The sequence below is a fragment of the Eubacterium sp. AF19-12LB genome, from assembly GCF_003479125.1.
GTDB classification, from domain to species: domain Bacteria; phylum Bacillota; class Clostridia; order Lachnospirales; family Lachnospiraceae; genus Eubacterium_U; species Eubacterium_U album.
In genome coordinates this window covers 229709-287379 of record NZ_QUGP01000004.1, presented here as the reverse complement: position 1 = coordinate 287379, position 57671 = coordinate 229709, and the positions used below count along the sequence as shown (strand labels likewise).

Here is a 57671-nt window from a genome sequence, read left to right as displayed (position 1 = left end):
TTTATTATAGCCTGGTATAAGCTTGCTATGAAAATCTCTATATTTTAAATCCTGTAATTCAAATAATTGTTTTTGTAGTGTATTCATATAAATCTCCACTTGAAAATATAAAAAAGTTTTATTTAAATATTGCTATCTATATTGCAGGAACTATTTCTACGGATATCTGGTCGAATTTGTTTTCCAAATCTTTAGTAATATGTTCCTGTATTGTTTTAAATTCTTTAATTTTTAAAGTATCAGATTTGCTTTTAACATATACTTCAATCCATGTTTTTCTTCCGGTTTGTGTTACATCAAGAAAATCTAAACTATAATCATAATTTTGAATATCTTCTTTAACAACATCTCTTATTTCATCCATGACTTCCTTATCAGGGGAAAATAATACAAGTTCCTTTAATGTCTTTATAATTTGAACTACGGGTTCTTTTACAAGGAATAAAGAAACTAAGATAGCTACAGTAGAATCGATGTAAGGAATAATAAATTTCAAAGTTGTGTTAGTAAGGAAAATCTGTAACAAAAATGCAACGGAAATTCCAAGAGTGCTTACAATATCTACTTTCCATAAATATAATTCAGACTGAATCATCATAGAAGAATAACTTCTGCTTAAGTGCTTTAATACCAAAAAAGTAAGCATACAGAAAAAACAAAGTGAAGATTCGTATGCTAAAACGCTGATAGCATTTACAGTATGACCACCATTAAGTAAAACTTTTACATTTGATGTAATCATATTAATAACTACTGCTAATAAAATTAAATATTTTATAAGAACAAGTAAAGATTCAATTTGAGAAAAACCATAAGGTTTCTTTTCAGATACCGGTTTATACAAAAATGGAACAAGTATAAACATTGGAAGTAAGAGTAACAAATCGAATAAGTCAAATATTCCATCGGCAATTACTGTTTTTGAACCAAGGAAAAATGCTGCAATTACTTCGACTACTGTAAAAATAATTGTTCCGGTAAGTGATAATAGTAAAATTTTGTTTTCCGTTTTATATTTTTTATCGTCCATGATAAATTGAAAAAATCCTTTCTAGTGATATGAATTGTGCCCAATTCTTATTAAAAAGTTCATAATTATGATAAAGTCTGGTATAATACTAGTGTCAATAGTATAAATAATAAAAAAAATACGGTAAAATAAACTACATTTCAAAATAAATAGAACAAAACATTAGTATAGTACAAGAGTAAAGAAGAGGAAAAGATGAAACGTAAAAAAACATTTAATATAGGAGAAGTGTCAAGGCTTTTTAATATTAGTGTAGATTCAATTCGTTATTATGAGAAAATAGGAATATTAGAGCCGACACGCAATGAGGGAAATAATTACAGAGTATATACTTTATCGGATATCAGACAACTTACAATGATAAGAGAATTGTTAGGACTTAATTTCTCGACTGAAAGAATTAAGGAATTTGACCGAAACCAAAATGTGGAAACTACAAAAATGCTTCTTTCAGAAGAACTTAATATAGTAAATAAAAATATAGTAGAATTATTTGAAAAGAAGGTAAGTATAGAAGCAAGAATAAAATCATTAGAAGAAAACATTAATCATACGGATTTGGGAAACATAAGGATAAAAGAGTTTGATGAAAGACAGTGTGTAATGATAAGTGAGTCGAATCTTGATGATGATGACGTAGATTATTATCTTGTAAAATATATGCAGTCCCATAAAAATAAAGTTGATACAATAGGAGCATGCGACTGTTATGTGTTGGATATATCAAAAATAAGTGAAGATGGAAATTCATTTGTAACAAAAGGTGTATTTTTCTATTCAGATACATTATTATATAATAGTAATTATTCTTTACCGGCAGGAAAATATTTATCGATATTTTATAAAGGGCCATCTACTAGAACGAAAGTGGCGGTAGACAGATTGATAGCTTACGCAAATGAGCATCATTTGAAAATTACAGGTGACCCGATAGAATTTTGCCATATTGATGATTATGAAACGTCGGTAGATGAAGAATGTTTAACAGAAATTCAAATTCCGGTTAAATAGTTTTAAAATACGAGGAAAGAAAAATGAAAAGAAAAAATAAACACGAAGAAGAAAAAAGTACAAAAAAAAGCGGGACTTGCAAAAACATATTTGGGTGCTAAATGTGTAAAGATTGTGGCAATAATTGTGATTATAGCGATTGTTATAAGTGGAGTTGCAATCGGAACAAAGACATTTTAGATAAGGCAACTAAAAATGCACAAAAAATTGTAAAAGCTTTTTTTGAAAAAATTATGATTTAGATGAATACACAGTGAAGTTTAAATAATTTACATATGAAAGGTTTGAAAATAATGCAAAGGGAAAGCATGGATTCTAAAAGAAACAAATCAAAAGTTATTATAAGATATTATTATGACAGGGTATCCAGAGATGTAGGAAACTTTCTTAAGTGGATTACACTTGCCGTATTGACAGGGCTTGTTGTTGGTGGCGCTAGTAGTATATTTGCAGGATGTATAAAATGGGTTACTGAGTATAGAAATAATAATATTTGGGTATTTATGCTTTTACCAATTGTTGGTGTGGCAATAGTATTTATGTATCAGATAATCGATCCTCATGATGGTGGGACAAATCAGGTTTTATCTACTATAAGGTCAAGGGGAGATGTCCCACTAAAGGCTGCACCACTTATATTTGTATCAACATTGTTAACTCATCTTACAGGTGGTTCTGCCGGAAGAGAAGGGGCATCTATTCAATTTGGTGGAAGTATCGGAAACTGGCTTGGCAAATTAGTAAAACTTGATGAATTTGATCATCATGTAATGATTATGTGTGGTATGAGTGCCGCATTCGCAGCAGTATTTGGAACACCGATGGCTGCGGCAGTATTTGCGATGGAAGTTGTAAGCGTTGGAGTTATGTATTATGCAGCGATGCTTCCATGTGTAGTTGCATCAATTATTGCGGCAGAGTTTGCTACGGGTATGGGAATAAGTCCGGAAACCTTTAGTGTTACAAGAATACCGGCTTTAACTGTTGAAACTGGCTTTAAAATGGCAATTATATCGGTAGGATGTGCAATGGTCAGTATAATGTTTTGTATTGCACTTAAATTTGTAGCTAAAATTTATGGGAAATACCTTAAAAATTTATATGCAAGAGTTTTTGTGGCAGGCTGTGTAGTTATTGCGATAACAATGATTTTAAATACAAAAGACTACATGGGAGCAGGTAATGAGTTGATAGCAAGAGCAATAGAAACAGGACAGGCAAGACCATTAGACTTTTTATGGAAAATGATTTTGACGGCAGTAACAATGAGAGCAGGCTATCGAGGTGGTGAAATTGTTCCGGCATTTAGTGTGGGTGCAACATTTGGATGTGTGGCAGGACAGCTTTTAGGATTTCAGCCTGAACTTGCAGCAGCAGCAGGCATGGTTGCTTTATTTTGTGGAGTTACCAATTGTCCTATTACATCTATGCTTATATCCTTTGAACTGTTTGGATTTTCAGGTGTGGCATATTACCTGATTGCCATTTCAATAAGTTATTCGTTGTCAGGTTATTATAGTTTATACAAAGATCAGACAATTGTATATTCCAAATATAAGGCAAAATATATTAACAAAAGGACAAGATAAATTAACAAATGCATATACTTTCAATAATTAACTGAGGACTTTATATTGTTAACAAAGGAAAAACAAGGCGATTTCAGTTGAATTTGGAAAGAAAATATGTATAATATTACATTAGGGAACCTGGTTTATTTATAGTAAATGAAATATTTATTGTTTTATAAGTTAGTAAAAGCTTTTATATAAGGCAATTACAGACGGGTTTTCTGTGATGATGATATAAGAATCTGTATAAAGCAGAGTTTCTTTATATACTATTATGAAAGAAAAGAGGTTTAAATTAAGATGGCAGAAATCAATTTAAGCAAGTATGGTATCACAGGTACAACAGAAATCGTGTACAATCCTTCATATGAATTATTATTTGAAGAAGAAACAAAACCAGAACTTGAAGGTTATGAAAAAGGACAGGAAAGCGAACTTGGTGCTGTTAACGTTATGACTGGTATTTATACAGGACGTTCACCAAAAGATAAATTTATCGTTGAAGATGAAAATTCAAAAGATACAGTATGGTGGACAACAGATGAATACAAGAATGATAACCACAAAGCAAGCAAGGAAGCTTGGGCTGCTGTAAAGGATATTGCTATTAAAGAACTTTCAAACAAGAAGCTTTATGTAGTAGATGCTTTCTGTGGAGCAAACAAAGACACACGTATGGCAATCCGTTTCATCGTTGAAGTTGCTTGGCAGGCTCATTTCGTAACAAATATGTTTATTAAACCAACAGCTGAAGAACTTGAAAACTTCGAACCTGATTTCGTTGTTTACAATGCTTCAAAGGCTAAAGTTGAAAATTATAAAGAATTAGGACTTAACTCAGAAACAGCAGTTGTGTTCAACATCACAAGCCGTGAACAGGTTATCGTTAATACATGGTACGGCGGAGAAATGAAGAAGGGTATGTTCTCAATGATGAACTACTTCCTTCCACTTAAGGGAATTGCATCAATGCACTGCTCAGCTAATACTGATTTAAACGGTGAAAACACAGCAATCTTCTTCGGTCTTTCAGGAACAGGTAAGACAACACTTTCAACAGATCCTAAGCGTTTACTTATCGGTGATGATGAACATGGTTGGGATGACAACGGCGTATTCAACTTTGAAGGTGGATGCTACGCTAAGGTTATCAACTTAGATAAAGAATCAGAACCAGATATCTACAATGCAATCAGACGTGACGCTCTTCTTGAGAACGTAACACTTGATGCTGAAGGAAAGATTGATTTTGCAGATAAGAGTGTAACAGAAAATACTCGTGTATCTTACCCAATCAATCATATCAAAAACATTGTAAGACCTATTTCATCTGCACCAGCAGCTAAGAACGTTATCTTCTTATCAGCAGATGCATTTGGAGTATTACCACCAGTATCAATCCTTACAGAAGCTCAGACACAGTACTACTTCTTATCAGGATTTACAGCAAAACTTGCTGGTACAGAACGTGGAATTACAGAACCTACACCAACATTCTCAGCATGTTTCGGACAGGCTTTCTTAGAGCTTCATCCAACAAAATACGCTGAAGAATTAGTTAAGAAGATGGAAAAGAATGGAGCTAAGGCTTACTTAGTTAACACAGGATGGAATGGTACAGGAAAGCGTATCTCAATTAAGGATACACGTGGTATCATCGATGCTATCTTAAATGGTGACATCTTAAATGCACCAACAAAGAAGATTCCATTCTTCAACTTTGAAGTTCCAACAGAACTTACAGGTGTTGATACAGCAATCCTTGATCCTAGAGATACTTACGCTGATGCTTCAGAATGGGAAGTTAAGGCTAAGGACTTAGCAGAAAGATTCATCAAGAACTTTGCTAAGTATGAAGGAAATGAAGCTGGTAAGGCTTTAGTTTCAGCAGGACCACAGATTTAATATTTAATTTATTAGAATGTAATGCGAAAGCATAAATTAATATAAGAATGTTTTATATTCAAAGAAAGCCAGGTGCTTATTGCACCTGGTTTTTATTGTATAGGGCAAGACCATGTTTACAAAGGCGAGTTTTTTTTGAAGAAAAAACGAGGCTTTAATTTTTTGACCATAATCCTTTAATATGGTATTATATAAAAGATTGAATTTAATAATGTAATTGATTAAAGTGATTTTTATGGTTTATAAATAAATTGATTATATCTATAGAAAATAACAAGTGAAATTAAAAAATATACTTAAAGAACAATTACATATAAAATTCTTTGATACTAAGGAAAGAGGATTAAGTAAATGCTAGCACTAATTAAAGAAATTAACAGCGCAGTTAATAACTTTATATGGGGTGTTCCTGCAATGACTTGCATTATAGGCGTAGGTCTTGTATTAAGTATTAGAACGGGATTTCTGCAAATAAGGAAGTTTCCATATGCAATGAAAGTTACGATTGGCCGTATGTTTAAAAAGAAAGAAGCGGCAGACGGAGCAATGACACCGTTTCAGGCAGTTTGTACAGCACTGGCTGCAACAGTGGGAACAGGAAATATAGCAGGCGTTGCCGGAGCGATTGCAATAGGTGGACCAGGTGCAGTTTTTTGGATGTGGATTTCAGCAATCTTAGGAATGTGCACAAAATTTTCTGAAGTAACATTAGCAGTTCATTTTAGAGAAAAGAATGAGAAAGGCGAGCTTGTTGGCGGACCAATGTATTATATAAAGAATGGTTTAAAAAAACATTGGCATTGGCTTGCGTACTTGTTCTCTATATTTGGTGTTTTAACTGTATTTGGAACAGGAAATGCAACTCAGGTTAATACAATTACAACTGCCATAGATTCAGCATTATTTAATTATGGAATTATTTCAAAAGATAGTGCATATACAGTAAATCTAATTATAGGAATAATACTTGCAGTATTATTATCGTTAATTTTATTAGGTGGAATAAAGAGAATTGGACAGGTTACAGAAAAACTGGTTCCATTTATGGCGGTAATTTATATTGTATTTGCATTAGGAGTTGTTGCTCTTAATTTTCAGAATATACCACATGTGTTTGCTTCTATTTTTAAAGGGGCATTTTCACCGGCATCAGTTACAGGTGGTGCTGTAGGAAGTTTCTTTATGAGCATGAAAAAAGGTGTATCGAGAGGAATTTTTTCAAATGAAGCAGGACTTGGTACAGGTTCAATAGCACATGCATGTGCAGATACAAGAAAACCTGTTAAGCAGGGATTGTTTGGAATATTTGAAGTATTTGTTGATACAATTGTAATATGTACACTTACAGCACTTGTCATTTTATGTAGTGAAATTCCGGTAAATTATGGAAGTGCCGCAGGAGCAGAGCTTACAATCTTAGGATTTACATCGACATATGGAACTTGGATTTCTATATTTACGGCTGTTGCAATGTGCTGTTTTGCATTTTCAACTATTATCGGATGGGGACTATATGGTTCAAGATGTATAGAATTTTTGTTGGGACCAAAGGTAAACAAGCCATTTATGCTTGTCTATTCATTGGTTGCAATAGTTGGAGCGACAATGGATTTAGGACTTATGTGGAGCATTGCTGAAACATTTAATGGATTAATGGCAATTCCAAACCTTATAGCAGTATTCCTGTTGTCAGGAGTTGTAGTTAAACTTGTAAAAGAATATTTTGCAGATGAAGGAAAAGAATAAGATAGTTATAATATCTGGTAATAGATAGATAAGAAGATGAAGAGACATGTAAAGTGTTTCTTCATTTTCATAAAAATAAAAAGGTTCTAAACCTTACCCCAAAGTAAAGTTTAGAACCTTTTTTTTATGCGAAAATATTTTATCATAGGTAGATTTAAAGTAATACGTAAAAAGTTATACGGTTATATTTTGTAAAATTGAAAACAAAAGAAGGTTAAATTCTTTATAATATCAATAAAATTTTTTGAAAACACCTATAATCTTATTGATTTAGTAGAAAATAAATGATAGTATCGACAATAAATATATATTAATCCTATTCGCGAACTAGGAAAAGGCGGTGCGATTATGGGAAATATAGTAAAGCAATTAACAGAATTGATAGGTAATACGCCATTATTGGAAATTACCAATTACGAGAAAGAAAATGAATTACAAAGCAAGATTATAGGAAAACTTGAATATTTTAATCGACAGAGTGACAAATATGACTTCAGCATGCGGTGTTGTTGAAGAAGTGAACACAGACGAAAGTGCATTATATGAAGGAAGAGTAGACAGAAAAGTTAGAGCAGCAATTAAAGGACAGACTGCCATAACAGTAGAATTTGTAAATGGTGCAAACAGAGCATTTGTGGAAGACATAGAAAAAGCCCTTAATTTATATGGAAGACATACTTATCTGTATGCTCCACAGGCAAATGAAGATGTTTCTACAGTAGTAAAACATTTACACAGTAGTAAAACATTTACACAGAGCGGGTATTGTTGTATTGTTATTGCTGGATGAAAATCAGAAAAATAACATAAAAACTACAGATGTAAATTATATTACTGACTGGGATAAGGAAGGCACAGAAGTAGAACAGGTTGCAGGATTTATCCGTAAACAGTCTGAATATGGAGATGGACACGTACATTTGACATCAAGACAAAGTGTGGAAATCCCATTTATAAAACTTGAAAATATAGAAGAAGTTATTGAAAAATTATTTTAGAGTAAGGAGAATGTGAAAATGTTAGTAACAGTAGCAGGTGAAAAGAAAGAAATTGAACAGGGAACAACAATTGCAAAGTTAATTGAAATTGAAAAAGTTGAAAATCCTGAATATGTAACTGTAACAGTTAATGATGAGTTCTTAAACAGAGTTGATTTTGAAACAACCCAGGTTAAAGAAAATGATACAATCGAATTATTATATTTCATGGGAGGAGGAGCGTTTTAATGGCATTTACGAATGAACAGATGGAGCGCTATTCCAGACACATTATTTTGCAGGAAGTAGGTGTCAAGGGACAGAAAAAACTGTTAAATGGAAAAGTGCTTATTATAGGAACAGGTGGACTTGGATCCCCTGCAGCAATGTATTTGGCAGCAGCCGGAGTAGGAACAATTGGAATAGTTGATGCTGATGAAGTAGATTTGTCAAACCTTCAAAGACAGATTATTCATGGAACAGCTGATGTTGGCAAGGCAAAAGTTAAATCAGCAAAAGAAACCATGAATGCAATGAATCCTGATGTAACAGTTAATACATATCGTGAATTTGTTACATCTGAAAACATAATGGATTTAATTAAAGATTACGATTTTATAATTGATGGAACAGACAACTTCCCGGCAAAGTTTTTAATAAACGATGCCTGTGTAATGGCTAAGAAACCATTTTCACATGCAGGAATTATAAGATTTAAAGGTCAGCTTATGACTTATGTTCCTGGAGAAGGACCATGTTACCGTTGTGTATTTAAAAATCCACCTCCAAAGGATGCAGTTCCAACATGCAAGCAGGCAGGTGTTATTGGAGCAATGGGTGGTGTAATCGGAAGTTTGCAGGCAATGGAAGCAATTAAGTACCTTATAGGAGTAGGCGATTTGCTTACAGGAAAATTGTTAACTTATGATGCATTAAAAATGGAATTCCATACAATAAAACTTCCAAAAGCAGACGGAAGCTGTGCAGTATGTGGAGATCATCCGACAATTACAGAACTTATTGATTACGAACAGTTTGAATGTGACGGAAAGTAGGAAAATATGTTATACATGACAAAAGAAGATTATGAAAAAATCTTAAATTGTTAAAACCTGTGGTTTGATAGTTTAAGTCGTATTAATTGCTACCTTCTTTTAAATATTTAGACAGGCTTACGATAGACATTTTTTGCATATTGAGTTATCTTGAAAAGGAAAATTATCAAATAAGATAAAATTGGTTAAGGTCAACAGATGATTTATAAATATCAGACATTATTTAATCATACTTAACATTAAGATAAGAATTGGAGAATGAAATGTACTGCATTAGTGTTAACCATAAAAATTCAGACGCATTTATAAGAGAAAAATAAGCTTTAAATGAATTAGGAAAAGAAAGAATTTTATGATAAAGTAAGAAAAAACAAAAATATAAGTGGATGTATATGTCTGATGATATGCAATAGAAATGAAATATATTTTGAAGGAAATAAAGCCGCAGTTAGTGAAATTGAAAATATTTATAAAGAGATAAAAAATATAGATATAAATAATTTAAGACAACACTCAATGCGATATGAAAATAAAGCAGCCATTAAACATCTGTATAAAGTGATATGCGGTCTTGACTCTGCAGTTTTAGGTGAAGCCGAAATAATAAGATGACACAGTCAGATATTTTATTTGAAAAATCAAAGAAAAGAATTCCGGGAGGAGTAAATTCACCGGTACGAGCTTATAAATCAGTAGGAAGAAATCCGATTTTTGTTAAAAAGGGAATGGGTTCACAGATAAAAAAGTAGTAGATTATGATACAGCACTTTCTTCTGATACAGAAAAATATGCCGAATACTTTAGATATATGTTAGAGTCAGGAATTAACCTTGCACCGTCTCAATTTGAAGCAATGTTTGTATCAGCAGCTCATACTAAGAAAGATTTAGAGGCAACAGCAAAAGTAATAGAAAATTTTATATAAAAGAAAGGGAGATAGATATGAATAAAAATTTAAAGGATTTAGTAATAATAGGAAGCGGTCCGGCTGGACTTTCAGCAGCAATATATGCTCAAAGAGCTATGCTAGACCAGATTGTTATAGAGAAAGAAATGTTTAGTGGCGGACAGATAATAAACACTGACAGAATTGATAATTATTTAGGATTGTATGGCGAAAACGGCTATGACCTTGCAGTAAAATTTAGAGAACATGCAGATGCTTTAGAAGTTCCATTTGTAGAAGGAAAAGTTGAATCCATTGAAGATAAGTGTGAATATAAAGAAATTCATTTAGAAGATGGAGCGACAGTTGATGCTAAGGCTGTAATTATAGCTACAGGAGCTAAACACAGATTACTGAATGTAAAGGGTGAAAAAGAATTTACGGGTGCAGGTGTGTCATATTGTGCTACATGTGATGGAGCATTCTTTAAAAATAAGACGGTTGCAGTTGTAGGTGGTGGAGATGTAGCTTTGGAAGATGCATTATATCTTTCTAATATTTGTGAAAAAGTATATTTAGTTCATAGAAGAGATGAACTTCGAGGTGCAAAAATACTTCAGAGCAGAATATTTGAAACAAAAAATATAGAATTTAAACCTAGTTATGAAGTAAGTGAAATCTACGGAGAAGATATTGTAACAGGAGCAAAGTTACTTAATAAGAAGACAGGAGAAGAAGAGGAACTTTCTCTTTCAGCTGTATTCATTGCAGTTGGTATGGAACCACAAAGTGAATTTATAAAAGGACTTGTCGATACTGATAAGACAGGTTATATAATTGCTACTGAAGACTGCCGAACAAGTATGGACAAAGTTTATGCAGTTGGTGATATAAGAACAAAAAGTCTTAGACAGGTGGTAACTGCTGTTGCAGATGGAGCAGTTGCAATTACATCAATAGAGCAGGACACAAAGTAGAACTTACTTATTTTATGCAAAAACAAAATAAGTTAAAGCAAGTCTTTAAGAAATAAAGTAAATCCATAATATAATTAAAAAAACTAATTATATACTTGCGTTTATGATTAATAAATGATAGACTTCGCTTCATCAAACAAGGACGTTTGGCATTTATTTGCCACACGTCCTTTTTGCGTTATATATGGCAAAGCCAAATGTAGAAAATTTGGCAAATGTATAATCCCTAAGAAGTAAATTCAAAGAGATATACGTGTAGAAGCCATATTTATAACATATACACTAAAGAGATTGAGAAAAATATGTTAAAAGAGCAGGAGGTATTATTGTATGAACTCAGGAGACACAGGTTTTATGCTGATTTGTGCTGCTTTGGTATTTTTTATGACACCGGGGTTAGCATTTTTTTATGGAGGTCTTGTAAGACGAAAAAATGTAGTTAACACTATGATGGCAATAGTCATGATAATGGGATTGTCAGTTGTTATGTGGGCATTATTGGGGTACTCATTGGCATTTGGTGGAAACCATAGTGGAATAATAGGAGATTTCAGATGGTTTGGTTTAGAAGGAGTAGGCTGGGATATTGGACCTTATTCAGATTCAATTCCTAATTTAGTATTTTGTGCATTTCAGATGATGTTTGCAATTATAACACCGGCACTAATTACAGGATCAGTTGTAGGAAGAATGAAGTTTAAGGCACTCTTTATATTTGTAGCCATTTGGTCAGTAATTGTATATTATCCATTAGCACATATGGTATGGGGTCAGGGAGGACTTTTAGCAGAGTTAGGTTCTGTCGACTTCGCAGGAGGCGACGTTGTACATATAAGTTCAGGAATAACAGCTTTGGTACTCTCTATTATTCTTGGCAAAAGAAAAGGTTATGAAAGAGCAACATACAGAATCCATAATATTCCATTTGTTGTATTAGGAGCTACAATACTTTGGTTTGGCTGGTTTGGATTCAATGCAGGAAGTGCATTAAAAGCTGACGGACTTGCTGCACATGCATTTATGACTTCAGCAATTGCTTCAGCGTCAGCACTGTTATCATGGATGTTTTTAGATGTGGTAAATGACAAAAAAACAACATTGGTAGGTGCGTCAACAGGTTTAGTTATCGGCTTGGTTGCAATTACACCGGGAGCAGGATTTGTTCCAATCTGGTCATCATTTATAATAGGTGCACTCGTAAGTCCGATATGTTATTATGGAGTTATTCTCATTAAGAAAAAATTGAAGATAGATGATGCTTTAGATGCATTTGGATGCCATGGAATCGGTGGTATATGGGGTGGCATTGCAACAGGAATATTTGGAAAAAGCTCAATCAATCCGGTAGCAAAATGGGATGGCTTAATTTATGGCGAATGGAGATTATTTGCAGCCCAGATAGAAGGAATACTTATTACAATAGCAATAGCAGTTGTAGGAACATTAATCTGTGTAGCCATAGTTAGAATATTTACGCCATTAAGAGTAACTGACAGAGAAGAGAAAATAGGACTTGATATATCACAGCACGGAGAAAGTGCATATCCAAGCTTTAATGGTATGGATCAGTAAAAAGCCTTGAATAATTAACTTATTTGTCAAAGTAAAATGATATAAAGAGGATAAAGATTATAAAGTAAATAGTATCAAATTTAATATTTGTTAATTAAAAATTTTTAGATGAGATTAGGAGATGAAAATTCTATGATAATGAAAATAGATGCAATTGTAAGAGAAGAAAAATTTGAAGATGTAAAAAATGCATTAATGGAAATAGAAGTTAACGGACTTACAGTGTCGCAGGTTATGGGCTGCGGATTACAAAGAGGATATAAGGAAATAGTCAGAGGTATGGAAGTAGAACCTCAGATGCAGCCAAAGATTAAATTTGAAATAGTTGTTTCTTCAGAAGAATGGGCCGAAAAAACAATAGAAGCAATTAAAAAAGCCGCTTATACAGGAGAATTTGGTGATGGGAAAATTTTCAGTTATCCTGTAGCAAGTGCAACAAAAATCAGAACAGGCGAAACAGGATATGATGCGGTACAGTGTCAGGAATAAAGAAACAGGATTGTAAGAAATAAAAGACTAAAGGTTTAGATTAAATATAAAGCCACAATTATGAAAAATTGTATCGAAGACAAATAAAATATCATAATTGTGGCTTTTATGTATTTATGTATGAGCGTTAATCCACGCAGCTTTTATTTCAGGTGGCATATCATCAGGAGAAAGATTCTTAAGTCTGTCTTCATTTCCGTCGGCTATAGCTGTATCGTAATACCAGCATTTAAAATTAATCATATCAAGAACCTTCTTTAAATGCTCAATTTCAGCTTCAACAGTCTCCTTCTGTTTTGCAAACATTTCCTTACGCTTTCCATAGGTGGCAGGTCCCTGCTGACACCACATCATAAATTCTTTTATATCTTTAATTTCCATTCCCGTTTTTTTCAAACACTCAATAAGACGTAATGTCTCAACTGTGCCATCATCAAATCTTCTTGCACCGGATTCTGAACGGTTAAGGTTTGGAAATAATCCTTCTCTGTCATAATAATGTAATGTAGAAATAGGAAGATTAAACATTTTAGAAACTTCACCAATATTATAATAATTTGTATCCATAATTAACCACCATAAAATGATTTCCTGTTAAATTCAATTGAAGGAGAACATTTCATTTTCCTTTCTTCGTATTATAAATTTATATATTTAAGTTGTAATACAATAAAATCATTAATCTGACTTCATTATATTATATTTTTCGTAAATTGGTTCATATAAGTTTATGAAAAAATAAATATTGACCTAAAGTTAGGTTTATGGTTTAGAATACACAATATACAGTTATAATTTTATTAATTACGTATTTGAAAAAATGATTAATGGAGGACTTTGAAATGTATTTAGAAAAGATTAACGGACCGGAAGATGTTAAGAAGTTAACAGTTAAGGAGATGACCTCATTAGCAGAGGAAATGAGAGCTGCATTATTAAAAAGAGCCAGCATTCATGGTGGTCATTTTGGACCTAATTTTGGAATGGTAGAAGCAACAATTGCGCTTCATTATGTATTTGACTCACCAAAAGATAAAATAGTTTATGATGTTTCACATCAGACATACCCACATAAAATGCTTACAGGAAGAAAGGATGCATATCTTTATGAAGAACATTATGATGATGTTTCAGGATACAGCAATCCTCATGAAAGTGAGCATGATCATTTTATTATAGGACATACATCAACATCAGTGAGTCTTGCCTGTGGTTTGGCAAAAGCAAGAGATTTAAATGGTGAAAAAGGAAATGTTATTGCTGTAATAGGAGATGGTTCATTAAGTGGTGGTGAAGCATTAGAAGGATTTGATTATGCTGTAGAATTAGAAGGAAATCTTATAATTGTTGTAAATGACAATGATATGTCAATTGCAGAAAATCATGGTGGACTGTATGGCAATTTAAAACTTCTTCGTGAAACAAATGGACAGGCAGAATGCAATTTATTTAAGGCAATGGGACTTGATTATATATATGTAAATGAAGGAAATGATGTAGCAAGTCTTATCGATGCATTTAATAAAGTAAAAGATAGTAGTAAGCCGGTAGTTGTTCATATTAATACATTAAAAGGAAAAGGCTATGCACCTGCTGAACAGCATAAAGAACAGTGGCATTACAGTGGACCGTTTGACATAAAGACAGGAAAGCCATTGTATGGTGAATTTGGTGAAGATTATTCAAGTGTAACTTGTGATTATTTGTTAAAGAAAATGAAAGAAGACAAATCAGTAGTCGCAATTACTTCTGCAACACCAACTGTTATGGGATTTACAGAAGATAAGAGAAAAGAAGCAGGAAAACAATTTGTTGATGTAGGAATTGCAGAGGAGACAGCAGTTGCAATGGCAGCAGGAATTGCATCAAATGGTGGAAAGCCGGTATATGGTGTATATAGCACATTTGTACAAAGAACATATGACCAGTTATCACAGGATTTGTGTATTAATAATGCACCTGCAACAATAGTTACATTCTGGGGAAGTGTATTTGGAATGAATGACGTAACACATTTAGGATTATATGATATTCCAATGATGGCAAATATTCCTAACCTTGTTTACATGGCACCTACGACAAAAGAAGAATATATTGCAATGCTTGATTGGAGTATAGAGCAGAATGAACATCCTGTAGCAATAAGATTGCCGGGTGGAGAAATGATATCTGACGGTAAAGAAGTAACAAAAGATTTCTCTAAATTAAATAAATATGAAGTAACTGAAAAAGGAAGCAAGGTTGCAGTTATTGCTTTAGGAACATTCTATCAGTTAGGAAAAGAAGTTGTAGATGATTTATCTGATAAATTAGATACGCAGGCAACTTTAATTAATCCATATTATATAACAGGAATCGATAGTGAATTACTTGAAGAGTTAAAGAAAGAGCATGATGTTGTAATCACAATAGAGGATGGAATTTTAGACGGAGGATTCGGTGAAAAAATTTCAAGATTCTATGGACCAACAGATATGAAAGTAATAAATTTTGGATTGAAAAAAGAATTCTTAGACAGATATGATGCAAATGAAGTCATTAAAGAAAATCATTTAATAAAAGAACAGATTGTTGAAGATGTGATGGCGTTAATGAAATAAAATAAATGCCGGAAAAATAAAAATATTTTTATAAATCAGCTTAGAAAAAAATCCTATTTTACGGCTTGAAAATGTAAAAAAGAGTTTTATTTGGGTTGACATATAAAATAAAAATTTATAAAATAAAAACATATATTACAAATTATGAGGGTAAACTATTTGAAAAAATAGGGCACAAAGCTATGAGCCTAAAGCAACATTTGCAATGGTCGTCTGGCTGCAATTCTTTTTAAGGAGTTGCAGTTTTTTTTATACGTAAATACGTGTATAAAAGGCTGCGATAAAATTGGAAGGAGGATGCAATGAAAAGAGTAAAGAAAATGGTAGCTATGGCTACAGTCATGACGATGGTATTTAATGTGGCAATGCCAATAGGGGTTTTGGCAAAGGAAAACACAAATGAATATGGGGTACTTGCAAAAAACGGAGCAACTTTTTCAGGAAGCGGACAGATAATTGGAGATATTGTAATTAACAATGGTACTTTAAAGTATTCAAACAGTGCAACAAAGCATGTTACAGGAACTGCACATGTATCACCGGAGGTTAAAGTAGATGAACCCGCACAGGGATATATTCCAATTGAAGTTAGTGAAATGGACAAGGAATTATATTCAGGATTATTCAATACAAATAATTATCCTGATGAGAATTCAGAATATTTTAAAAAAACTACTTCAGAATACAAAGATGGTACACAGAGTGTTTACATTGGATGGCAGACAAACAGATTTGATTTAACTGATAATGCATATTTAGATACTGTATCATTTTACAATGGACAGACATTTGAAATTCATGCAGATAAAAATCAGACAACAGTTGTCAGAGTTAAACATTTAAACGTTGGTGGTGAAGTTAAAGTAAGCGGTGACGGATACGTAGTTTTATATGTAGATGAATTATCAGGTGGAAATCCGGGTTCATTTAATGCAGGTGGAGACAGTAGCAAGCTTACAGTTGTATTTACAGGAAAAAATGCAGGATACAATAATTTTAAAGAAGTAAATGCCAACACAATTGCAATGAATGCTACAAAGTATACACAGGTAAATGGAATATTTGCAGGAAATGTATATACAAGTGGAAATCTTGAATTTAGTGGTGATAGTTCTATAACAGGTAAGGTTTATGCACCTGATTCAAAAACAGTATTAACAGGAAGTACAAAGATTTACGGACAGTTAATAACAGATACATTAGAGATTTCAGGTGGAGCAGTTGTTTCATATAAAGCTACTAATGGATTACCTTCAGAGGTTGAAAAAGTAGTAGGAAATCTTGATACAGAAAATGGAAAGACAGAAGACGGAAAAGAAGAAACAACTAAAAAAGAAGAAGTGACTAAACCGGAAGAAACAACAAAACCTTCAGAAACAACAAAACCTTCAGAAACAACAAAACCTTCAGAAACAACGAAGCCTGATTCAGGAAATGATAATAAGGATGATGATTCAGATAAAGAATCAGTAGAAGTATCTGTAATTGTACCTTTAAAAATGTCAATCAGATTACAGGATGGAACTGTATTAAATAACAAGAGCAGTTTCAAAATTGAACTTGATAAAGAAATTAAATTCCAGATGTGTTCAAATAATTGGGACAATGATACATATGATGACAATGGAAATGGTATTGCAGGAACAGTTGTGTATACAGCAGTTGTTAGCTCTACAGCAAAGAAGAACACTTATGATGCAGCAAGCCGTACATTTACAATTGCGAAAGGTGATAAAGTATTAAGAACAGATACAAACAACTGCTTTATGGCATACAGATTTTACTTTAAGAAGGGTAATTATAATAAACAGACAGGAATTAATAGTGTAGTAAACACACCATTAGAAAGTTTATCAGTTAACCTTCCATTAGGTTCAACAATTACATGTGATGCTTATAAGGAATATAGCCGGATTGATAGTGCTGATGTATTTATTGAAACAGCAGATGATAAAACAATCTGTTATAAGGATTATTATTGGGAATATTAATAATTAGTACCAATAAGTATAGAGACAAGTTAATAAATAGTGAAATTTTACATGAAAATGTTAATAAATTCATTGCCACAGATTAAAAATGATTATATTTTTAATTTGTGTGAAAAATACAGTAATAACGCCGCAGAAATTTGATTTTTGCGGCGTTAAAGGGATATAGAAGTGAAAAAAAAGAAAGAATTAATATTAGGAGCTTCTTTAATAGTTATCATAATTGCAATGGCAATAGTGCTGGTGATAATAAATAAAGATGATAAAAAAGAATTTGAAGATGTGCAGGTTACAACTACGGTAGAGGAGTCTACTAAGGCAAATGATAGCAGCAATACTTTTATGGAAGAAACAATAATAAAATGCTGTTATGAATTAAGATATATATTTGCTATAAATGAATTTGATGACATAAGTACGGTATCCGTAAACAAATTAGCACAATATGGTTTGTGTCATTTGTACTATAATAGCTTATTAGATGTACCTGCAAGTGATGAACTTGAGTATAGAGATGCATCAAAAAAAGATATTGAAGCGGTGCTTAAAAGCCAGTTTAATGTTGAGGGCCTTAATTTGGAAGAAAGCGACATTTATAATAAGGCGGAACAGAAATTTGAAATGTGGGTTCCTAATTATTCGCAGCAGATAACATATGATTATACAGTAACTGATAATGGAGACAATCTTACAATAAATGTGGTATACTATGAAGATGAGGTACGCTCAAAGGTTAAGAGTGAAGCAACTATTAATGTAGCTAAAGAAGGGGATTTATATTATATAAAAAGTTTGCATTAGTTAGTGAGAAGTTAAAATGAATAAAGATATTGATTTATTGATTAAAAAGATTGAAGAAGAATCTAAACTGATAAAAGGCGATGCTTCAAAAAATGAAATGCAGGAAATCCTTAAAGAAAAATTGGTTATAGAGCGTGAAAGAGATAATTTACTGTTAGAAAATAAACAATTAAAGGATAAGATTGAATCTTATGAACGAGACATTGTGGCTTTACAGCAAAGTCTTAAAGGAATCCTTGATATTCTTCAGGGAGAGGATAAAATTGTGCATGAAGCGGTAAAACATATAGATTCTACGGTAATAGAAACTAATAGCGAAGCACAAAAGGCACGTAGAAACGGATTAAGAGAAATACTAAAAGAAAATACTCAGGGATTTTAATACAGAAAGGACGTCTCTATGAAGATTTTTAAGAAGTCTAAAGAACAGGTTGAAGAAAATAAGTCAGAAGATTTAAAAATAGAGAATCAGGAAAATAAAAGAGAAACAACCTCTGAAAAAAAGGGGGTTGTTTCTTTGCAGTTTTCAGAAGAAATGTCAGAGAAAAGAATACATTCGATAATAACAGTTGCAGGAGTATCAATAGCGTTATTTTTAATAACTTTAATGATGCATACAATAGTAAGCAAAGTAGTGTATCCTAACTTTAGTATGGCAAATGAAATAAATGAAGTTCAGTTTCTATGGGGTACATCGGATAATGATTTGAAAAGAGAAGATGCGGTATGGAAACAGGCGACAGATGAAAATAAAATACAAAAGATAGGAAAAGGGCAGGATTATGTATGCATTAAAGTAGACATACCTGCACAGAGCAATCAGGAATATTATACTTATTATACAAATTATGCACCATCTAAAGTTCTTATTGATGGAAAGAAAATATATGATAATGGATATGATAAAGAAAATGTAGTTGGAAACCGTTGTAACAAAGTGGAATTAGCATCTTCTGCAGTTTCAAGAACAATGGAAATTTATATTTATTCTCCAATAGGTTTTCAATTTAGATTAGTAAAAAGTGCAAATGGAACAGGCTTACTTTCAAATGCAAGTGGACTTGGAATAGCATTCACATTTGGAATATTAATATTGGCAATTATATTTGTAATTATGACAATTGCCATTTCAATAAAAGATAAAAATATAATAAAAGTTTTACTGTTAAGTCTGACATTATTTATGGGAGCACTATATCTTATGCTCTATCAGTTAAGTTTAGGTGGCACTCTTATATCTGATAGTGTGTTCTTTAGTTTGCAATTGATATTAACAATATATTTTGCAACATCTGTGTTAGTATGCAGTCTTTGTAGCATTAATTATAAATTTAAACTATGGCAGAACATATTTATCATAGGAGTATTTGTAATCAGCTTAGGGCTTTTACTTATAGAAAACAGAACAGTACTCCTTATTGCGGCAGTTATTTTTTCGATGGCAATATGTGTACTAATAGGTCTGTTTATAATTGAGGTAGCAAATTTAATCGAAAATAAAACTCCATATATGAGTCTGGTAGGAATTGCATTTGTTTATATTTCTTTAGTAAATATCTATAATTTAATTTCACTTACTGCAGGTTCAAATGGGTTAAGCCGAACTGTAGTAGTAACAGGTATTGCCATATATGAAATAGCAATGTACATTGTTTTATTTAAACAATCAGTAAATCATACAATACTTATTAAAGAGCGAGCCAATCAACAACTTGAAAGTGCTGTAAGTATACAGAGAATGGCAACAATTTTATCAGATGTTGCTGATGCCCTTACAGATAAACAGTTTGCAAGCTATACATGTCAGATTTTTACGGATGTGATAAAGAGAAATGAATTAGCAGCATCAAATGTTGTTACAGATGATGAAACAAATGAAAAAATAGTTATTCCTTCCTGTGCAGCAGTCCGTCGTGAAGATGGAACTTTTGAAGAAGTATTTAATCAGGGTGGAATAGAGGGGTGCGATTATGAAAAAATAATGTCAATGTATGATGGAACAGAAAAATCGAAAGTAAAGTTTGCACAGACATACATGGACTTAATATTTGTAAGAATTGATCAGGTTCAGATTATTTTTCATATAGAAAATTATAAAGATGGATTATCAGAAACATTCCAAAGTACGGCAATGATGATACATCACATAATGGAAATTGCTTTTTCAAATTACAATTTAAAAAGCAGAATAAAAACTGTACAGGAAGATGCCATTATATCATTAGCTGAAATGGTAGAATTCAGAGGAAAGCAAAATAAAGTACATTTATATTCTGTAAGTGCAGTAACAAAAGTTATTTGTAAAGCATTAGGATTGTCAGAAGAAGAAACACGTATTATTTCTATGGCGGCTATCGCTCACGATATTGGAAAGATAGCAATTCCAAATGATATATTAAATGGAGATAAACCATTGACTGATAAAGAGTATGAAATAATGAAAAAACATGTTGTATATGGATATAACATTTTGTCGAAAAACAGTGGTGACTTTATGGAAGCCGCAGCAGTAATAGCATATCAACATCATGAAAATTATGATGGAACAGGATATTTAGGGCTTTCAGGCGAAAATATTCATTTGTATGCAAGAATTGTAAAAGTGGCAGATGTATTTGATGCGTTAATGGAAAAAAGAACTTATAAAAAAGCATGGCCACCGCAAAAGGTTAGAGAATATATATTAGAAAAATCGGGAATTGAATTTGACCCGGCAATAGTTAAAGTATTCGATAAAGTATTTGATGAAGCAGTTGAGGCATCAAAGACTGCAAGAGAAAAGTATAAATAGCAATTAAAGTGTATGAAAAAACATACGAAAACCGTATAAAATTTATATGGGAATAATGCAAATCTAAATTACCAAAGATAATGATAACATAGCTTTAAATCTACAGGTATAAGCAGTATGATTTTGAATTGAAAGGGATAAAATGAAAAAGACAAAAGGTAAGAAAAAGTTATTACTTATAATACCATTAATAATTTTGTTGGTTTTGGCTATTTCTTTTATAGGATGGATTGTAAAGCCGGCTAAGAAAATGAACATAGCTGTTTTGGATGCTACTGTTCCTGCGACAGATGGACAGGGAGTAAATCAGACTGACAGGTATTATAGAAAACATAGTGGATTTTTCTGGCTTTTAAATCAACAAAAATATGTTAAATCAAATGGAAAAAAATATAACTATAAAAAGGATTATTTTGGACCACAGATAAATGAAAATGGGGAATACACAGGAGAAAATCAGCTAGCTGACTTTGATAAAGTGCCGGATTTTCTATATTTGGCTGATGTTTATGGTTCTGAATTATATGACAATAAATATTCAGGGCTTTCATCGAAGGATATGAACATAGTTTCCCTTACTTATAGTACAGGCGGAACGGTTGTAGCTGAAACCGAACTTTTAGGCTCAACAACAGACGAAACCGTATGCAATGAAATCAAATCAATGTTTGGATTTACAACAACATCATGGAGCGGAAGATATGTTGTTGATTTAAATGATTTTTCAGATGTGCCTAAATGGGCACCGTCTACATATGAAAATCAGTATGGTGTGAAATGGCAGTTCTCAGGTCCGGGGCTTATACTTGCATCATCAGAAGGCGGAATAATTGTTTTAGAAGAAAAGACAGATTTTAAAAGCAAAAATTTAGTAAGCATAAGTATAAGTGATGAATTTAAAAAAGAATTTTCAGGCTCTAAAAAAAGCAATTTTTACAATTGGTTTGAGTTAGTTGAAGCAGAAAATGGAACGGATACTATTGCAAATTTTAAAATTAATGTAAATGCAACAGGAATGGAAAAGATAAAGAAAATTTCATCTACAAATAAATTTGCGGCAATAATAAGAAAAAGAAGTAATAACAGCGGTGACACTTACTATTTTGCAGGAGATTTTAATGACTGTACAAGTGATAGCAGAATATATAGATTTCTAGCAGCAGACAAATTTTTCAAAGCTTTATCATTTGATAAAGAAGGAGACATTAACCAATTTTATTGGAAATTTTACAATCCATTAATGAAGAAAATTTTGAAAGATACTTATAAGGGATTAGATGAGAAAAATGAAAAACAGTCTGAAAATGAAAAACAACTTGCAGTCCGTGTAAATGAAAACAAATTTCAGATTAAGAAAAATGATGATTATGAAAACCTTAATTTAAAAGCGGTAAATGTAAATCTTGATGAACCGGGAAGTGCTAATGCAACAAGAAATTACGGATATTACAAAGAACTGTTAGAGCAGGCAGTGGAAATGGGAGTAAATACCGTTAGAGTATATGAACTTGCACCACCTGAATTTTATAGGGCTTTATTTGAAATTAACCAGAACAGCGATGATAAATTATATCTTATACAGACTATAAAAGGTATGGTAGCAGATACACAGGAAGAATGGCAAAAAACAATCGACACAATTATGAGTTCAATTCACGGAAATGGTGAAACCAAGAATGATTCAACTGATGAAGGGCAGGAAGATATTTTAAAATACCGACATGATGTGTCAGAGTATCTTTTGTCATATGTTTTAGATATATCGCCATCAGGTGAAGAATTGCAGACATTAAGCAATCAGGGTGAAACATACGATGGAAATTATGTTTCATCAATGGAAGGAATAGGAAGTTTATATGCAAAACGTCTGGACTATATTTATAAAAAATGTAGTGAAAACTATGGCGGATTAGTTCCGGTCGGAATGCATGTAAATGTTGAAAATCTTGAAAGTGCGTTTTGGAATGAAGACAATTACAATGGAGTTGTCAAATTAAGCAGTTTACAGTTAAATCAGGATGTACAGCAGTATTATTATGTTTCAACCAAGTTAAATGTGACAGATAATATTTTAAATAATAACCTTAATAAATTTGTCGGATTTACTGATTCTCAGGGTAATTTTAATTATGGAAGCTACGTTGAATACGTGAAAGAAAAAGTTTCACCATATGGACTTATGATAGACGGATTTGGAATTTCTACAAATGCAAATATATATGCGACAAATGGCATTTATTCAGGATTGGATGAAACACAGCAGGGAGAAATAATTGTCAGAATGTTGGATGCAATTCTTACTAATGGATGCATGGGAGGAATAATTTCTGATTTAAATGATTCATGGTCAGCAGTTTCAGATGAAGCAAAGGCATCAATTGTACCATTGACAAATAACCCACTTTGGCATGATTTGGGAGATCCTGCACAGACAACAGGAATTCTTGCAGTGAAAGCAGAAGAAAAAGAAGATGTCGGTCTTGAGTTAAAAGACTTCGAAGTAATGAGAAAAATGCAGTTAAGCGTAAATCCTGAATATTTATATGTGACGGTTGCGTTAGAAAAAGAAATAGATTATACAACAAATGAACTTATTGTAGGATTAGATACTTACGAAAGAAACAACGGAGAATATTTTTATAATAAAGGATATTTTGCAAATAGTTTATCAGGAATGGAATATATAATAAAAATTACCAGTGCGAAAGATGCAGCATTATATGTATGCTCATCATATGCAAGAGGTCAGGAGACAGTATCTTCTACAGAAAGTTATGATGGCAATTGGACAAAGGTAATGGACTTGACATATGGCAACTTCTCAACAAGTACATCACAATTTTTTATAGGAAGTACAAATGTTAGAATTAGAATTCCATGGACAGCATTAAATGTAACTGATCCGTCACAAAGAGTTGTAATTGAACAGAAAACACCGTTTGATGGAATTCAATATAAGACAACAATCACAAATGGATTTATTCCGTCATTATTTGTTGGTAATAGAGAAAGTGGAGATACAGAATATATTTTCCCACTTTCAAAGGATGCAGTTGGATATAAGACTTATAAGTATGAAACTTGGAAAGAGGTGGATTATACGGTTGAGCGAAAAGGTTCGTTTGGAACAATCCAAGCTTATCTCAAAAGCTATAATTAACCTTTTCGCTACTTGCCGTTGTATATGACATAATTAAAATAAAGGTCGCTTTCGTTGCTTGTCGCTATATACGACATAATTAAAATAAAGGTCGCTTTCGCTGCTTGTCGCTATATACGACATAATTAAAATAAAGATTGCTTTCGCTGCTTGTCGCTATATACGACATAATTAAAATAAAGACCGCTTTCGCTGCTTGTCGCTCGTAGCGGTACTGAAACTCCATCACATAGTTTGACTATTAAGCCAAACTATGCGCTGTCGTTTTGTACCGACGGCGCCAAATGCCCTTTATTTTAATTATGTCTATACCAGCGTCAAGCGGAATAAGGTTTTATAGAATTTTGTTGGGTAGATAGCGTCAAGCGGAATAAGGTTTATAGAATTTTGTTGGATAGATAGCGTCAAGCAAAATAAGGTTTTATAGAATTTTGTTGGGTAGATAGCGTCAAGCGGAATAAGGTTTTATAGAATTTTGTTGGGTAGATAGCGTCAAGTGGAATAAGGTTTATAGAATTTTGTTGGATAGATAGCGTCAAGCAAAATAGAGCTTTATAGGATTGTGTTATGAGTATAAGCATGGATGATGTAGTTTAATAAAACCAGGCTATGGTTAAAAGCAGGTAGGATACGCATTCATAGAACTGCGTAGAAAATTAGAGAAACCTGTAAAGCTTACAACTCAGGCGATTAATCGCTAGGGACATCTGTCCGGTTTATTGTTATACACTTCACCGCTAGAGGAATCTGTTTAGTTTATCATTCAGACACTTCACAGCTTGTGAAACCTGTTTAGCTTATAGTTAGACACTTCACCGCTAGAGGAATCTGTTTAGTTTATCACTCAGACACTTTACAGCTTGTGAAACCTGTTTAGTTTATCGATAGGGCATTTGTCCCCGTCGGTTCAAAACGACAACGCATAGTTTTGCAAAAACTATGCACTGGAGTTTCAGAACCGTTACGAGGGACAAGCAGCGAAAGCGTCATAGAGATAAACTAAACAGGGCCCCACAAGCAGCGAAAGCGTCCTAGAGATAAACTAAACAGGACTCCACAAGTGAAAGCGTAGTGTAGGGCATTAAGAAAAAAGGAGGTGTGAATATGCGCTTTGAACTATTCTTAGTAATGATATTTTTCTTAAGCATATTACTAATATGCGCAGAACTTCTATGGTTGTATTTACTTGCAGACAATCAAGAAGAAAGCAAAGCAAAATTAAATAAAAAAGAAGCAAGATGCAGAAGAATTCTCGAGGCGATAATATGTGCACCAACTCAATCCGCTTGGGAATGCGAAATAAATGAATTAGTAAATCTTGTAGATAAAGATGATAGCTATATGGAGATACTTACAGACGTTTTTATGGAAAGTCTTGAAAAGTATGAAGAAATGAGCGAAAAAGACAAAAAAATAATCGGGAAAATAATAGAAAAAGTAAACCCTATAACTTACTACGAAAATATGATTAAAGAAAATGATGTAGTAAAAAAATGTTATGCATGCCAAAGATTAGCAGCTTTAGGGGCAGCAAATGACATAGAGGGAATAAGAGAATTGCTTAAGAGTCGAAACAGACAGTTAAGATATGCAGCAGGTAATTCACTTGCAGCATTAGGAGATAAAGAGGGAGTTGAAGAATTTATATTAGGTTTTCAGGATGATTATAAATATTCATACAGAGTAATTAATGAAGTTATTGACAGATATACAGGTGATTTGTATGAAATATCAAAGGATTTGATTGAAAAGGGAGATTCGTATTTAAAAGCAACAGTTATAAAAAGTATAGGAAAATATAAGATTAAAGAATTGGTGCCATATGTACTTGAGTGTACAAATGACACTGATATAAATATAAAAATTGCGGCGACGAAAGCAATGTGCTTTTGCGCTGAAAAAGAACATATTTTAACTTTAATAAGATTGTCAAAAGATCAAAACTGGGTAGTTAGGGAATTTGCCGTAAAGGCATTAGGCAATCTTAATACTGATGAGGCTATAGAAGCAGTTAAACAGGCAACTCAGGATGAACAATGGTGGGTTCGACAGACAGCTGCTGAGTCTTTAATTAAAATGGATTATTCTCTTGAACACATTGAAAGTGTAATAAAGGGATACGACAGATACGCAAGTGAAGCAGTGAAATATTCACTGTATAAGGTACTTAACATGGAGGAAAAGAATTGAACATAATAAGAAATTTTATTTTGTTTTTTAACTATTTCTGTATGGGGTATACAATTCTTCTTTCCTGTATTTATATTTTACAGATAATTATTTCATTTATAAAAATCAGGGAAGATGTAAAGATAGGTAAATCATCAGACTTTATGGAATATAAAGATTCCGAGAATCTGCTTCCGATATCTCTAATTATTCCGGCATATAATGAAGAAGATAACATTGTACAAAATGTAAAATCTCTGATGAAACTTAATTATCCTGAATTTGAACTAATAGTCGTAAATGACGGCTCAAAGGATAAAACCCATGATAAAATGATTGAAGCTTTTAAACTTTACCCAATAGAAAGTGCGCATATGAGACCGCTTGAAACAGCAAAGGTCAGAAATGTTTATTACAATGTGGAATATCCAAATCTGATTTACGTTGATAAGGAAAATGGTGGAAAATCAGATGCCTTAAATGCAGGTATAAATGCGTCATCATATCCGCTATTTGCCTGTCTTGATGCAGATTCAAGATTAGAGAGAGATTCTTTGTTAAGGCTTGGAAATGAATTTATTAAGGATACTACAACAGTAGTAGCCGGAGGACTTGTAAGAATTGCAAATGGTGGTGTAATCAAAGATGGAATATTTGAATCTTACAATTTGCCTGAAAAAGCAATAGAAAGATTTCAGACTGTAGAATATTTCAGATCATTTTTAGCAGGAAGAACAAGCTGGGGAGTGACAAATTCAATGCTTATTGTTTCAGGGGCATTTGGTGTGTTCAAAAAACAGGTTGTAATAGATGTGGGTGGATATAAGACAGATACAATTGGTGAAGATATGGAGATTGTAGTCAGAATTCACGAATATATGCTAAGAAACAAGATTAAATATAAAGTCAAATTTGTGGAACAGGCAATTTGCTGGACACAGGGACCGATGAGCTTAAATGACGTAAGAACGCAGAGAAGACGTTGGCAGGTTGGTCTTATGGATACATTACTTCATTACAAGAAATTAATTTTTAATCCTAAATATAAATGGATAGGAATGATGGCAGTGCCATATAATTGGCTTTTTGAATTGTTAGGTGCTGTGGTAGAAGTTTTTGGATATTTTATTATTCCATTTTCACTTATCATGGGAGAACTTAACATATTCTTCTTTGTAATGTATTTTCTCATGGCATCAATGCTTGGAATTATGATTTCTTTTGGCGGACTTATATTGGAACAGTACACAAAAAGAGGCGTAATGTCAGCAAAACAATGCGTACAGCTTGCACTTTATGGTATTTTGGAAAATTTCGGATACCGTCAGGCTATTACAATTTTCAGAGTAGAAGGAATGATTAAATATAAAAAACTTAAAAACAGATGGGGGTCAATAAAGCGTAAAACAGTAGGGGATTAATGGAAAGGATGGCATATGAAAAAAGTAATAATTTCCGTTATTTCAACATTACTTGTACTGGCTTTTATGGTTCAAATGGGCTGGCTGCAGGTGATAGGAATTAACAGATTTTCATTAGAAAAAAGTGATAATGTACAGAATAAATTAGATTTTGAATGTGCAAGTGAAAATAATATAAACTATAGCTTTAGAACACAGGGAGATTATTTTTATCATTACGAAGATAATGAATGGAAAAAGATATTTATTACAGGAGTAAATATAGGTGCTACTGAACCGGGACTTTTTCCGGGAGATTTGACAATATCATATGACACGTATTTAAGATGGTTTAAATATATAAAAGAGATGAATGCAAATGTAATACGTGTTTATACAGCACTTAGTCCTGATTTTTACAGAGCATTATATGATTACAATATTGATAATGATGATCCGTTATATCTGATTCAGGGTGTATGGATGGACGAAGAAGATATTGAAACCTATGGTGATGTTTATGCGGAAAATGAAAAAATAAAAACAGAATTTACAAAAGATGCGTTAAATATGGTGGATATAATTCATGGAAATATCACGTTGCCTGAACGTTCAGGATATGCTGCAGGTACATATACTGCTGATGTTTCAAGATGGCTTGCAGGATGGCTTATTGGTATAGAATGGGACCCTAAATTAGTCGAAAATACAAATGTTTCAAATCCGGATAACATAAACTATGACGGAGATTATTTGTACACACAGGGAGCCTCAACATTTGAAGCATTTCTTTGTGAGGTTGGAGATAAAGTAATTGAAAGAGAAACAAAAGAGTATAAATGGCAGGCACCTGTAGCTTTTTCAAACTGGGTTACAACTGACCCTCTTACTCATGAAGATGAGCCACATCCGGATGAAGATTCAGTAACAGTAAATTTTGAAAATGTAAAATATAAGAACACATTTTTATCTAAAATGTATCTTTCATATCATATTTATCCATATTATCCGGATTCTTTGAATTATCAGAGAGATTATTTGGCATACCGCGATGACAGTGGAAAAGTAAATACTTATGAAGCTTATTTAAAAGATTTAAAATCTGTACATTCGATGCCTATTTTAGTTGCTGAATTTGGTGTGCCTACTTCAAGAGGCATGGGGCATGAAAGTGTTATGGGATATAATCAGGGACAAATAGATGAAACAAAACAGGGTGATATTTTAATAGATTTATTTGACTCTATTTACAAATGTAATTATGCCGGAGGTCTGGTGTTTACATGGCAGGATGAATGGTTTAAAAGAACATGGAATAATGTTAATTTTGACATTGCAGATGAAAGACCTTTCTGGTCAAATCCACAGACAACAGAACAGTGCTTTGGATTAATGACATTTGACCCGGGAACAGATAACTGCATAAGTTATGTTGATGGTGATGTATCAGAATGGGGGAGTGATACTCCTATAGTTGAAAATGACTTAGGGAAATTGTATATGAAGAGTGATGAAAAGTATGTATATTTTATGGTGGATACATCGGATTACAATTTCAATTCAGATACATTATATATACCGATAGATATAAAAAATAATCAGGGAAATGACAGTTATGCTGATGCAGGTATTACATTTGATAAGCAGGCTGATTTCGTGATTTCAATTAATGGGAAAGATAACAGCAGAATTGTTTGTGATCAGTATTATGATGCATTCACATATCAGTATGGAGTGCAATATGGAATGATTGATGTTACTGATGATTTGCAACAGAAAAATACAGGAAAATTTATTCCAATGAATATGTGTTATGGATATGAATTAGAAATTCCAACAACGAAAGAAAAAGTAGGATTTAAATCATTTGAAACAGGAAAGCTTACCTATGGCAATGCAAATCCTACATCAGATGATTACCAGTCGTTAGCAGATTTTATTTATAAAGATGGAAAATTAGAGATAAAAATTCCGTGGCAGTTATTAAATGTCATGGACCCTTCATCAAAGAAAATAATGGATGATTTTTATACGGCACAAAGTATTACACCAACAGATTTGAATGGCATAACAGTAGGACTTGGAAAATCAGGCAACATAGAATTGACAGGAACTTATGATTATCAGTCATGGACAACACCAACTTTCCACGAACGATTAAAACCGGCATACTATGTGCTTCAGAAAAATTTGAAAAAATATAATGACTAGGTGTTAAGTATATAAGCAAGAAAGGAAATATAATTAAAGTTATATTGATTATATGGTATTTGAATGAAAAAAATAGTATCAATAATGTTGATATTTGCAATGATGACAGTTACGGTTTCCTGCTCAAAAAATGATAGTAAAAGTGAGAAAAATATAGTCCCTGATAAAGAAACTACAATTGAAAGTGTAGATATGGATGGCAACAACATAGAGTTTGTAGCGCAGGGAGACTATTTTTATCACAATGATAATAAGAAATGGAACAGAGTGATTCTTAAGGGTGTAAATATGGGACTAACTCTGGCTACTACTAATTTAAACAATCCGGATGTAAGTTATGAAACTTATATGGGATGGTTTGAACAGATAAGTGAAATGAATGCAAATACAGTGAAAGTATTTACAATAATGAATCCGGATTTTTATCAGGCATTTTACGATTACAACAAAAAAGCAGAATGCCCGTTATATCTTATTCAGGGAATATGGTTTAATGAAGATTATCTGTACGATGTGGCAGATGCACTGGATGCTGATAACATAGTAGCAGATGCTTTTGAGAGAAACATAACCGAAACAATAGATATAATACATGGAAATAGTGATTATACTTCGTATGGAAATATTAAAAATGCAGTATATCATAATGATATATCAAAATATGTTGCAGGATATATTTTAGGACTTGAATGGCCGGCAGAATTTGTTCAGAATACAAATGCCCACATGGATAGGAAAGCGTATTCGGGAGAGTATTTGGAAAATACAAATGATGCTACACCATTTGAAAGTTTTCTATGTGAAATGGGAGACAAACTTATAAGTTATGAAACACAAAGTTATAAAACTCAGATACCTGTAGCTTTTCTTAACTGGCAGACAACAGATACACTAAAACATAGCAATGAGCCGTTTGAGGAAGAAGACAGCGTATCAGTTAACACTGAAAATATTAAGTCAAATGAATCATATAAAGCAGGTTTGTTTGCAGCGCTTGACATATATCCGTATTATCCGGAATTTATGAATCATCAAAAAGAATATGTTGAGTATAAAGATTCAAATGGACAAAGTAATCCGTATGAAGCTTATTTGATTGATTTGAAAAAAGAATATACAGTACCGGTTATGGTCGCTGAAGTGGGGCTTCCAACTTCAAGAGGAATTGCTCATGAAAGTGTAGTAGGATACAATCAGGGCGGACTTACAGAAAAGCAGCAGGGAGAATATCTGACTAATCTATTGACTTCAATTTATAAATCAGGTTATGCCGGAAGTATGATTTTTTCATGGCAGGAAGAATGGTTTAAGCAAACATGGAACACAGTGAAATATGCACCTGAAAATCCTGAATGCCGCACACCAAATGTTATGTCGGCAGAGCAGGGCTATGGAATTGTGGCAGTAGAACCGGGAGAAAATCAGATATGTAAAATAGATGGAAAGTTAGATGAATGGTCAGATAGTGAAAAAATTATAGACTCTGACGAGTACAAAATATATTCAAAATATGATGAAGGTTATTTATATCTGGCTGTGCAGCTAAAGAGCAAAGCAGATAAAAAAATATACGTTCCTATTTCAACATTGGGGGTAGGAAGTCAGAAAGATAATACAAGAAATATTTCATTTGACAAAAATACAGACTATATATTGGAAATAGACAAAAATGGAGAAACAAGACTTCTTACAGATGCATATTACAGTACGTTTCATTATATTTACGGTTACAGTAAAGGAGTGTTTGATTTTGACAATGATTATTCAGTAAAAAATTCAGGAGAGTATGTTCGCATTCAAATGTTTACTAGTAATGAAATGTATTTGCCTGATGACAATAAAACCATCGAACCTCAATTTTATGAGAGTGGACTATTGAAAGCAGGAATTACGGACCCTGACAGTGATAAATTTGATAACACAGCAGACTATTATATAGCAGATAATACAATGGAATTTAGAATACCGTGGTATTTATTAAATGTAATGAACAGTACACAAGGAACTGTAATCGGCGATTTCTATAATGAAGGAAGCATTAATTTTACAGATGTACAAGAAATAAATATAGGTATTGGAAAAACAGGTGATAATATAGAATTAAAATCAATTCCATTTGAAGAAAAACAACAAAGTAGTTATCACACAAGACTGAAAAAGTCATATGAAATACTTAAGAAGTATTTGAAGGAGATTGGATAAGGTTAGTATGAATTAAGTTTTAAATAACAGGAGAGGGTGGCTTTATGGCGATATATGAATTCCCATTATATTTAGTATGTGGTTTAGCCATTTGATTAAGAATGTAATTATGACAATGCCGTTGGGATTCTTAATACCGGCTATAAGTAAAAATAAAGCAATACAGCTTTTGATAAAAATGTAAAAGTTATTTACAAATAAAAATAGTGATAAAAATACAAAATCCTATGTATAATTTATAAAAGATTGTGCATAGGATTTTTGCCAATTGTGAGAAGGTTAAATGCATATAATGTACGAAATAATCATAATGGCAAAATGGTATTTGACTATGAAAAAATTTATTAAGTGTGTAGCGGTAGCAATTATATTTACAGAAGCATTTTTTGTTGGTGTAGGAATAGGGGTGGTAAAAGACAGAATTGTATCAAAAGAAAGCGTAAGCGTGGCAAATTCAGGAAACTGGGGATTAGGATTTGGTGCTGAAGGAACAAAACCAACAGGAACGGAATCAGCAGATACTCTAAAAGAATATGATGCTTATTATATGGCGCAGAGTGATGAAAAAATATTGTATTTAACATTCGATTGTGGATACGAAAATGGAAATACTCCGGCGATATTAAAGGCATTGAAAAAACACAAAGTACCGGCAACTTTTTTTGTAGTAGGGCATTTCATAAATGAAAACGAAGATTTGATAAAACAAATGGTAAAAGAGGGCCATAACGTAGGAAATCATACATTTAATCATCCGAATGTTATAGGAATGTCAGAAGAACAATTTGGAAAAGAACTTTCAATGGTGTCTGATAAATTTAAAGAAATAACAGGAAAAGAGATGACTAAATTTTATAGGGCTCCTCAGGGAAAATTGAGTTTTGATAATTTGAAAATGGCACAGAAATTAGGATATAAAACATTTTTCTGGAGTCTTGCATATGTAGATTGGAATACGGATGCACAACCTACTAAGGAAGAAGCATTTAGTAAACTATTGACAAGAGTACATCCCGGAGCAATTGTTCTTCTCCATAACACATCATCAACGAATGGAGAAATATTAGATGAATTACTAGAAAAATGGGAAGACATGGGATACAAATTTGGGAAGTTACAGGATATAAAGTAAATTAAAAGATAACAGAGGAGGAAAAGAAGATGAAAAAAAGATTTTTTATAATGTTGTTTTTATGTATGATGGTTCCGTGTATTCCTATAAATGCAGGAACAGGTACTAAATATGATAAAGAATATACAATTGAAAAAGGAAATATGAGATTTGAAGGCTCTATATTAGATAAAAAGAAAAGTTATAAGATTGTTACAGAAAATAAAAAAATCGTTAGTGCAACAAAAAGTAGTGAAAACGTGATTATAAAGGGAAAGAAAAAAGGAAGTACATATGTAACAGTTTACGTTAAAAGGCAGGGAAAGTATAAAAAATATAATACAATAAAGGTTACGGTAAAAAATAAAATACCTATGAAAAGACAGTATAAATATGTTATCTGTAACGAAAATGGAGATGAATATGTAAGCCTTGTTAAGTACAAATGTGATAATTCTAAAGTAAATATTCCTGAATTTATTGATGGAAAAGTAGTGAAAAAAATAGAAAAGAACTGTTTTAGAATATTAGATGAGAAAACAAAGGTTAATCAATATATAACATCAGTAAATATAGGTAATGGAGTAGAAATAATAGGGGAAAGTGCATTTGGAAAACTATATAGGTTAAAAAAAGTAACTTTACCGAACCGATTAAAAGATATGGAAGGAAGTGCTTTTATTGAAGATTCAAATTTAGAAAAAGTAAACAATATTGATTCAATTTACAATTTAGGTTACATTCCCGAATATACTTTTTGGGGATGCAGCAGATTATCACAGAGTATAATTATTCCATCATACGTAAAGAAAATAAAATATGGAGCTTTTTGTGGAAGTGGAATTAGTAATTTGGAAATAGAAGAAGGAGTAGAACAAATAGGAGAAACTGCTTTTGCACAAATGAAGTTAAGTGTGGTAGTGTTACCTAAAAGTATTAAAGAAATAGGAAGTGGGGCATTTGCGGGAAATCCAATCAGCACGGTAGTAATAAAATCTAAAGATATAAAATATGATAAGAATACTTTTAGAAGTAATAAAATTGCTTTGCCGGATATATATGAGGTGTGGAAATTATCAACAGACTAATTGTTGTTCATGATGGAATAATGTGGTATATTTTAATAGCCGATAACCTAATGAAGGGACAATGCATATTTAGGAGAAGATATAATGAATAAACCAATATTAAACATAGTAATACCGTGTTATAACGAGGAAGAGGTTTTACCAATTACAAGTAAACTTTTTTTAGATAAAATATATGAACTTATTAAGATTGGATATATTGATGATAAAAGCAGAGTGTTATTTGTAAATGATGGAAGTAAAGATAAGACTTGGGACATAATAAAGCAATTATCAAAGGAAGATGAGCATTATCAGGGAATTTGCCAGAGCAGAAACAGGGGTCATCAGAATGCAGTATTGGCTGGAATGATGTATTCTATTGATAAGTGCGATATGATTATATCAATTGACTGCGATGGACAGGATGATATAAATGCAATGAATGAAATGATAGAAGAATATCAGAATGGTTGTGAGATTGTATATGGTGTCAGAAGTAAGAGAGATACAGATACAGTATTTAAGAGAGCAACTGCACAGGGATTTTATAAGTTCCTTAAATGGATGGGCGTAGAAACTGTATACAATCATGCTGATTACAGACTTGTATCGAATAGAGTTCTTAAAGAATTTAAGAATTTTAAAGAGGTAAATATTTTCTTAAGAGGAATGTTCCCATTAGTAGGGTTTAAAAGTACAAGTGTATTTTATGAAAGAAATGAAAGAATTGCAGGAGACAGTCATTATCCGTTATCAAAGATGTTGGCATTAGCGATTGATGGAATAACAAGTCTTTCAATTAAGCCAATCAGATTAATAACGTCGCTTGGAATGTTCGTTTCAATAATAAGTTTTATTGGAGTAATATGGACGTTGATTGTACATTTCATAGGTAATGGCGTTGCAGGATGGGCAAGTATGACAAGCATAATTTGTTTTTTAGGCGGTGTACAGCTTATAAGTGTGGGAATTCTTGGCGAATATATAGGAAAGATATATATGGAAGTTAAGGCAAGACCAAGATATATAATTAGTGAGACAACAGAAGAAGATAAATGATGAAATAACAACCTTTTTGTCTAAGGGAAGGAGAAAATGTAACAATATACAGATTCTCAATATAAATTCTCTATGACAGGAAGGTTGTTATAATTTTGTCACTATGATATAATTGTAGGCGATTTTATCGTGGATATTATTACTCAAATTTAGGAGAGTTATATGTTAAATAATGAAAAAATAAGCATAATGACAAAATTAGCATTATATGAACAGAAGAATGCTAAATCAGAGATAAAATATAGTAAATATTATAGAAGCGACTATTTGGCAATTAAGATGATTAAATCATTTGTTGCCGTAACGATTGCCTATGCACTGATGTTGGCTTTATGGCTTATGTTTAGTGCTGATGCATTTATTGGAAGATTAAAGACAACGAATTCATTTATGGCAGTAGTGATTTTAATTGTAATGTTTTATATTTTAATTACGGTTGTATATATGATATTTACATATATTTATTATTCAAAGAAATTTTCTGCCATTAGAGAGAATCTTAATAAATATAATGGAGAATTAAAAGTATTACATAAGATTCAGGAAGAAGAATATGACGCTATTATAAATAGCATGGAAGAGAGAGGTGAGGAATAGTGACAGGTTTTTTAGTTTTAAAGGATAAGATAGTAAATTTTTATAATGAACACGGAGCTTTGGTAAGACCTGTTATTAAGTTCTTAGTTACATTTGTTGCCTTTACTCTTATAAATAGTCATATAGGATATTTAGAGATACTAGATAACCAGCTTATGTTGTTAGTGGCAGCAATAGTACTTTCATTTGTACCATGGTCATTAATTGTAGTTGTATTTTCAGGTATGGTGATTGTTAATTTGTATGCTTTGACGTTAGAAATTGCAGCGGTAGTATTGGTATTAATGATAATAATGTTCTTATTATTTTTTAGATTTTCATCAAGAGATGGGATATTTATATTACTTATACCTATAGCATTCTACCTGAGAGTTCCATATGTCATACCTATTGTGGCAGGATTAATGTGTTCGCCTGCATCAATAGTATCAGTATCATTTGGAACAATAGTTTATTATATTTTAAATGTAGTTGAAACAAATGAAACAGCGATAAGTAATATATCGTCCGATAAAGCTTCTACAGCAGGAATCGGAACAGTAGTTTCCATGATAACAGGAAATAAAGAAATGATATTAACTGTTGTTGTTTTTGCTATAGTATTATTAATTGTTTATGCGATTAGAAGAAAGTCAATTGACCACGCTTGGATGAAAGCAATATTAATAGGTGGAACAGTTGAATTTGTAGCGTTACTTGTAGGAAGTTTAATATTAAACACAAAAGTTTCAATATTATGGCTTGTTATAGGAACAGCCTTGTCATTGGTAATCGCAGTTATTTTACAATTCTTTGTATTTTCTGTGGATTATACAAGAGTTGAACATACACAGTTTGAAGATGATGAGTATTATTATTACGTAAAAGCAGTTCCTAAGCTTAATGTTGCGGAACCGGAGATGAATGTAAAACGTATTAATGCCCAAAGACAACACAATAAAAATAAAATTAAGAAAAAGAGCAATAAAAATTAACATTTGTACGTTAATGTAATGAGAGAGGAGTGATAAAATGAGCATATTAAAAGAATATTTAGGAATTTTTTCTGACAAATATTTGACAATGCCTAAGATTTATGCAAGTGATATTGTGGAAATATTTATTATTGCTGTTCTTGTATATTACATTATGATATGGTTCCAAAGAAGCAGGGCATGGACTTTGTTTAAGGGAATTATAGTTATTGTACTGTTTATGTTTGCGGCAGTACTGTTTAACCTTACGACCATATTATGGATAGCAGATAAGACGTTAAGTGTTGGAATTATAGCAATTATAATTATTTTCCAGCCTGAACTTAGAAAGGCATTAGAGGAATTAGGTAAGAAAAATGTCATTTCCAGATATTTTAAATTTGGAAGTAATACAGGCGATGATAGATTTAGTGACAGATCAATTGAAGAAATTGTGAGAGCTACAGTCGACCTTGCTAAAGTAAAAACAGGAGCCTTAATTGTAATTGCAAAAGATCAGGATTTGACTGAATACGAGGAAACAGGAATAAGACTTGATGCAGATATAAGCAGACAGTTGTTCATTAATATATTTGAAAAGAATACTCCGCTTCATGATGGAGCAGTAATTATTGATGGTGATAAAATCACAGCAGCTACTTGTTATCTGCCTTTGTCAAACAGCACATCTTTGAGTAAAGATTTAGGTACAAGACACAGAGCCGGAGTTGGTATCAGTGAAATATCTGACAGTGTTGTTGTAATTGTATCTGAAGAAACAGGAAGTATTTCTATTGCAAGAGATGGAAAACTTATTCGATATGCAGATGCAGCAACTTTGAAAAATGAACTTAAAAAAGTTCAGGCGAAGGAAGAAGTAAAGAGCAAAAAGAAGAAAGGGTGGAGGCGCAATGAAGTCAGTGACGAAAAAACTGAGAGAATCAATAACAAATAATATTATGTTAAAAATTGCGGCTGTTTTTATCGCGGCACTTATATGGCTTGCCGTTGTAAACTTAAGTGACCCGACTAAAACAATAACAATATATGGAATCCCAATAAATTTGACAGATGAGGAAGCCATTACAGACCAGAATAAAGTATATAAAGTTGACCAGAGATTAACATTAAATGTTACTATAACCGGAAAGAGATCCGTAATTTCAGAGTTGAGTTCAGATGATTTTACGGCTGTTGCACCATTAGATGAAATTTCAGTTGCCAATTCAGTTCAGGTAGAAGTTTCAGCTAATAAGAAAAATGTAGAAAATAAGATTTCAATTGTTAATCAGTCAGTAAAGGCAGTTTCAGTAGATGTTGAAGATTTAGTGGACGAGCAGTATCCTGTGGAAGTAGAAATTACAGGAGAACTTGCAAAGGGATATTATTTAGGAGGGTATAGCAACTCAAGAAATAATATTATTGTAACGGCACCGGAATCAGTACAGCATAAGATTGACAAAGCAAAAGTTATTGTAGATGTTTCTAATGCAAGTCAGAGTTTTGAAGAAAAATATAAAATTAAATTATATGATGAAAATGGAAATACAATTAAAAACACTAATGTAACTAAGAACTATAATAAGACAAAAGTAAGTATTGAAGTATTAAAGGGAAATACAATTCCTGTAGATGTTGAATATAGTGGTAAACCGGCAAAGGGATATGAAGTTACAGGGGTAGAATTTGAACCACAAAAAGTTACGCTTGTTGGTAAGCACAGTCTGATAGATTCACTAGAATCAATCAAAGTTCCGAAAGAGGATATCTCTGTTGATGGAGCAAAAGATACGGTTAACGTCGAAGTAAATCTTAATAAGTATTTACCGGATGGTGTAAGTGTGTCAGATTCGGCAAATGCTATTGCAACAATAACAGTTAAAGTTGAAAAGTTGGAAACAAAAAAATTTCAAATAAACAAAAGTGACATATCATTACAGAATATTGAAAGCGGATATATTGCAGAAATTTCCAGTGACTCAATTAGTGTATCGCTTACAGGGCTTAAGTCTGAACTTGATAAAGTTACACCAGATGATATTAAAGCAGTTGTAAATTTAAAAGGTATTAATTCAAATAAAACAGTTGATGTTTCTTTGACGGTACCTAATAATACAACATTAAAGAACAAAGTGTCTGTAAAGGTAAAAGTTACGAAGAAGTAAATGGAGGACTTGATTATGAGTACTATATTAGTAACCGGAGGAGCAGGATTTATTGGAAGTCATACATGTGTTGAATTATTAAATTCAGGATATGATGTAGTTGTTTTAGATAATTTGTCTAACTCATCAGAAGAATCCTTAAGAAGAGTTCAGAAGATTACAGGAAAAAGCCTGAAATTTTATGAAGGAGATATTGCTGACAAAGAATTAGTAGGTAAGATTTTAGATGAAAATAAGATTTTTGCAGTAATTCATTTTGCAGGATTAAAGGCAGTAGGAGAATCTGTTGCAAAACCATTAGAATATTACAGAAATAATATTTCAGGTACATTAGATATGTGCGATGTGATGAGAAACAAAGGGGTAAAGAATATTGTATTCAGTTCATCAGCTACAGTATACGGTGACCCGGCTACAGTACCTATTACTGAAGATTTCCCACTTTCAGCAACAAATCCATACGGAAGAACAAAACTTATGCAGGAAGAAATCTTTAGAGATTTCTATGTCGCTGATAAAGAATGGAACATTCTTTTATTAAGATATTTCAATCCAATTGGAGCACATAAGAGTGGAGAAATTGGAGAGGATCCTAACGGAATTCCAAACAACCTTATGCCATACATTGCAAAGGTGGCAACAGGTCAGCTTCCAAAGGTAAACGTATTTGGCAATGATTATCCTACAAAAGATGGTACGGGCGTAAGAGATTATATTCATGTAGTTGATTTGGCAAAGGGACATGTAAAGGCAATTCAGAAATTAGAAAAATGTCCTGATATAGGTGTTAAGGCATATAATTTAGGAACAGGAATCGGATATAGTGTATTAGATGTTATTGAGAACTTCAGCAAGGCCTGTGGAAAACAGATTCCTTACGAAATAACAGAAAGAAGACCTGGAGATATTGCAGAATGTTATGCAAATGCATCCCTTGCAAAAGAAGAGTTAGGCTGGGAAGCAGAATATGGAATCAAGGAAATGTGTGAAGATACATGGAATTGGCAAAAGAAAAACCCTAATGGATATAAGGGAGTATAATATTGGAGAATACAAATGAGTTCAAAAAATAAAACAAAGCAGCAGAAGTTAAGGTCTTTATCAAGATTAAAGAAGGTCCTGATATTTTTTGAAGTACTGTTTGCAGTATGTGTTATTTTAATGGGCACGGTAATGTTTGTGCCAGCTGTAAAAGGAGCAATTGTTGAAGGACTTACAAAAACACCGGTAGGACAAAATATAATAAAATTGTTCGGAAGCAAATCTTATGATAAAAGTGTATTTGATGGTGATTTTAACAAGAATCAAGTAGAAACAAATAATCTTCAATACAATTATTCTGAAGAATATACTAATTTTATTTTATTTGGAATTGATTCACGAACAAGTCAGTTTGATGAGGGTACAAACAGTGATTCAATGGTAATTGTAAGTGTTCACAATACTACAGGTGAAGTAAAGATGGTGTCTATTTATAGAGATACATTTTTGAGAATATATAATAGCGATGGAACATATAAATATTTCAAAGTAAATTCAGCATATTCAGTTGGTGGTGCTGAAGGAGCTATTAATACTTTAAATAAAAATTTGGATTTACAGCTTACAGATTACGTTACTGTTAATTTTGCCGGTGTAGCAAAGATAATAGATACTCTTGGTGGAATTAAAGTTAATCTTACAGATGATGAGGTTAATCAGCTTAATCATCATATGAAGAGTACAATCAGTACTACAGGAGAATATGCAAAGCCTATAGCCAAAAGTGGAAAGAACATAAAGCTGAATGGTATTCAGGCCACTACATATTGTAGAATCCGTAAGGCAACATTTTATGATCCGGACACTGGTAAAGCCATAAGGGATGACTTTGGAAGAGCTGCACGTCAGCGTTCTGTTATTATGAAATTAGTAGACAGAGCTAAAAAAGCAAGTGTAAGTGAACTTCAGCAGATGATAAACACTGTTTTAGATGGAAATACAAAGAAAGAAAAGATAATTTCTACAAGTTTTGATTTTGATCAGATAGTAGGAATGTTACCAATCATTTTTGATTTTTCATTGAGTGGAAGTGAAGGATTCCCATCAGAACTTACAACAGGAACAATAGATAATACAAGTTATGTTTTACCGCAGGGGTTAAGCCAGAATGTAACAGCATTGCATGAATTCCTTTATGGAGAAGAAAATTATCAGCCAACTTCAACTGTTGAAGAAATAGACAGTAGTATTGTCAGCCAGACAGGTGTTTCTTCAAGTTCTACAGGTTATAATCCTACAGAGATGGGTGGAACAAGTACAGATGAAGAGGAATCGCAGACAGAAGAGTATTATGATTACGATGATGGTGGCGATACAGAATTTCATTAAAGAAATATAAAGAATAGCTGAGAAGTATTTTAGAGAGCAAATGTGTAACTATTTACTTTTCGGCTATTTTTATGAGCAAGCCCATGTGGCTTAGACTTTTAGACTTTGGTATCAAAAATTGCTGTGATTTCAAAACTTTTTAACAAAGGGAACACAAAAACATCACAAATTAAAACTAAACTGTTACTTGTAATAAAGATAGACGTTACAAAGAATGTGTACAGAAAGGGGAAAGCAATATGTACGATGAAGAAAATAATGTTAACAGCAACCAGACAGAGGAAACTGTAAACGATAATCAAAATAGTAACAATGAAACAAATGGTAACGTAAACGGAAATAGTGAACAAAGTGGCTCATATTATAATAGTGGCAACACAAACAACAATGGTCAGGGTTCATATTACAATAGTGGAAATAATTCATATTATAATCAGAGTAATAATTCGAACAACGGATATGATAATTCAAATTCAGGATATAACAATTACAATAATGGTTATAATAACTATAATGATAACAACAAAAAGCCAAAAAAGAATAAGACTGCAATTTTAATTTCATGTATAGCAGGTGTGGTTGTTGTTTTAGCTGTAGGAGTTTCGTTAATAACAAGTTCTATTGCTGGAAAAGGTAATAATACAAATAACATTTTATCATCAGATAACAGCAGCAAAAAGACAACAACAGCAGATAATAAAGATATTCCTAGTGTCGGCTCAACAGATGTTATTGAAGATACAAATTCAGGCTCAGATGGAAAAGTTGTAATAACAGATGTATCTGATGTTGTTTCAGACGTTATGAATTCAGTTGTAGCTATTACAAATACTACATTAGTTCAATCAAATTATTATGATAATTTTAGTTATTTCTATGGTTATGGTTTTGGAAATAATGATGGAAATAACAATGGACAGTCATATGAAGAACAGTCAGCAGGTTCAGGAATTATCGTAGAACAGACAGACACAGAATTGCTTGTAGTTACAAATAACCACGTAGTAGAGGGCGCAGATTCATTATCAATTCAGTTTGTAGATGGTGAATCAGTTGAAGGTAGTGTAAAAGGTACAGATACAAAGGCAGATGTTGCTGTAGTAGCAATTAAATTATCAGATATTAAGGAATCAACTTTAAAAACAATTAAGAAAGCAACACTTGGGAATTCAGATGAAGTAACAGTAGGTGAAGGTGTAATTGCAATTGGTAATGCATTAGGATATGGTCAGTCAGTTACATCAGGAATTATTAGTGCAAAAGATAGAGAAGTAACATTTGATAATAACAATACAATGAAATTACTTCAGACAGATGCGGCAATTAATGGTGGTAACAGTGGTGGAGCTTTAATTAATGCAAAAGGTGAAGTAATCGGAATTAACGTAGCTAAATATTCATCAAGTTCTACATCTTCATCAGCAAGCGTAGAAGGAATGGGATTTGCAATTCCAATTTCATCAGTAACAGATATTATTAATAATTTGGAACAGAGAGAAACAAGATCAAAGGTTTCATCAGATGAAAAAGGATATCTTGGAATCCAGGGATATAGTGTAACATCGGATGCAGTAGAACAGTATTCAATGCCGGAAGGTGTTTATGTATACGCAGTAACAGACGGTGCGGCAGCAGCAAAAGCCGGAATCGTAGCAACAGATGTAATCGTAGGATTTGACGGTAAGACAGTAAATTCAATGGATGATTTACAGAGTATATTGGAATACTATAAAGCTGGAGAAACAGTTACTGTAAAAGTCGCATACAGAGACGGAAGAGATTATAAAGAAAAAGATGTAAGCTTAACATTAAGTTCTTCAAGCGAAGCAGGAGCAAATGAACAGACAACAAAATAATATATAGACTATAAAGAGTGAATAAGAAGCCTATAGATTTGTTTTAAAACAATTCTATGGGCTTTTTGGTGTCGTTTATTCAAAGAAATTGCCATAGCATATGGTTTTGTGATAATATGTTACAAGATTTAAAAGAATCAGATATATAATGCCTGAGTCAAAAGGGCTAACCCCACATGAACTTGCTCATAAGTGGGTGAAAGACCTTAGGACCCGCGCCAATATGAGCAAAAAGCGGGAAGACTATCCCACGATATGCGAATGTTGGGTAGAATCAAAGTTGGGGTGCCCCTGAAATTATATAAAGTACTATGGTGATAACTGAAAGGAAAACAGCATGGATAAAGAATTTGAAACAAAAGAAGATATGAATATAAAAGAAAACAAAGAAATCATTAATGATAAAGAAACGACAGATGAATCATTAGACAATACTAATGAAACAAAAAAAGACTATATAAAAAAAGAAGACACAACTTCAACAGACAAAGATGATAATGAAGATGAATATGAAAAAATTTGTTATGTCTGCAGAAGACCTGAGAGCCGTGCAGGAAAGATGGTATCAATGCCGGGAAACATATATGTATGTACAGATTGTTTGCAGAGAAGTTTTGATACAATGAATGATGGATTAGCAGGATTCCCGGGATTTGGCGGATTAAATGGGATGAATGTGAACATAAGTGAAGAGGATTTGGAAAAATTATTAAAAATGCCTAATGTAAGAATGGTTACAAGTGATGATTTTAATAGAGAAATTCCAAAAAATCAGAAATTAAAGAAAAAGAAAAAAACAGAAGAAAAAGAAGTTAAGACTATAGATTTGGCAAATTTGCCTGCTCCACATAAAATTAAAGAGCAGTTAGACGAATATGTGGTAGGTCAGGACTATGCTAAAAAAGTAATGTCAGTAGGTGTTTATAATCACTATAAGAGAGTTGCTAACACGATACAGGATGATGTTGAAATTGAAAAGTCAAACATGCTTATGATAGGACCTACAGGTTGTGGTAAAACATTTCTTGTAAAGACATTGGCAAAAATATTAGATGTGCCTTTGGCAATCGCAGATGCAACATCATTAACTGAGGCAGGATATATTGGTGATGATATAGAAAGTGTACTTTCTAAATTGTTGGCAGCAGCAGATAATGATGTAGAAAGAGCTGAGACAGGAATTGTATTTATTGATGAAATTGACAAATTAGCAAAGAAACAGAATTCAACAAATAGAGATGTAAGCGGAGAATCTGTTCAGCAGGGATTGTTAAAATTGCTAGAAGGCAGTGAAGTTGAGGTGCCGGTTGGAGCAACAAGTAAAAATGCAATGGTGCCTTTAGCAACAGTAAACACAAAGAATATATTATTTATATGTGGCGGTGCATTTCCGGGATTGGAAGATATTATTAAGGAACGTCTTAACAAGCAGGCAACAATAGGTTTTATGTCTGATTTGAAAGACAAATATGATAAAGATGCTAAAATATTATCTAAAGTAATAAATGAAGATTTGAGAAAATTTGGTATGATACCGGAATTCATTGGACGTCTTCCAATAATATTTACATTGGAAGGTTTGACAGAAGAAATGCTTGTAAAAATACTTACAGAGCCCAAAAATGCTATAATTAAACAGTACAAAAAGTTGCTGGCTATAGATGAAGTAGATTTAAGATTTACAGAAGATGCATTAAAAGAAATAGCTGCAAGAGCGATAAATAAAAATACAGGAGCAAGAGCTTTGCGGTCTATTATTGAGGACTTCATGCTAGACATTATGTACGAAATTCCAAAAGATGATAATATTGGAACAGTTACTGTGACAAAGGAATGCATAGAAAAGAAAGGTGCTCCTATAATCAGATTCAGAGGACAGGAATTACTTGAACAAAATGATTAGATTTTAGTCTGACTAATGATAAAGTCGTTTTATTAACGAACGAATTACCTAAATGATAAATTTATAGGCATAATATTAAAATGATTTATTTTATTAAGTTTATTTTAATAATTATGCAATAAAAATAAATGTTTGATAGTTTATTATATGATGGGTAGGATTGTGAGAGTGTAAATTTAGAACAATCTGCAACCCATATGTTAATATAAGCAAAACATAGGGACATGAGAGGAAAACGGTAGGAGATGTTATTGTGAAAAATATATATTCTGTTTTTAAAAACATAATAAATGGTCAGGATAGCTTAGAATGGGCGTTAGATTTAAATGATGATGATTTAAATGACAAAGAAAATGAAAGAAAAGAAGAAGTATTTAAAGTAATTAAATCAGACATAGAAAAACTTCCTAACAGGGGAATAAAAGGGAAACCATTAGTTTCCATAATAATTGTCAATAGAGAAACTGAAAAACTTGAAGAACTAATAGAATCTTTGCAAAAATGCAAATTTTATGACAATTATGAAATTATTATCGTTGATGCATTATCAGATGGACATTTGACAGAATGTGTTGAAAAATGGAAAAAGAAAATGGCCTTAACAGTTGTTAATAATAAAAAGAAAATAACAACTTCTATGATGAATAATGCCGGCGTAAAGAAAGCAAAGGGTGAATACTTTGTATTTCTTGATAATAATGTAATTGTTTCAGACAGATGGCTAGATGAATTGTTATATGCTTATCAGAATTTACCGCAGGCAGGTATTGTGTCGGGAAGATTAATATATCCTGCAATGCCAAAAGATAATAAAAATAGTGGCAATAGTTTCTGTATTCAAAGTACAGGAATAGAAATTAAAGGCTCAATTTTTGAAGATGCATATTTTATGCAACCATTTGATGTGGATAATAAAAAAGAAATATGTGAAGCGGATAAAGAAATAAAAGAGAGAGCAGCAGTGTCAGGGGCGATGATGTTAGTGAGCAGAGAAGTGTTCAATGAAATCGGACCTTTTGACAGAAAATATAATTTAGGCTACGAAAGTACAGATTTATGCCTTCATGGATTTTACAAAGGGTATAAGAATTATTATATTCCTACATCTAATGCTTTTTTCTGTGATACGGAAAATAAGTTGTATGATGATGAAACAAAGGACTTAAAGCGTATAAGAAAGAATGTAAAGGTATTTAAATGCGTATGGCAGAGCTATTTGCTAAGACAGGTTATTAAGGATAAAATAGAAGAAAATAATATTTTTACAAAAAATCCATTAAAGATTACAATAATAGAACCTGAAAATGATGAAAAGTGTAGAGATTTAGGCGAATCATTAAGTGATAAAGGTTATGATGTAGAATATTTAGAAGCAGAGAAATTACCTCATGCAGTAGGAATCTATACTGATGTCATTGTAGATGGAACAAATAATACAGAGAGCTCTGATTATACAGATACAAGAGATAGTGTTATAATAGTTCCTATAGAAAAATTTGATAAATTAGATGTTGATAAATTTAAGGATTTAGTATATGAAATTAATGATTATGTTGATCCAAAGGGAATAGACATATGTGGATCAATGCCAAATACAGAAGCGATTTATAATTGGGGAGATTATCATTATGCATTAGCACTTGCTAAATCTTTAGAGAAACTCGGTTATCATTGCACTGTTAAGACAAGAGATGAATGGTATGAGAGAAGTCGTAATGCGTATTCAATTGTTCTTAGAGGAAAATATGCATGCTATCCTAAGATAGAACAGAAGTATTCAATTATGTGGAATATTTCACACCCTGACAGAGTAAAAGTAGAAGAGTATAATTGTTTTGATATGGTTTATGCAGCTTCTGATGTAATTGAAAAACAGTTAAAGGAAAAAATAAAAGTTCCGGTAAAAACACTTATGCAGTGTACTGATCCGGAAGTTATGACTAATGTTAATGAAGAGGCAGAAAAGAAATACGAGCTTTTATTTGTTGGAAATTCAAGAAATGTATTTAGAACAATACTTAAAGATTTACTTCCTACAGAACATAAACTTACAGTTTATGGAGATGGATGGGATGAATTTCCTGTTAAAGATTATGTAGAAGCGAAGTATATGCCTAATGAGCAGGTTGGACAGGCTTATCACGATGCAAAAATATTATTAAATGACCATTGGGATGACATGAAGGATAATGGTATAATATCTAATCGTATATTTGATGCATTGGCAGCAGGGGCATTTATAATTAGTGATGATATGCCACAACTTCATAAATACTTTGAAGGTTGTCTGGTGACTTATAGAGACAGGGAAGATTTGAAAAATAAGATTGATTATTATTTGACTCATGAAGATGAGAGAAAAGAAATTGTAGGGAAAGGTAAAAAGATTGTATTAAGAAATCATACATTTGATGCGAGAGCAAAAGAAATCAGTTATGATTTGGAAAATAAAAAGGAGTAGGATTTTGAGTAAAATAGCAATAGCCGGAACAGGATATGTAGGATTATCAAATGCAGTTTTGTTAGCACAACATAATGACGTAGTGGCTGTAGATGTGATTGAAGAAAAAGTTAATATGATTAATAATAAGAAATCACCTATTGTAGATAAAGAAATTCAGGAATTCCTTACAGAAAAGAAATTAAATTTAAAAGCTACACTAGATGGTGAAAACGCTTATAAAGATGCTGAATTTGTCATTGTGTCAACACCTACAAATTATGACCCGGATAAAAATTATTTTGATACTTCATCAGTTGAACAGGTAATTGAACTCGTTCTTAAAGTAAATAAAGATGCTATAATTGTAATTAAATCAACAGTGCCTGTAGGATATACAGAGAGTGTCAGAAAAAAATATGATACGGAAAATATAATTTTTTCACCGGAATTTTTGCGTGAAGGAAGAGCATTATATGACAATTTGTATCCTTCAAGAATAATAGTTGGTGCACCTGATGATAATGAAAAAATAAAACAAGCTGCACACACATTTGCAAAACTTCTTGTGGAAGGAGCATTAAAGGAAAATATAGACGTTTTGTTTACAAAACCTACAGAAGCAGAGGCTGTTAAATTATTTGCTAACACATATTTAGCACTTAGAGTATCATTCTTTAATGAACTTGATACTTATGCTGAGGTTAGGGGACTTGACACAAAACAAATTATAGAGGGAATCGGACTTGACCCAAGAATCGGAAATTATTATAACAATCCGTCATTTGGATATGGTGGATATTGTCTGCCAAAAGATACAAAACAGCTTTTGGCAAATTATGAGAATGTCCCTAATAACATTATTGGAGCAATAGTAGAAGCAAATAACACAAGGAAAGATTTTATTGCAGAACAAATACTTAAAAAAGCAGGATTTCCACAGAACCAGAATGGCGTTGTAGGAATTTACAGGTTGACAATGAAGGCAAATTCTGATAATTTCAGACAGTCATCTATTCAAGGTGTTATGAAACGAATAAAGGCAAAAGGACTTAAAGTCGTTATATATGAACCTACGCTAAAAGAAGAAACATTCTTTAACAGTGAGGTAATAAAAGACGTTAATGAATTTAAAGAAAAATGTGACGTTATAGTTGCAAATAGATTTAATAATGATCTTGAGGATGTTTTAGATAAGGTTTATACAAGAGATTTGTATTTCAGAGATTAAGTGGTAGTATTTAAATTAAAGGAGAAAGATGCATGAAGAAATTGGTAATTATTCCTGCATATAATGAAAAGGACAGTATTGTAAATACTGTAAAAGATATTAAAGACAATGCACAGGGTTTTGATTATATTGTTGTAAATGATTGCTCAACAGATAATACTTATGATGTATGTGTAGAGAATGGATTAAAGGTAATTAATCTTCCATTGAATTTGGGAATTGGTGGAGCTGTACAGACCGGATATTTATATGCGTTTCAGAATGGATATGATATAGCAGTACAGTTTGATGGAGATGGACAACATGATGCAGCATACCTAAATGAGATGGCAGATTATCTTGTGAAAAATGAATGTGATATGGTAATCGGTTCAAGATTTATTGAAAAAGAAGGATTTCAGTCATCGTTTATCAGAAGAGTAGGAATAAAATATTTCACATTTTTAATTCATTTGCTTACAGGAAAGACAATAACAGACCCTACTTCAGGTATGAGAATGTGTAACAGAAGAACAATTGAAATGTTTGCCAAAGAATATCCTATAGATTATCCGGAACCGGAAAGTACGGTTCGTCTTATAAGACATAAGAGAAAGATTGAAGAAGTTCCGGTAATTATGAGAGAGAGAGCAGAAGGCGTTTCATCACTTTCATCAGTTAGACATTCGGTATACTATATGATAAAAGTATCCATAGCAATTTTGGTTGAGAAGTGGAGGTAGAATATGACAATTCGTTTACAGATTGTAATGACAGTAGTATTTTTATTGTTGTTTTGCATTATATATAATATGGTCAGAAAGAGAAAACTTGATTTAAAATTATCATTGCCATGGTTTATTGTGTTAATAGGACTTATAATTTTAGTCTGGATTCCTGATGCAATAGCAAAAATATCAGATTTAATGGGAGTATATTCTCCTGTAAATATGATTTTCTTATGTGGATTTGTATTTGCATTAATTTTAATATTTGTACTTACAACAACAGTTTCAAGATTAGCTGTTCGAGTAAGAAAGTTAACACAGATGGTAGGAATATTAAATAAAAAATTAGATTCAATAGAAAAAAATGAATTAAAATAATAAATAAAATTAATCACAATAAAAAGAATTCGTGTTGGTATATGCTGATGTGAATTCTTTTTTTTCCCCGCCAAGTGTGAAAGAAGAAATTGTTTCTTGCCAGGCATGGGAAATCAAAGTTTATAACCGAACGGTGAGTGTGGTCACTATCTGATATTTTTTTATTGAGCAAAAATAAAAAATAGCTTTTGTGAAATATACAATAGATTGAATTTTAAAGAGAAAATAATCATATACTTTATAAAATAATATTGGAGAGGAAGATGACCAAAGCCATTAGGCAATGGCATCAGAAAATATGATGAGTGAATGTGCGGAAAGAATTATATCGGAAGATTATGCTGATTTTATAATAGAGATTGGATTTAGGGAAAATGAAGCACGGCAGGAATATAAAGATTTGTGCATACAGGATATAGGGTATAAATTTTCCGCCATATATTATCCATTATCTGAAATAAATCCGATAAGTGTGGGTGAGGATACATATATTGCAATTCCCAAACTTTTTGGACTTATGGATACGTCTGCAGTCGAAGCAACGGGAGCATTGCGACTGCAAAGAGTAAGAGGCACATCTTTAACAGGAAATGGTGTAATAGTTGGTTTTATAGATACCGGAATTGATTATACAAATGACATATTTAAAAATGTTACGGGTAGGACGAGAATTTTATCTATATGGGATCAAAGTGATCAGAGTGGAACTCACCCGCAAGGAATAGAATTTGGGAGTGAGTATACAAGGGAAGATATTGACAGGGCATTGCAAAGTGAAAATCCGTATTCGATTGTTCCAACTAAAGATACACAGGGGCACGGAACATTTATGGCAGGAGTGGCATGTGGAAGTGAGGATGTGGAAAATAATTTTATTGGTGCAGCAAATGAAAGTCAGATTGCGGTTGTAAAATTAAAAAAGGCAAAGAAATATCTTAGGGATTTCTATCTCATAGAGGAAAATGTTCAGGATGTATATCAGGAAAATGATATTATGCAGGCAGTGACATATTTGAGAAATCTGTCAAGAAGAGAAAGCAAACCACTTGTTTTGGTTTTAGGTTTAGGTACAGGAAGTGGTCAAAGGTCCGGAGGTTCAGCTTTATCCCAACAATTAAATGATTTGGGTGAAATGATTGGATGTTGCGTAGTTACTTGCGCAGGAAATGAAGGAAATGCAAGACTTCATTATAAAGGCAGCGTGTTAAATAAAGAATATGAAGATGTAGAACTTAGGGTGGGCGAAGGAACAAATGGATTTACAATGGAACTTTGGGGAAATTCACCGGATATAATATCGGTTGCTTTTATTTCGCCTTCGGGAGAAATGATATCAAGGATTCCGGCAAGAGTAGGGCAAAGTGATACGGTAGAATTTTTGCTTGAAAAAAGTAAAATAGATATCAGTTATAGTCTTGTTGAAGCAGGTGGTGGTGTTGAACTAATATTTATGAGATTTATAGACCCTACGCCCGGAGTGTGGATAATCAGGGTATATGGAAATAATATATTAGAAGGTGATTACAATATCTGGCTTCCCATAAAGCAATTTATAGACAAAGAAACATATTTCTTAAAACCAAATCCTGATATAACTTTGACAGTTCCTTCGACAACTCAGGCTACAATAACGGTAGCGGCATATGATAATATGACAAATGCGTTATTTACAGATTCAAGCAGAGGTTTTACCAGAACAAATGAAATTAAGCCGGATATTACTGCGCCTGGTGTAAATGTCTATGGACCCGGAATAAACAATAATTATGTGCGAAAGTCAGGAACATCGGTTGCAGCAGCTTTAGTTGCAGGAAACTGTGCACAACTTATGCAGTGGGGAATAGTGGAAAAAAATGAAACTCAAATGAAAACAAATTATATAAAAAACTTTTTAATAAGAGGGGCAATAAGGGATAGAAACATAGTTTATCCATCTAAAGAATGGGGATATGGTAAAGTAAATGTATATGAAGCCTTTAGCATACTTAGAAATAAATAATAAAGTGTACTAATTCTCATCACCCATAGAATAAAGTGTACTAACTGTTCTCTCCCATTGATTTTTTTATAAATATATATTAAAATAAAGCAGTTAAAGACATAGCACATTGTGCCAGAATTTACATTAGTGAAGGAGAGAACGATGAAATTATCAAAATTAGTTGGCGACAGATTTAAAGAAAGACCTGCAAATTGTCAGATTGACAGTCATGCACTTATGGTTAGAGGAGGCTATATTAAAAATGTAGCAAATGGAATTTATTCACAGTTTCCGCCGATGAAGAGAATTTCACAGAAAATAGAAGCAATTATCAGAGACGAAATGGATAAGATTGATGGACAGGAAGTTTTATTCCCTGTTGCATTACCGGGTAGTCTTTGGGAAGAATCAGGAAGATATGAAAGTGTAGGTTCAGAACTCTTAAGATTTACAGACAGAACAGGAAGTAAGATGGTTCTTGGAATGACACACGAAGAAGCATCAGTTCAGTTAGTAAGAGAATACGCTAACAGTTATGCAAAATATCCATTTATGATTTATCAGATACAGACAAAATTCCGTGATGAGGCAAGACCTAGAGCAGGACTTATCCGTGTACGTGAATTTACAATGAAAGATGCATATTCATTCCATACATCACAGGAGGATTTGGAACAGTACTATCACAAGTGCTATGATGCATACTGCAGAATTTTTGCAAGATGCGGAATTCCTGAAGTAGCAGTTGTAAAATCTGATTCAGGTATGATGGGTGGAAATATTTCTCATGAATATATGCTTCTTACACCGGCAGGGGAAGATTCAATAGCAATTTGTCCTGAATGTGGATACAGTGCAAATGTAGAAGCAGCAGAATCAATTGTAGAAAATGAAAACAAACTTCCAAAAGAAGAATTGAAGGAAGTTCCAACACCTCATGCAGGAACAATAGAAGAACTTTGTGATTTCTTAAAAATACCTGCAGAAAATACTGCAAAGGCTGTTGTATATCAGAGAAATGAAGATGACACATTTGTTGTTGCGTTTATAAGAGGAGATTTAGATATAAATGAAGCTAAACTTACAAAGGTAGTAGGTTGTGACATTCATCCGGCTGATATTGTTGATGACAGTGTATTAACAGCAGGATTTATCGGACCTGTTGGTATTTCTGATAAAGTAACTGTGTTCTTTGACAGTTCATTAAAAGGAATTGATTATCTTGTAACAGGTGCTAATAAAGTTGACACTCATTATACAGGATTTAATGTTGAAAGAGACTGTGGAGATGTTGAATATTATGATTTGGCAAAAATTGCCGAAGGTGGAATCTGCCCACAGTGTGGAAAGAAAACAATTACAATTTCAAGAGGAATTGAAGTTGGTAATATATTCCAGTTAGGAACAAAGTATTCAAAGGCTATGAACTTTACATATACTGATGAAAATGGAGAAACACAGTATCCTATCATGGGATGCTATGGTATTGGTGTAGGTCGTATGGCAGCTTCAATTTGCGAAGTAAGACATGATGACTTCGGACCAATCTGGCCAATTACAATTGCTCCATGGCAGGTACACATTTGTTGCTTAAGAAGTGATGATGAAGAATGTAAGGCTTATGCAGATAATTTATATGAAACACTTCAGAATAAAGGCATTGAAGTAATATATGATGACAGAAAAGCAAGACCGGGAGCTATGTTCGCAGATGCCGATTTACTCGGAGTTCCTGTACGTGTTGTAGTAAGTCCAAGAAATATGGGAGAAGGTGTTGTAGAAATCTCAACAAGAGATAAGAGCATTCAGCAGAAGACACCTACAGCTGATGCAGTAACAGAGGTTGAAAACATTATTGCACAGTTAAAAGAACAGATTTATTCACATGTAAAATAGCATTGAGAAATGTAACTTGATTGTTAGTAATTAAAAAGGTTAGAATGATGTATAACATCATTTTAACCTTTTTTATATTATAGCTACTATGCTACATTTTACTTTTTTTATTGTGAATTAATATAGTTGATGATACAATAAATTTAAAATAAATGATAAATTGTATTGTGAAAAACATTAATAAATGACTTAATCTCTGAACAGAACCAGATTGATGTATCAGATAGAATCTGACATTTCAATATGATGTTGTTTGGGGATTTTTTTACAGGAGAATGTAATGAAATTCTAATGGTTGAGGAAGGAACAATGATGAATTTTAAAGAAAAATGTGAGCTGTTGACATATCTACAAGAAAAATCATACGTGGAAGATTTTGATGAAAAAGATTATAGTATATTAAGTGAATTATCTTATGATGAAGATGCCTATATTAGAGCTGTTGTTGCAGAAACTCTAGTAGAGTCTAGTGATGAAAAAGGCGAACAGATATTGTTACGATTAACTAAAGATCATGATTGGCTGGTAAGGACAGATGCATGCGATTCATTGTGCATAAGTGAATCTGTTGATACATATAATCTGTTAAAAGAAATTTGCAAAGAAAGATACAAGTGGTTTGGTGCGGGGATATGCAATATTGTCATTAGAAAATATTGCAAATATAATTAATAGGGAAAATGAGTTGATTGAATTTTTGGAAGAAAGGATAATAAAGGAAAAAGTTCAGTTTACAAGAATAAATACATATACTGCTTTATATAAATTGGGACGAGAGAAATATTTGAAAAATTTATTATCTATGTTTAATTCAAAAAAATATGAGAATAGACATTCGGTAGTTGAAAGTTTACATGAAATTTTTGATGATAGCAATAAAAATGAGATTATTACAGCCTTATTAGAGCATAAGAAAGTTGAAACAGCGGGGTCAGTAATTTATAGAATTAATGATATAATTGAGGAAATATTCTTAATTGATTTAAAGGAAAAGTCAGATGAGAAAGGCATTGATGAGAAAGATTTTTGTAGATTGAAAGAGATTTCAGTCGAGGGAAGTTGTAATAATAGAGGTCTCGCTGCTAGAGTATTAGTTAATTCGAATTTGAAAGAAGGAGAAAAAATATTGCAACGATTAGCTCATGATAATGATCTATTTGTGAGAATGGAAGCATGTGATTCATTATGTAATGGTAAATCCTTAAAAACCTATAAATTACTAAAGAATATAGGAGAAAAAGATACAAGTGGTTTGGTACGAGGATATGCAATAGCATCATTGGGAGATGTAGCGATTGAGATAAATCAGCAGCATGATTTAATTGAATTTTTGAAATGTAGATTGTTAAATGAAAAAGTTGAGTTTGCGAGAATATATATATTTAGTGTTTTATATAGTTTAGGTATAGAAGAATATTTAGCGAATTTATTATCAATGTTAAATTCAAAAAGATATCAAAACAGACAGACAGTAGTTGAAAACTTAAGTGAAATTGTAAATGATAGTAATAAAGAAGTGATACGTACAACATTAATTGAACATAAGAAAATTGAGACTAAATGTTCAGTTATTTCTGAAATTAATGAAGTACTTGAACAGATAGAAAGAGATTGGGATGAATAAAACAAGAAGTTATTATTTGGCAACGGTAATCTGTTTTGGTGGTCTTTTCCTGAAAATTTTGAAATTCCATAGCATAAATATAAAAGAATAATGAACTAAAAAAGGATTGATTCTATAATTTATATAGGTCCAATCCTTTTTTGTTATACAATTATCTTCTTCTGGCATATTTGCCTTTTTTCTTATTAGGATTAATCTTCTTTTGTTTTTTCTGAGTACATTCGCCAAAGAAATAAATAATTTTTCGCCCATTTTCTTTATAGTGTTCCTTTACGAACAAAAAGTATATGAAGAAAATTACTCCAATTATCATTATGTTAGGATTCTTATTCATAAACCAAAACATTAGCAATAAAGATACAATGGATAAAATAACAACAATATTAAAAATTGCTGACATAAAAGTAAATCCTTTTATAAAACATAAACCATCTTTTTCGATAATCTTACCAGTAAAAACATTGTTGATTGATGTAATAAAATCCTTTTGTTCATTGCCACTTATGTAATAAGTGCATAATTTTTTCTTTTCTTCATCATAAGAAACATGAACACCTGGTTCTTTACCTTCAAATGTCTCAATAGACCAATATCCGAAAGGCTCTTCGTCATTATAATGTTCTGCTTTTTTTAGTCGGTTTACCAAAGTGTTTAAGGGCATATTAGCCTCGAGATTTACGTATCGCATAAAATCACCTCATATCATTTAGTAACAAGTCGGTGAAGAATTATTAAATAAATAACACTTCGCCAAAACTTAATAAAGATTATAACATATTAAAGATGTCATGGTCAAAAAGTTTAAGCTCACATAAGTTTGATTATGAGTGAGTGAAAGAACTTTTGCCCCTGGCATCAAATTAAATTACAAGATAGCAAATTATACTTCAAAATATAACACGAAAAAAATGAAAACAAAATGAAAAAGATTTTCAAATTCGTTGACTAAAACAAAAAATAAGAGTAAAATGAAAAAGATTTTCAAATTGGATGATAATATAATGTACCAAATATATATATTTTCTGAAAGGCAGGAATATAAAATGAGTGGAAATAAAAATTATAAAACTAAACAGCAAAGTGCCATTATGGATTGTATAAAGACAAATGCTAATGGTTATGTAACAGTTAACGATATATGGAATTACTTAAAAGAACATAATTACTCAGTTGGACAGACTACAATATACAGACATTTAGATAAAATGGAAGAGGCAGGAATTGTAACAAGATTAAAAGTAGAAGGACAGGCAGGAGCATGCTATAAATATTTGAATCCTCAAGAAAAGATTGAAGATGGATTTTACATAAAATGCGAAGAATGCGGGGAGGTTACAAGAATGGAATGCCATCATTTAGAAGAAATATACAGACATATAGGTGATGATCATAATTTCCGAATAAATCCTAAAAAGACTGTATTTTATGGAAAATGTGAAAAATGTCAAAAGTCAGATAAATAGAGTTATATAAAAAACCGGAAGGCAGAAAGAATTATTGAATCTAATAAAAAAGCCGGAAAGCAGGTAAGCAGATTAATGAAAATGAAAAAAATATTAACAATTATCTTATCTATAATTGTGGCAGTATCGTTTAACGGATGTAAAGCTACACAGAATACAGAACCACAGGATGATGCAAGAATAAAGATAGTAACAACATTGTTTCCTTATTATGATTTTGTGAGAGCTGTTACAAAAGGAGTAGATGGAATTTCTATAACAATGACAGTGGCACCGGGACAAGATAGCCATTCCTTTGAACCGACTCCAAAAGACATAATAAA

Annotated in this window: 46 protein-coding genes, 3 pseudogenes and 1 riboswitch (2 of these 50 running past the window's edge); of the genes and pseudogenes, 45 read left to right on the top strand and 4 right to left on the bottom strand. The window is 32.3% G+C overall.

Features of this window, described 5'->3' with window-relative positions; all coding sequences use genetic code 11:
- Together DWX29_RS05995 and DWX29_RS05990 are read right to left on the bottom strand one after the other, a co-directional pair.
- Nucleotides 1–87, bottom strand: partial view of a DNA alkylation repair protein gene (locus DWX29_RS05995; protein WP_118565402.1) — the 5' portion only. It extends 591 nt beyond the left edge of the window; the window shows 87 of its 678 coding nt (coding positions 1–87); the start codon lies at nucleotides 85–87; its stop codon lies off the left edge, out of view.
- Between the two features lie 49 nt (nucleotides 88–136).
- Nucleotides 137–1030, bottom strand: a complete 894-nt coding sequence (locus DWX29_RS05990) for a cation diffusion facilitator family transporter (protein ID WP_118565401.1) — start codon at nucleotides 1028–1030, stop codon at nucleotides 137–139.
- Between the two features lie 195 nt (nucleotides 1031–1225).
- Between DWX29_RS05990 and DWX29_RS05985 the strand changes: the two genes are divergently transcribed.
- The 14 genes and pseudogenes from DWX29_RS05985 (at nucleotide 1226) to DWX29_RS05925 (ending at nucleotide 13219) form a co-directional block, all read left to right on the top strand.
- Nucleotides 1226–2041, top strand: coding sequence for a MerR family transcriptional regulator (locus DWX29_RS05985; RefSeq protein ID WP_022089634.1), 816 nt, complete (start codon nucleotides 1226–1228; stop codon nucleotides 2039–2041).
- 308 nt (nucleotides 2042–2349) lie between these two features.
- Nucleotides 2350–3630, top strand: coding sequence for a chloride channel protein (locus tag DWX29_RS05980; RefSeq protein ID WP_118565400.1), 1281 nt, complete (start codon nucleotides 2350–2352; stop codon nucleotides 3628–3630).
- A gap of 282 nt (nucleotides 3631–3912) precedes the next feature.
- On the top strand, nucleotides 3913–5517 hold the full coding sequence (gene pckA / locus DWX29_RS05975; RefSeq protein ID WP_118565399.1) for a phosphoenolpyruvate carboxykinase (ATP): 1605 nt from the start codon (nucleotides 3913–3915) through the stop codon (nucleotides 5515–5517).
- A 351-nt stretch (nucleotides 5518–5868) separates the two neighbouring features.
- Complete coding sequence (locus DWX29_RS05970; RefSeq protein ID WP_022087951.1) at nucleotides 5869–7263, top strand: sodium:alanine symporter family protein; 1395 nt, start codon at nucleotides 5869–5871, stop codon at nucleotides 7261–7263.
- A 348-nt stretch (nucleotides 7264–7611) separates the two neighbouring features.
- Nucleotides 7612–7734, top strand: a pseudogene (locus DWX29_RS05965) (cysteine synthase A); the annotation flags it as partial.
- 16 nt (nucleotides 7735–7750) lie between these two features.
- Nucleotides 7751–8053, top strand: coding sequence for a hypothetical protein (locus DWX29_RS05960; RefSeq protein ID WP_118565398.1), 303 nt, complete (start codon nucleotides 7751–7753; stop codon nucleotides 8051–8053).
- Between the two features lie 106 nt (nucleotides 8054–8159).
- Nucleotides 8160–8255, top strand: a pseudogene (locus tag DWX29_RS12930) (coenzyme F420 hydrogenase); the annotation flags it as partial.
- A gap of 24 nt (nucleotides 8256–8279) precedes the next feature.
- Nucleotides 8280–8489 (top strand): sulfur carrier protein ThiS, encoded by a 210-nt coding sequence (thiS, locus tag DWX29_RS05950; RefSeq protein ID WP_118565397.1) that lies wholly within the window; start codon nucleotides 8280–8282, stop codon nucleotides 8487–8489.
- The gene (thiF, locus tag DWX29_RS05945) at nucleotides 8489–9295 is read left to right on the top strand and encodes a thiazole biosynthesis adenylyltransferase ThiF (protein WP_118565396.1); all 807 of its coding nucleotides are present in this window, start codon (nucleotides 8489–8491) and stop codon (nucleotides 9293–9295) included. Before thiS ends, thiF begins: the two co-directional genes overlap by 1 nt.
- Nucleotides 9296–9649: 354 nt before the next feature.
- A pseudogene (locus DWX29_RS05940) lies at nucleotides 9650–9907 on the top strand (hypothetical protein); the annotation flags it as partial.
- Nucleotides 9904–10044, top strand: coding sequence for a hypothetical protein (locus tag DWX29_RS12665; protein ID WP_158574510.1), 141 nt, complete (start codon nucleotides 9904–9906; stop codon nucleotides 10042–10044). The pseudogene DWX29_RS05940 and the gene DWX29_RS12665, both read left to right, overlap by 4 nt.
- Before the next feature lie 193 nt (nucleotides 10045–10237).
- The gene (trxB, locus tag DWX29_RS05935; RefSeq protein ID WP_118565394.1) at nucleotides 10238–11158 is read left to right on the top strand and encodes a thioredoxin-disulfide reductase; all 921 of its coding nucleotides are present in this window, start codon (nucleotides 10238–10240) and stop codon (nucleotides 11156–11158) included.
- Between the two features lie 330 nt (nucleotides 11159–11488).
- The gene (locus DWX29_RS05930) at nucleotides 11489–12730 is read left to right on the top strand and encodes an ammonium transporter (protein ID WP_118565393.1); all 1242 of its coding nucleotides are present in this window, start codon (nucleotides 11489–11491) and stop codon (nucleotides 12728–12730) included.
- Between the two features lie 132 nt (nucleotides 12731–12862).
- Nucleotides 12863–13219 carry a P-II family nitrogen regulator gene (locus tag DWX29_RS05925; RefSeq protein ID WP_022089664.1) on the top strand — a complete coding sequence of 119 codons (357 nt, stop codon included), beginning with the start codon at nucleotides 12863–12865 and terminating at the stop codon, nucleotides 13217–13219.
- 114 nt (nucleotides 13220–13333) lie between these two features.
- On the opposite strand, the gene DWX29_RS05920 is transcribed toward DWX29_RS05925, so the two are convergent.
- Complete coding sequence (locus tag DWX29_RS05920; protein WP_022089665.1) at nucleotides 13334–13786, bottom strand: MerR family transcriptional regulator; 453 nt, start codon at nucleotides 13784–13786, stop codon at nucleotides 13334–13336.
- Nucleotides 13787–14061: 275 nt separating this feature from the next.
- Here DWX29_RS05920 and DWX29_RS05915 point away from each other — a divergent pair, with 275 nt between their 5' ends.
- From DWX29_RS05915 to DWX29_RS05775, 29 genes are all read left to right on the top strand, one after another.
- Nucleotides 14062–15819 (top strand): 1-deoxy-D-xylulose-5-phosphate synthase, encoded by a 1758-nt coding sequence (locus tag DWX29_RS05915; RefSeq protein ID WP_118565392.1) that lies wholly within the window; start codon nucleotides 14062–14064, stop codon nucleotides 15817–15819.
- Between the two features lie 139 nt (nucleotides 15820–15958).
- Nucleotides 15959–16044: riboswitch (cyclic di-GMP riboswitch) on the top strand.
- 77 nt (nucleotides 16045–16121) lie between these two features.
- A complete protein-coding gene (locus tag DWX29_RS05910) occupies nucleotides 16122–17810 on the top strand; it encodes a hypothetical protein (RefSeq protein WP_118565391.1) in 1689 nt (562 codons plus the stop codon).
- 171 nt (nucleotides 17811–17981) lie between these two features.
- Entirely contained in the window at nucleotides 17982–18611 is a 630-nt protein-coding gene (locus DWX29_RS05905; RefSeq protein ID WP_118565390.1) for a hypothetical protein, read from the top strand.
- A gap of 16 nt (nucleotides 18612–18627) precedes the next feature.
- Nucleotides 18628–18993, top strand: a complete 366-nt coding sequence (locus tag DWX29_RS05900; RefSeq protein ID WP_117908631.1) for a hypothetical protein — start codon at nucleotides 18628–18630, stop codon at nucleotides 18991–18993.
- 18 nt (nucleotides 18994–19011) lie between these two features.
- Nucleotides 19012–21402 (top strand): HD domain-containing phosphohydrolase, encoded by a 2391-nt coding sequence (locus DWX29_RS05895; RefSeq protein ID WP_118565389.1) that lies wholly within the window; start codon nucleotides 19012–19014, stop codon nucleotides 21400–21402.
- Between the two features lie 142 nt (nucleotides 21403–21544).
- Nucleotides 21545–24562, top strand: a complete 3018-nt coding sequence (locus tag DWX29_RS05890) for a hypothetical protein (protein ID WP_118565388.1) — start codon at nucleotides 21545–21547, stop codon at nucleotides 24560–24562.
- 1104 nt (nucleotides 24563–25666) lie between these two features.
- A complete protein-coding gene (locus tag DWX29_RS05885; protein ID WP_022089672.1) occupies nucleotides 25667–26752 on the top strand; it encodes a HEAT repeat domain-containing protein in 1086 nt (361 codons plus the stop codon).
- A complete protein-coding gene (locus DWX29_RS05880; RefSeq protein ID WP_022089673.1) occupies nucleotides 26749–28152 on the top strand; it encodes a glycosyltransferase family 2 protein in 1404 nt (467 codons plus the stop codon). Before DWX29_RS05885 ends, DWX29_RS05880 begins: the two co-directional genes overlap by 4 nt.
- 15 nt (nucleotides 28153–28167) lie before the next feature.
- Complete coding sequence (locus DWX29_RS05875) at nucleotides 28168–30342, top strand: family 2 glycosyl transferase (RefSeq protein ID WP_118565387.1); 2175 nt, start codon at nucleotides 28168–28170, stop codon at nucleotides 30340–30342.
- A gap of 63 nt (nucleotides 30343–30405) precedes the next feature.
- Entirely contained in the window at nucleotides 30406–32544 is a 2139-nt protein-coding gene (locus DWX29_RS05870; protein ID WP_118565386.1) for a family 2 glycosyl transferase, read from the top strand.
- Between the two features lie 292 nt (nucleotides 32545–32836).
- Nucleotides 32837–33676 carry a polysaccharide deacetylase family protein gene (locus tag DWX29_RS05865; RefSeq protein WP_347497652.1) on the top strand — a complete coding sequence of 280 codons (840 nt, stop codon included), beginning with the start codon at nucleotides 32837–32839 and terminating at the stop codon, nucleotides 33674–33676.
- 29 nt (nucleotides 33677–33705) lie between these two features.
- Nucleotides 33706–34743: a leucine-rich repeat domain-containing protein gene (locus DWX29_RS05860; RefSeq protein ID WP_118565385.1), complete on the top strand. Its 1038-nt coding sequence runs from the start codon at nucleotides 33706–33708 to the stop codon at nucleotides 34741–34743.
- Nucleotides 34744–34827: 84 nt separating this feature from the next.
- Nucleotides 34828–35784, top strand: a complete 957-nt coding sequence (locus tag DWX29_RS05855; RefSeq protein ID WP_022089679.1) for a glycosyltransferase family 2 protein — start codon at nucleotides 34828–34830, stop codon at nucleotides 35782–35784.
- 162 nt (nucleotides 35785–35946) lie between these two features.
- On the top strand, nucleotides 35947–36381 hold the full coding sequence (locus tag DWX29_RS05850; protein WP_022089680.1) for a hypothetical protein: 435 nt from the start codon (nucleotides 35947–35949) through the stop codon (nucleotides 36379–36381).
- The gene (locus tag DWX29_RS05845; RefSeq protein WP_118565384.1) at nucleotides 36381–37355 is read left to right on the top strand and encodes a hypothetical protein; all 975 of its coding nucleotides are present in this window, start codon (nucleotides 36381–36383) and stop codon (nucleotides 37353–37355) included. Before DWX29_RS05850 ends, DWX29_RS05845 begins: the two co-directional genes overlap by 1 nt.
- Before the next feature lie 37 nt (nucleotides 37356–37392).
- Nucleotides 37393–38289, top strand: a complete 897-nt coding sequence (gene cdaA / locus DWX29_RS05840) for a diadenylate cyclase CdaA (RefSeq protein WP_118565383.1) — start codon at nucleotides 37393–37395, stop codon at nucleotides 38287–38289.
- Nucleotides 38246–39499 carry a CdaR family protein gene (locus DWX29_RS05835; protein ID WP_022089683.1) on the top strand — a complete coding sequence of 418 codons (1254 nt, stop codon included), beginning with the start codon at nucleotides 38246–38248 and terminating at the stop codon, nucleotides 39497–39499. Before cdaA ends, DWX29_RS05835 begins: the two co-directional genes overlap by 44 nt.
- Nucleotides 39500–39514: 15 nt before the next feature.
- Nucleotides 39515–40540: a UDP-glucose 4-epimerase GalE gene (gene galE / locus DWX29_RS05830; protein ID WP_022089684.1), complete on the top strand. Its 1026-nt coding sequence runs from the start codon at nucleotides 39515–39517 to the stop codon at nucleotides 40538–40540.
- 15 nt (nucleotides 40541–40555) lie between these two features.
- Entirely contained in the window at nucleotides 40556–41869 is a 1314-nt protein-coding gene (locus DWX29_RS05825) for an LCP family protein (protein WP_117908650.1), read from the top strand.
- A 239-nt stretch (nucleotides 41870–42108) separates the two neighbouring features.
- Nucleotides 42109–43725, top strand: a complete 1617-nt coding sequence (locus DWX29_RS05820; RefSeq protein ID WP_118565382.1) for a trypsin-like peptidase domain-containing protein — start codon at nucleotides 42109–42111, stop codon at nucleotides 43723–43725.
- Between the two features lie 337 nt (nucleotides 43726–44062).
- A complete protein-coding gene (gene clpX / locus DWX29_RS05815; protein ID WP_117908654.1) occupies nucleotides 44063–45628 on the top strand; it encodes an ATP-dependent Clp protease ATP-binding subunit ClpX in 1566 nt (521 codons plus the stop codon).
- 253 nt (nucleotides 45629–45881) lie between these two features.
- Entirely contained in the window at nucleotides 45882–48089 is a 2208-nt protein-coding gene (locus tag DWX29_RS05810; RefSeq protein ID WP_117908656.1) for a glycosyltransferase, read from the top strand.
- Nucleotides 48090–48093: 4 nt separating this feature from the next.
- The gene (locus DWX29_RS05805) at nucleotides 48094–49299 is read left to right on the top strand and encodes a nucleotide sugar dehydrogenase (protein ID WP_243053238.1); all 1206 of its coding nucleotides are present in this window, start codon (nucleotides 48094–48096) and stop codon (nucleotides 49297–49299) included.
- Nucleotides 49300–49331: 32 nt separating this feature from the next.
- Nucleotides 49332–50021 carry a glycosyltransferase family 2 protein gene (locus DWX29_RS05800; protein ID WP_022089690.1) on the top strand — a complete coding sequence of 230 codons (690 nt, stop codon included), beginning with the start codon at nucleotides 49332–49334 and terminating at the stop codon, nucleotides 50019–50021.
- Between the two features lie 3 nt (nucleotides 50022–50024).
- Entirely contained in the window at nucleotides 50025–50384 is a 360-nt protein-coding gene (locus DWX29_RS05795; protein ID WP_022089691.1) for a DUF2304 domain-containing protein, read from the top strand.
- Between the two features lie 283 nt (nucleotides 50385–50667).
- Entirely contained in the window at nucleotides 50668–52383 is a 1716-nt protein-coding gene (locus tag DWX29_RS05790) for a S8 family peptidase (RefSeq protein WP_022089692.1), read from the top strand.
- A gap of 144 nt (nucleotides 52384–52527) precedes the next feature.
- Nucleotides 52528–54261 carry a proline--tRNA ligase gene (locus tag DWX29_RS05785; RefSeq protein WP_118565381.1) on the top strand — a complete coding sequence of 578 codons (1734 nt, stop codon included), beginning with the start codon at nucleotides 52528–52530 and terminating at the stop codon, nucleotides 54259–54261.
- A 309-nt stretch (nucleotides 54262–54570) separates the two neighbouring features.
- Nucleotides 54571–54933 (top strand): HEAT repeat domain-containing protein, encoded by a 363-nt coding sequence (locus tag DWX29_RS05780; protein ID WP_158574509.1) that lies wholly within the window; start codon nucleotides 54571–54573, stop codon nucleotides 54931–54933.
- Complete coding sequence (locus tag DWX29_RS05775; RefSeq protein WP_118565379.1) at nucleotides 54902–55885, top strand: HEAT repeat domain-containing protein; 984 nt, start codon at nucleotides 54902–54904, stop codon at nucleotides 55883–55885. Before DWX29_RS05780 ends, DWX29_RS05775 begins: the two co-directional genes overlap by 32 nt.
- A gap of 151 nt (nucleotides 55886–56036) precedes the next feature.
- Here the strand turns inward: DWX29_RS05775 and DWX29_RS05770 are convergent, their stop codons facing one another.
- Nucleotides 56037–56573: a hypothetical protein gene (locus DWX29_RS05770; protein ID WP_117908662.1), complete on the bottom strand. Its 537-nt coding sequence runs from the start codon at nucleotides 56571–56573 to the stop codon at nucleotides 56037–56039.
- A 355-nt stretch (nucleotides 56574–56928) separates the two neighbouring features.
- Between DWX29_RS05770 and DWX29_RS05765 the strand changes: the two genes are divergently transcribed.
- Both DWX29_RS05765 and DWX29_RS05760 read left to right on the top strand, forming a co-directional pair.
- Nucleotides 56929–57348: a transcriptional repressor gene (locus tag DWX29_RS05765; RefSeq protein ID WP_022089696.1), complete on the top strand. Its 420-nt coding sequence runs from the start codon at nucleotides 56929–56931 to the stop codon at nucleotides 57346–57348.
- 81 nt (nucleotides 57349–57429) lie between these two features.
- A protein-coding gene (locus DWX29_RS05760; RefSeq protein WP_158574508.1) for a metal ABC transporter substrate-binding protein crosses the window boundary here: on the top strand, nucleotides 57430–57671 show its beginning. Its footprint extends 823 nt past the window's final position; the window shows 242 of its 1065 coding nt (coding positions 1–242); its start codon is at nucleotides 57430–57432; its stop codon lies beyond the right edge, outside the window.

Excerpts from the sequence above, each read along its gene's own strand:
- DWX29_RS05960 (WP_118565398.1), top strand. The coding sequence starts at position 7,751 with ATGACTTCAGCATGCGGTGTTGTTGAAGAAGTGAACACAGACGAAAGT.
- DWX29_RS05915 (WP_118565392.1), top strand. The coding sequence starts at position 14,062 with ATGTATTTAGAAAAGATTAACGGACCGGAAGATGTTAAGAAGTTAACA.
- DWX29_RS05770 (WP_117908662.1), bottom strand. The coding sequence starts at position 56,573 with ATGCGATACGTAAATCTCGAGGCTAATATGCCCTTAAACACTTTGGTA.
- DWX29_RS05850 (WP_022089680.1), top strand. The coding sequence starts at position 35,947 with ATGTTAAATAATGAAAAAATAAGCATAATGACAAAATTAGCATTATAT.
- DWX29_RS05860 (WP_118565385.1), top strand. The coding sequence starts at position 33,706 with ATGAAAAAAAGATTTTTTATAATGTTGTTTTTATGTATGATGGTTCCG.
- DWX29_RS05855 (WP_022089679.1), top strand. The coding sequence starts at position 34,828 with ATGAATAAACCAATATTAAACATAGTAATACCGTGTTATAACGAGGAA.
- DWX29_RS05895 (WP_118565389.1), top strand. The coding sequence starts at position 19,012 with ATGAAGATTTTTAAGAAGTCTAAAGAACAGGTTGAAGAAAATAAGTCA.
- DWX29_RS05980 (WP_118565400.1), top strand. The coding sequence starts at position 2,350 with ATGGATTCTAAAAGAAACAAATCAAAAGTTATTATAAGATATTATTAT.
- thiS (WP_118565397.1), top strand. The coding sequence starts at position 8,280 with ATGTTAGTAACAGTAGCAGGTGAAAAGAAAGAAATTGAACAGGGAACA.
- DWX29_RS05870 (WP_118565386.1), top strand. The coding sequence starts at position 30,406 with ATGAAAAAAATAGTATCAATAATGTTGATATTTGCAATGATGACAGTT.
- DWX29_RS05835 (WP_022089683.1), top strand. The coding sequence starts at position 38,246 with ATGAAGTCAGTGACGAAAAAACTGAGAGAATCAATAACAAATAATATT.
- DWX29_RS05825 (WP_117908650.1), top strand. The coding sequence starts at position 40,556 with ATGAGTTCAAAAAATAAAACAAAGCAGCAGAAGTTAAGGTCTTTATCA.
- DWX29_RS05985 (WP_022089634.1), top strand. The coding sequence starts at position 1,226 with ATGAAACGTAAAAAAACATTTAATATAGGAGAAGTGTCAAGGCTTTTT.
- DWX29_RS05785 (WP_118565381.1), top strand. The coding sequence starts at position 52,528 with ATGAAATTATCAAAATTAGTTGGCGACAGATTTAAAGAAAGACCTGCA.
- DWX29_RS05875 (WP_118565387.1), top strand. The coding sequence starts at position 28,168 with ATGAAAAAAGTAATAATTTCCGTTATTTCAACATTACTTGTACTGGCT.
- DWX29_RS05800 (WP_022089690.1), top strand. The coding sequence starts at position 49,332 with ATGAAGAAATTGGTAATTATTCCTGCATATAATGAAAAGGACAGTATT.
- DWX29_RS05970 (WP_022087951.1), top strand. The coding sequence starts at position 5,869 with ATGCTAGCACTAATTAAAGAAATTAACAGCGCAGTTAATAACTTTATA.
- cdaA (WP_118565383.1), top strand. The coding sequence starts at position 37,393 with ATGAGCATATTAAAAGAATATTTAGGAATTTTTTCTGACAAATATTTG.
- DWX29_RS05925 (WP_022089664.1), top strand. The coding sequence starts at position 12,863 with ATGATAATGAAAATAGATGCAATTGTAAGAGAAGAAAAATTTGAAGAT.
- DWX29_RS05780 (WP_158574509.1), top strand. The coding sequence starts at position 54,571 with ATGATGAATTTTAAAGAAAAATGTGAGCTGTTGACATATCTACAAGAA.
- DWX29_RS05920 (WP_022089665.1), bottom strand. The coding sequence starts at position 13,786 with ATGGATACAAATTATTATAATATTGGTGAAGTTTCTAAAATGTTTAAT.
- DWX29_RS05765 (WP_022089696.1), top strand. The coding sequence starts at position 56,929 with ATGAGTGGAAATAAAAATTATAAAACTAAACAGCAAAGTGCCATTATG.
- DWX29_RS12665 (WP_158574510.1), top strand. The coding sequence starts at position 9,904 with ATGACACAGTCAGATATTTTATTTGAAAAATCAAAGAAAAGAATTCCG.
- DWX29_RS05990 (WP_118565401.1), bottom strand. The coding sequence starts at position 1,030 with ATGGACGATAAAAAATATAAAACGGAAAACAAAATTTTACTATTATCA.
- DWX29_RS05795 (WP_022089691.1), top strand. The coding sequence starts at position 50,025 with ATGACAATTCGTTTACAGATTGTAATGACAGTAGTATTTTTATTGTTG.
- DWX29_RS05890 (WP_118565388.1), top strand. The coding sequence starts at position 21,545 with ATGAAAAAGACAAAAGGTAAGAAAAAGTTATTACTTATAATACCATTA.
- galE (WP_022089684.1), top strand. The coding sequence starts at position 39,515 with ATGAGTACTATATTAGTAACCGGAGGAGCAGGATTTATTGGAAGTCAT.
- DWX29_RS05930 (WP_118565393.1), top strand. The coding sequence starts at position 11,489 with ATGAACTCAGGAGACACAGGTTTTATGCTGATTTGTGCTGCTTTGGTA.
- DWX29_RS05865 (WP_347497652.1), top strand. The coding sequence starts at position 32,837 with ATGTACGAAATAATCATAATGGCAAAATGGTATTTGACTATGAAAAAA.
- DWX29_RS05885 (WP_022089672.1), top strand. The coding sequence starts at position 25,667 with ATGCGCTTTGAACTATTCTTAGTAATGATATTTTTCTTAAGCATATTA.
- clpX (WP_117908654.1), top strand. The coding sequence starts at position 44,063 with ATGGATAAAGAATTTGAAACAAAAGAAGATATGAATATAAAAGAAAAC.
- thiF (WP_118565396.1), top strand. The coding sequence starts at position 8,489 with ATGGCATTTACGAATGAACAGATGGAGCGCTATTCCAGACACATTATT.
- DWX29_RS05900 (WP_117908631.1), top strand. The coding sequence starts at position 18,628 with ATGAATAAAGATATTGATTTATTGATTAAAAAGATTGAAGAAGAATCT.
- trxB (WP_118565394.1), top strand. The coding sequence starts at position 10,238 with ATGAATAAAAATTTAAAGGATTTAGTAATAATAGGAAGCGGTCCGGCT.
- DWX29_RS05790 (WP_022089692.1), top strand. The coding sequence starts at position 50,668 with ATGGCATCAGAAAATATGATGAGTGAATGTGCGGAAAGAATTATATCG.
- DWX29_RS05910 (WP_118565391.1), top strand. The coding sequence starts at position 16,122 with ATGAAAAGAGTAAAGAAAATGGTAGCTATGGCTACAGTCATGACGATG.
- pckA (WP_118565399.1), top strand. The coding sequence starts at position 3,913 with ATGGCAGAAATCAATTTAAGCAAGTATGGTATCACAGGTACAACAGAA.
- DWX29_RS05820 (WP_118565382.1), top strand. The coding sequence starts at position 42,109 with ATGTACGATGAAGAAAATAATGTTAACAGCAACCAGACAGAGGAAACT.